Below are 57,671 nucleotides of genomic sequence, written 5' to 3' on the forward strand. Positions count from 1 at the left end.
GCATTGATCGACGAGCGACTAAAGTTCGCACTACCCGAGACCCCATAGCCTACGGTGATCTGTCCACCCATCTCCTGTTGCTTACCCTCATAGGTCGCGGTGTCTTGTACGCTCTGAATGATAAGGTTCGGGGTCTTGACGTGCACCTCCTCACCAAAGACCTGCGCCCCGGCCAGAGTAGTTGACCCCCCAACGCTTAAGCTCGTGAGACTACCCAAGCTACCAATATGGCTATGACGGTGAGAAAGGCTATCGGCATTGGCATGGCCTTTACCTAGATTCGCACCCACGGTCACCCCCATGGAGGTGCCACCTTGACCAAACTCGATTGCAAGCCCTGCGTTCCAACCGGAGGAGCTGTTCTTACTGCGGCTTTGATCCATCGCCTCCGCAGAGGTGATCAGAAGTTGATTCTCAGCGGCAAGGTGCGTGCCAACGTTACCCAAAAATATTTACACCTCATTCCGCCTTATTTTTAACCTCGGACACAGAAAAATTAGAACTGTATTTATCGAAAATAAAACTAATGCCCAAAAAAGCATATAGATAACAGAATCAGCGAAACTGGTCAAAGGACTCAAAGGCTTAGAGTGCTCATCTAAACTTTGTGGTAAAAAAAATGATCCATAAATAACAAAAAGTAAAAAACCTATTATTAATGAAACTAGTATATTCTGCTGTAACCTCCACTGAACTATTGAGATAACAACAAGTACAGGCATAAATAATAAGTAAAGAAACAAAATAATAACTTGTATTAAATAGATAACTAATAATTTATCATTCCCAGAAATTATTTCTGAGTGAAAAGGAAATAGAGTAAAAACTAACCCTGTAATGTAAAAGCTAGATAATAATTTAAAAAAATAAGACCAGAAAGATTTATTCATGGTAGACACCCTTGCTTCTCAGAGTAGCCTAATAATTTGCAACCATAACTTACCCTAGATTCGTAATCTAGTAAGTTTATCCCTCCTTCTTGAACCTGCTTATCCTGAATTATTTGCTTGCTACCAAAAACATTTAATTTCAGCATTTGTTCTGACGTTAAGAGTTGGGACGCCTTTGTGAATCCTTTCTTATCAGACAAATACTTCTCATGAATCGGTTGCAATAGCGCCTGTTCGTTCTTTAGCTGCTTGATATCCCAAGCTACCGGATCTTGTTGGTTATTGTAGAGATCTTTAAAGTTATCAAAACCACCGACTATTAAGGCATAGCCCGCTGCCTTACGCCATTCGTAAATCGGCGGATTACCTAAGGTTTTACCCATAGCAAAGCTAAGATAAGAAAGATTGCCATCGGCCCCAAGTCCTGTGACTGCAGCTCGTGAGACAGAATCTGCACCGCCAAACCACTGCACGCCTGAGCCAATCTGCTGTTCGTATTGATTTGACGCAGCAAAGAAGTCGGCTCGGTTATCAATCGTATTCATATAATGCAAAAAGTTTTCACGTGATTCATCCTGATTGTATAAATAATCGAATGTCTCTTTTGATGAACGTTCAACGTCACCATGAATATACTCCCACGCATCGCGTATTGCAATGTATTGAATAGCATTGTGTACACCTGTACGACAAGCATCCCCTGTCGGCGCAGCGGCACACATCGCCGCTAACTCCTCATCTAAAAACTTACTCAACTGTTTAGACTCTTCGATCAAGGCCGCTTTTTCACTCTCATTGCGACATGTCTGACCCGTTAAACAATCCTTGAGTCGTTGAACACCAGCTTGGGTAAGGTAGTTATTATCCACCGCCGTCCCCGCTGACTGTGCTCCTTGCGCAGTACCCGAGTCCGTGCCGGTGGTAGCACCCACACCTGCTCCCACTAAACTCGTGATGCTGGAGATGGTGGCTTTCTCATCGGCGTTTAAGTCAGCTGCTTCTTTACCGTAGAGGTAATGGGCGAGGACTGGGGCCGCGGCTTCCGCACTCATCGCCGCACCTGCAGCAGAGAGGGCATTGTTACCCCCCGTGGCCGCTACCGCTGCAGCAAATAGTCCATGCGCAATTAAATGCTCGGTGCTGCCTTCCCTATCGGTTGATTTGAAGTACTGCCCGATCTCTTTGGCAACGCTTGGACTGAGGGTCGCGGTCGCGATCCCTAGTGCGCTGTTGGTCGGTGCACTTAAGCCCGCAGCAATGGTGCTGAGGAGTAGCGCCCCGTTATCCAGTTGTTGGCGTTTCGCGTCATACTCCGCTTGGCTGATACGCCCAGCTTCGTAGTCGGCAGTGAGACGATCGGCCGCTCGGTTTAACTCTGCTTTTGCGCTTTGCACGTTTTGGCTAAAGGCTTGTGACACCTCGCGTTGGGTATCCAGTTCTTTTTGTAGAGCGACCGCATCAAAGCGATTTTCTAGCGCACCACTTAAGGCCTCGGCATTCTCGGTGGTGGTCGCGGTAAAGACACGATCAGCCATCGCCTCGGCACTGAGTCCCGTGAGAAGCGTCTGCTTGGCAGCGTCCGTGATAATGATATTCTTCGTGTTAATGCCACTGTAGGTCGTACTACCTTGGCTCTCACTCACCTGCCCATAGCCTATACTGCCACTGGCTTCCGCAGAAGCCAGACCACTTTTATCCGAGGTGCTTTGGCGTTGGTCAAAGAGTCCGTCACCCGATCCGCTGCTATTAACGCCACCACTGACACCAAGACCTACACTGCTGCCCTTAAACTCCGCATGGTTAGTAACATCACTTGCGCTTAAGGTACCCGTGCTAAAGTGGTTATGACCTACGCACCTGCCACACTCACCTACGTATGGTAAATGTCACATTTAAATCAAAGCGCATCCTTATAAAGCTCTGCGTCTAATAAACCATCCTTTATAGCAAACTGAAGAAACTTCTTGATTGCCTCAGGGTCTCTATCGATGACATCATCAAGCAGTTGCTCCTGAATTAACGGCGCATAGAACATCCCATTGATGCTTACGCCTCCATCGTAAACCCACTCACCCTCTAGTCTTGGATCAATCACCTCAACCTCTTTTGAGTCATAAACCATAAAACTTACTTCTGTTGTTCCATATAATGCATAAAAATAGGTAAAAGCTTCCCCCTTCTTGGTACCTCCTTCTCGTACTCCCCAATAAATACCAAAAACATCTAAAATCTCAGTGCCATACTGATCTTTATATTTAATCTTCATTTATTTTCCCTTACTAATACTGTTATTGATTGAAGCCCCTGGTTGTAGCACCAAAGCTTGTGGTGACTTCACTTTTATATCATAGGCTTTATCGGTATATTTATTGTATTGGCAATGAACTTCTTAAAGCTTAAACTACTACCGTAAAAACTTTAATCTTCATCATCATCTTCTGTCTCACTCCAATAAGGAAGAGAAGCCCTTCCAAAATAAAAAGTCACTACAGTCAGAAGAAACAAAACAAAAACTCTCTTATAAAAGAAAACAAATGTCCCTGAAGCTATAGAATTAATTATGTATATCTCAATAAAAATTAATAAGAAAGTTAAAATATAACTACCGTAGGCCAATGATTCGGTTTGACGGACTTTTAGTAGCTTAGCAAGCCCTAATATTAAGAGACTATTTAATCTAACACAAACATTGCTTGTACCTGAGATTCCAATAGACCACCCCTCAGGTCTTTTTTCTCGAAACTTAATCATCATTGCTCCAAAAAAGGCTTGGCCAATTTGTTTTTGGAACAAGAGTTGCATCTTTCGAACCTAACTTATTAGAAATGGCACTACTAACTCCATCGCCTAAAAAATGATTCGTAATTTTTTCTTTAAGAGTTAAATAGTCACGACTTAATTTTTTTGCTCCGGAAGCATCTATGAGCTTTGTAGCAGTTCTGTCTATTACTATACCAATAGACAAATCATAAGCAAGATTAGATACCTTGTAATCTTCATTTAATACCACAGAGTCTCTTGCACCAGAGGAAACAGATTTTAAGGCTGCTAAGCTATAAACTTTCAGCCCAGTACCTAATGAAGGAATCATTGTTATTGCTCCTGCTCCAAACGCTGCGGAAGGTGCAACCATCCAGACAACTATCCCATCGGATACACCACTTTCATAACCAGCACCTGTCATATAATCCTTTAATGCACTTTCTATTTCCTCTAGCGTAACATCATCTTCTTTTAATTTAGCATCTACTAAGGAAACTGCTCCAGGTCCCCACTGATTAACACCAAATATACCTCGGTAATCCGACATCCAGTTATTATCCACCGCCGTCCCCGCCGACTGTGCTCCTTGCGCAATACTCGAGTCCGTGCCAGTGGTAGCACCCACACCCGCACCCACTAAACTCGTGATGCTGGAGATGGTGGCTTTTTCATCGGCGTTAAGCTCAGTGGCTGCTTTACCGTAGAGGTAGTGGGCGAGCACTGGGGCTGCAGCTTCCGCACTCATCGCAGCACCTGCGGCTGTGAGGGCATTATTACCCCCCGTGGCCGCTACCGCTGCAGCGAGTAGTCCGTGCGCGATTAGATGCTCAGTGCCGCCTTCCCTGTCGCTTGATTTAAAGTATTGCCCTATCTCTTTGGCAACGCTGGGGCTGAGAGTGGCCGTTGCAAGAGCGCCTGCTCGTTCTTTAGCTGTTTAACATCCCAAGTCATCGGATCTTGTTGGTTATTGTAGAGGTCTTTAAGGCTATCAATATTAAACAACTAACGATTAATCTGCATTTTTTTATCTCTTTTAAATATAAAAAACTCACTAATTACTAACAAGACAAAAGTATGAAAAAATACCCATAAAAACAAACCATCAAACTCTCTAATATCTTTTGGGATATCAAAAACTCTTTCAGTAAGATTTTGTATCGGCCTTACATACACTACATAAATATACATATGAAACAACAGAAGATTGCAACAAAACGCTATTACTTTATACTTCTGTAACGCCCACCTTATTATGGAAGCTAATAGCAAGGCAGGTAACAAATAAAGAAAGATCACAATAGCAACGCCGAAAACTCCTCCCAAAGTATCTAACAAAAAAAATTTTTTCCAATCGCCAGACTCATGAACCATAAAAATCGAGGCTAATAATCCGTAGATTGTACCAATCAAAAAAAGTGATGCACTTAAACATAAGAGGTATTGCCAGTAAGACCTTCTCATGGCTTGCACCCTTGCTTCTCAGAGTAGCCTAATAATTTACAACCATAACTTACCCTTGATTCGTAATCTAACAAATCGATCCCTTCTGTTTGCCATTGTTTCTCATTTAAGATGTTAGGAATAAAACCATAAATATACTCAGATGTTAAGTTTTTAGAAGCATTTCTAAAAACTTCATAATCACTTAAATACTTCTCATGAATCGGTTGCAATAGCGCCTGTTCGTTCTTTAGCTGCTTGATATCCCAAGCTACCGGATCTTGTTGGTTATTGTAGAGATCTTTAAAGTTATCAAAACCACCGACTATTAAGGCATCGCCCGCTGCCTTACGCCATTCGTAAATCGGCGGATTACCTAAGGTTTTACCCATAGCAAAGCTAAGATAAGAAAGATTGCCATCGGCCCCAAGTCCTGTGACTGCAGCTCGTGAGACAAAATCTGCGCCGCCAAACCACTGCACGCCTGAGCCAATCTGCTGTTCGTATTGATTTGAAGCAGCAAAAAAGTCGGCTCGGTTATCAATCGTATTCATATAATGCAAAAAGTTTTCACGTGAGTCCGGCTGATTGTATAAATAGTCGAAGGTCTCTTGTGATGAGCGTTCAACGTCACCATGAATATACTCCCACGCATCACGTATTGCAATGTATTGAATGGCATTGTGTACTCCCGTACGACAAGCATCCCCTGTCGGCGCAGCGGCACACAATGCTGCTAACTCCTCATCTAAAAACTTACTCAACTGTTTAGACTCTTCAACTAAGGCCGCTTTTTCACTCTCATTGCGACATGTCTGACCCGTTAAACAATCTTTGAGACGTTGAACGCTAGTTTGGGTAAGGTAGTTATTATCCACCGCCGTCCCCGCCGACTGTGCGCCTTGTGCAATACTCGAGTCCGAACCTGAACTTGCACCCACACCGACACCCACTAAGCCCGTGATGCTGGAGATGGTGGCTTTTTCATCGGCGTTAAGCTCAGTGGCTTCTTTACCGTAGAGGTAATGGGCTAATGCTGGGGCCGCGGCTTCCGCACTCATCGCGGCACCTGCGGCACTGAGGGCATTGTTACCCCCCGTCGCTGCCACCGCGGCGGCGAGTAGGCCATGCGCGATTAAATGCTCGGTACTACCTTCCCTGTCGCTTGATTTAAAGTACTGCCCTATCTCTTTAGCAACGCTGGGGCTGAGGGTCGCGGTCGCGATCCCTAGCGTGCTATTGGTCGGTGCACTTAAACCCGCAGCAATGGTACTGAGGAGTAGCGCTCCGTTATCCAGTTGTTGGCGTTTGGCCTCATACTCCGCTTGGCTGATACGNCCNGCNTCGTAGTCGGNNNTNAGACGATCGGCCGCTCGGTTTAATTCCGCCTTGGCGCTTTGCACGTTTTGGCTAAAGGCTTGTGACACCTCACGTTGGGTATCGAGTTCCTTTTGTAGGGCGGCCGCATCAAAGCGATTTGCTAAGGCACCGCTTAAAGCCTCGGCATTCTCGGTGGTCGTCGCGGTCAAGACACGTTCTGCCATCGCCTCGGCACTAAGCCCGGTGAGAAGCGTCTGCTTGGCAGCGTCCGTAATGAGGATATTCTTCGTGTTAATGCCACTGTAGGTCGTACTACCTTGGCTATCACTCTCCTGCCCAAAGCCTATACTGCCACTGGCTTCCATGGAGGCAAGGCCGCTTTTATCCGACGTGCTTTGGCGTTGGTTCAAGATACCGTCACCCGATCCACTGCTATTAAAACCGCCGCTAGCACCAATGCCGATACTACTGCCCTCAAACTCCGCATGGTTGGCGAGATCGCTTGCACTTAGCGTACCCGTACTAAAGCGGTTATTGCCAGCGGCTTCCGCTGCGGCCGTGGAGGTGATTAGCCCACCAATTAACTCCGTGTGCTCAGCCACCTCAATCTGATAACCACCATCGCCTGCATAGATACCCGATTGCTCGGTCACACTCGCATAGTCGGCATTGATCGACGAGCGACTAAAGTTCGCACTACCCGAGACCCCATAGCCTACGGTGATCTGTCCACCCATCTCCTGTTGCTTACCCTCATAGGTTGCAGTGTCTTGTACGCTCTGAATGATAAGGTTCGGGGTCTTAACGTGCACCTCCTCACCAAAGACCTGCGCCCCGGCAAGGGTCGTTGAACCCCCGGCGCTTAAGCTCGTGAGACTACCTAAGCTACCAATATGGCTATGACGATGAGAAAGGCTATCGGCATTGGCATGGCCTTTACCTAGATTCGCACCCGCAGTCACCCCCATGGAGGTGCCACCTTGACCAAACTCGATCGCCAGCCCTGCGTTCCAGCCGGAGGAACTGTTTTTGCTGCGGCTTTGATCGATGGCCTCAGCTGACGTGATAAGCAGTTGATTATCAGCGGCAAGATGCGTGCCAACGTTGCCCACCACATCGGCCCCACGGATAAGGATGTTCGAGTCCTCACCGGCCCCTGCCGCTATTAAAGTAACCGTCTTACCTGCCAAGACCTGACTTGGCGCAACCGTATGCCCTGCCTGATTGTCCTCGGTCTGACTTTTTTGTGAGCCGTAAGTAATTGACACACTGACGTTTTGATTGGTCGCCTCACCCACGCCTACCGGCGCATCCATCAACTGCCCAAGTCCTTCGTAGGCACTCCACGCCGTATTCGCTGCAGCCATCGCCTGGGTCCGACGGTTACTGCTTTCACCGATGGATTCAACGGCATGAGCAACCTTACGCAGGGCTTCCACCACCGGCACGTTCACCGCCACCGTGAGCCCGCTTTGCTTATCAACTCGACGATAATGTTCGCTATAACCTTCTTTGCCGGCCGCAATCTCAAGCACTTGCCCCGTGATCAGTACATGTCCCTCAGGCGATGACACCGTGCTCGCTTCTTGACTATATTGACGACCCGCTTCAATCACCGTATCGCCCGCCAAACTACCCACCAGCGTGCCGCGTAAACTGCCATCGCTACGCTCATGATCAATCTCCGTCGATTGGCTGCCAATGGTCACACCTATCCCGCCCGTCCCAAAGACCCCTGAGCGCTTGGTTTTTTCATGATAATCGGAAAAAGCATACTCCTCAGCACCAGCCAAGCTAATATCACGACCCGCTTGCAGATACGTCCCCTCATCCGAAATCACATCACTGCCGATGACACGGAGGTCCTGACCACTTTGCAGCAACACCTCACGACCCGTCACCTCACTGCCTAGCGCCTGCTCACTGTCTTGAATCCAATGCCTGTCTTTGGACTTACTACCCAAAAGACTGCGGCTCTTCGTGAGATGCCGCTCATCCAATTGGCTGCTTAAGGTCCCGGCACCAATCTCAATATCCTGTTGCGCCCGCAACTGGACAAGACCGTCATCACTGGTAATCCGTGCAGCAGTTAAACGAGCGTCATTACCTGCGTCTAAGATGATATCGCCCACCGCTTGTATTTCCGTACCGACATCTTGCCAGCGCTGCTCTTTAATATAATGACTGGCACTGCCCACGCTATCTTGACGATAACCCACAGTAACGGTATCTAACTGCAAGTCATCGCCGGCACCCAGGTAAGTAAGGCCATCGCGACCGCTATGACTGACAAGTGCTCCGGTCAAGATCATGTCCTTAGCAGCAGAGAGCAGTAACTGCGCCTCATCACCACTCACATGAATACTCGCTAAACGGTCAATACCCTGACGCTCACCACTGAAATGGCTGCCATTAGTACCCGCTACATCCGCCTGCGTATGGTAGGTGGTACTCTTAATATCCAACTGATTGCCCGCACGGATGCTTGCCAGCTCTTCTGCACTGACCGTGCTGCCCGCGAGCGTAATATCTCTATCAGCTACCAACTCGACGCGTTTAGCCTGAATGCGTGCAAACTCCTGATCAATGGTATCGGCTTTAATACTGACAATTTCACGACCGGCCACTGTGCCACTATTAATAAAGCCGTCTTTGACTTGCAACTCCACTGTATTACCGGCAAGTAACGCCCCTGATTGTGCTAAGTCACCTTGACGAGGTTTCACATACACGCGAGGCACCAACACCTCTTGAGTAGTACCATTCGCCAAGGTCACGGTCTGACTTTCCAGCCAGACAATATCACTGGTTAAACGCGCTACTTGCGCTGCCGTTAATTCTATGCCCGGCGTTAAGCCCTGCGTCATCGCAAAGCTCACGCCCTGCTCCATCAAGGCTTTAAACTGTTCCTCATCGTTGTCATAACCATCTAAAAAGCGTTGACCTGTCAGCTGTAATATCTGCTCACGCAGTAAGCGCTGCTCATAGTAACCATCACCTAAGCGTTTTTGCATACGCGCCGGATCCTGATTGAGCGCTTGCAGCATATAATCACTGCTTAACCATTGACGCTGATTGGCAAAGGCAGGATCCGTTTCAACCAGGTAGCGTGTGCGAGTCGGATCCACACTGTATAAGCTACTTGTTGGTACTAAATACGATGGCGCTTGCGGCGTAGTAATAGTCGGCGTATCCACCTGCGTAGGTGATAAAGTCGAGATTTCCTCTTGGGCAAGCGACTGCATCAGCACATCGATTGTCGCATTGCCCTTGTCTCCGTTTGTGCTGCCTAACGGTCGCTCTCGATCCATCAATAAATCCATGGTCGTTGTATCATCCAACGGCGCTACAGCATCCTTTCCCTGCGCCAGTTGTTGCGCCACATCACTCTCTACCAGTGACTCTGTTTGCGAACCATTGAAGGCCTCTCGATCCAGTTGGGAAACATCCTGACCGATGCTATGTTCGCTCTCTTGACGTGCCACCGACACGTCTGATTCAAATGCTGCTTGCTCCATGTCGGATGCTTGGCCACTCGCTAATTGCTTTTTAGCCGCCACCTCAGCCTGCTCAGCTAACTGATTAGGGCTGACACCTGTTGAGCTTACCTGACTATAGGCCTGATACACGGACACAGGAAGATCGATGGTGCTTTGCTCGGTCATCAGAAAAGGAGTGACTGGACCATGCTCTCTCTGGTGATATCGCCTCAAACCGCCACGCCACCTCTCCCAGGCATAACGACTCGTACCCTCATCTTCGATGATTCTTAAGCCTTTGGCATCAATATTGTCAATATGGCGAGCGTCGACTTTCAATGCCTTACCGGCCACAATACGACTTTTATCATTGGTGAGCGTATCTGCATTGATGGTCAAGTTACCGCCAGCAATAATATCACCGGGTCGCGAATGAGCGACTTGATCTTCGTACTCCGTACGCGTAATCCAATACTCCGTGTAGCGATGTTTAAATTGATGCTGATAGTCTTTATTGTAAGCTGTGATGGCCTGATCTAAGGCATGCCAACGCTGACCATCCACTTGCATCCAGGTATCGTAAGCTACTTGATACTGCGCATACTGCTCCTGATAAGAAGCCAAGTTTTGACGATAATCACGCCAAGCCTGTGTGGCTGAGCTACATGCCCTTCTATCGTCACTATCACTGATAAACGTACAACTCTTACTCGGCTCAGAAACCGTGGGTTCAGTTGGCGCACGTGGTGCTAAAGGCTCCGTAGCGATCCCCGGGGTAATCCCAAAATAGGCCCACGCCGGGTTATCCGGCGAATATTTTTCATAGTTAGTTAACTGCGTTGAGGTAAAGCAATCATTACCGGAAAAACTATAACATGCCGGTTGCGCTAGCGACCAAAGCGGCGTTTCTCCAGGAACTAAGTTGGCATAATCCCCTGGCTCCTTGCTAACAAACTCCCAAGCGCGACGACTCCACCGACGTTCTTTTAAGTCTTTTTTATCAACACGTGTTTCATAGCCCTGCCCGTCATGCACAATAAAATCAAATCTTTCAGGCGTAGACACTTGAACTCTTGTTAATTCAAAATCAGGATTTAAATTCCTTATACTGTGCACATTAAGATACATATCCCCCAAAGACTCTATGGTTGCAGCGCTGTTAATCAGATTCGACGCTTGTCCCTGTGCCTGTTTATTTACATCCAGCCTAGCCCCAATAGCTAAATCACCCCCACTAAAGAGTAAACCTTCTTCTTGGTTACGCAAGGAATGAACACCAATATCTAAACGCTCTCGTGCCGCAATCACCGCCGCTTTCCTTTCACCAGTCGCTTGCACCTCCTCACGATTTAAAAGCGTTTTTGACTGTATCGCAACATGATCACCGTAAATTCGCCCCGAGCCAATATTATCGATGGTACCGGCTGCCTCTACTGTGGTCACGCCATTGCTATTGATTAAACCGCGATTCACAATATCGCCTGTCTTTGCAACCACCGTGACGGCGGTCTCGCCTAATAACTCACCCGTGCTGTCATTATGAATATCACTCGCCTGTACCGTCAACGCGTCCGGACTATAGATTGTCTGTGTGTTATGTAAGTGCTTATCCGTAATCAGGCTTAAAGAACCTCCTGCCTGCAGTCCTCCCAGATTATTGAACCCTTCAGTCACATCCAACTGTAGGTGTCCGGGGGTTTCTATGCGCGCTTGACTACGAAGCTCTTGAGCAATAAGCACAGTGCCTTCATTGCCTTGAATCACACCATTGGCATCTTGCTCAATCTGCAGACGACGTTGATTGCGTTGCTGAGCGGAATCGAGCAGACTGACCGTCTTGGCAGCCAAAATTTCTCCACCATGATTCGTTATACGCTGTGACGCCTGAATCGTTGTATTACCTTTGGCATGAATTTGACCGCGGCTATTTTCCAGTGATGAAGTTTCTAAGCGAATATCACCATCCGACACCAACAATCCCGATTGATTATCAAAGCTTGTATTGTTATTTATTGCCAGTAAGTTAGCGGCTGAAATCTGTCCACCCTTGTTAATAACGATGGGACTACTGAGCAGTAATGCACCATCAGCCACCATTAGACCCGACTGATTATTCACGCTCTGCGATGCCGTCACTTGAAGATCCTGCTGGGCAGATAGTTTGCCCTGCTGATTAGTCACAATAGAGGCGGTAATCTGTAGATCTTGTTGCGCAACTAAAGCACCCTCTTGGTTATCAAGTAACTGTCCGGCGTTGATCTGAAGGTTTTCACCTGCTGCAATTTGGCCACCCTGATTAGTCATAGCGGCCGCCTGCAAATGGACTGACTGCTCTGCCACCATCACGCTGTCGTGATGCTTCAAGCCCTGATTCGCTTGCAGCTTAATCTGCTCAGCTGCACTGCTGAGTCGATGTAAATTCAGCACGTCGCTCGTTGCCTGTAAGGTGCTATCCGCTAGCCATTGGCTGTCTTCTGCCTGAATGTTATCACTAGCGCTAAGCGCCAAGTTCTTGCCCCCCAGGGTGGTATTTGCCTGCACAATGGACTTAGCATCAAGGCTGACATCGCCTTGTTGACTCTGTAAGTCCGTGTCTTGCATTGCAATCTTTTGCCCAGCCTGTAGCTGCAGCTTATTGAGTGTTTGTATTTGTGTATCCGCTAAGGATAGATTCGTACCGGCACTCAATTCAGCTGAATCAGTTGCCAACACCGTACTCTCGTCACTCATCGCTATCGCTTGCTTAGCCTTAAGTGCTAATTGCTCAGCTTGAAGATGACCACCTTCTTGTGTGATCTGCTCGGCTTGAATAGCCAGTGTATCCCCTGCCGCTATCACACCACTATTGACAAGTGCACCCTGTGAATGAAGATTCGCAGAGCCCCCTGCAACAATCTCTCCCTGCAGATTATCAATCGCCTGCTTCGCTGTTAGGTGAAAGTCAGTTTTTGCTTGCAACTGACCTGCTTGGTTAAACAGATGACCAACATTAAGATCGAATGAAGCATCAGAGACCACTAAGCCCGCTTGATTATTAAACTCTTCACCAACAACAACCTTCATAGCCTGTTTTGTGGACACCTGTCCTGCTTGATTATGCAAGCTACCGACATGAAGAATTAGTTCATCAGAAGTAGCAATCAACCCTTGCTGATTATTGAGTAACCCGTCAATGCCCAGCTCAGTCGAGCCTTGACTCGCTACGCGACCTTGCTCATTACGAAGCTCTGCTGCCTGGATCTTAAGCGATCCATCAGCCAGTAGTAACCCCTCATGGTTATCTACGTGTCCGGACGTTTTGATCACTAGATCCGTACCTGCGGTGATATCACTACCCCTATTCGTCAATGCTTGTGCCTTAATCTCCAGCGTCTTATCTGCCTGCATTAGACTATCTTGCTGCTCAATGCGGCCTTGGCTGTTCAGTTGAATAGCCTCTGCTTGGCTTTGATGCTGAGTCAAATCAAGGCTACCCACCGCCAAATCCAAGTTGTTATGTGCAACCCACTGACTCGTTTCAGCACCCAAGGTCTGACCTGCGGTCAGTTTAATATCTTCTGCAAGCAACGTACTCTGATGATGTTGTTGCGTTGCCGCACGAATCGACAAAGGTCCGCCCACACTCTGTAGATCGGACTGCTCAAGTGTCGCTTGTTCCTCTACGTCTATGGTAAAGACACCTTGCGCTTGACCTTGTACCTCATTGAGCGATAAATTAGCTCCTGACACCAACGATGCCGCTTCTTCCGCTAATAAGGTGCTCTTAGTTAATGCAAGATCGCCTTGCGCACTCAAGCTAATCTCTTTAGCTTGCAAATGCGCTGCATCATAACGCTGCTCAAAGCCTTCAACGTCAAGACTCTCTTCTGCAAAAAGTACGCCACCTAATTGCACCTTCGTAGCAGCTTGTATTTGAATGGACTCAGCCGAGACGATTTCACTGTCTAGACTGTCGATTCCTTGACTCGCCTGAATCGTCAAGTTCTCTGCCGCATGCAGTTTACCCTTCGTATTTATCAGACTTTCTTGATTCAGCACCATCTGCCCATCAGAGATCATCAGTCCGGCGCTATTATCCACAGTACCCGATGCAGTAACCTCAAGCCGCTTAGCTGAAACCAATTGACCTGCGTGATTACTGAGATTTTTTGCATCAATACGAAGCTCACCATCAACCACTGTCACGCTCTGATCGTGCAGCACATCACCAACACTCTGAATAGTCAACGTATCAGCCTGCGTGTTCATCGACGTCATCTGCAATGTCGGTGTCTGTATGGTTAACCCTTCTTCAGCTAACCAATAGCCGTCTTCTGCCTTAAGCTCATTGCTTAAGCTTAAATTAATTTCTTTAGCAACAAGTTGACTATCTTGTTGGTGACTTTCTTGAGCGTCAAGTAACACGCTTCCCTGGCGACTGTGTAATTGACTTTGTTTAAGATCCGCACGCGCTTGTGCTCTGAACTCAACATCGTCCTCAGCTTGTACCGTCGTTTCGTCTAGATAACTATCACCACCCGAATGCAGCTGCACCTGAGTAGCAGACAACAAAGTGCTATCTCGTAAGTGCAGACCATCGGCACTCTGCAAGGTGACGACATGACCTTGTAGCTGAGCTTCTTCATGCTGTAGTTGTTGGGCCTGAAGCGTGAGTTGCTCTGCTGCTAGTAACCGCCCGCCTTGATGAATACTACCTGCTGCACGAACTAACAGCTCACCACCTGATTGAATATCACTTTGTACGCTCTTAATATCTTGCGTGGCGTCAATCTGTATAGTCGAAGCAGCATACAAGCTACCTTGCTCATTAAGAAATTGACCCACATCTAGCTGTACGTCACCACCAGACAATAAAGTACCTTGCTGATGATCGAACAGTTGAGAGGCGTTGACCTGTACACGCTCACCTGCTGACAGATAGCCATGATCTGCTTTAACAGCCTTAGCTTGTAGGAGCATAGACTCATCCGCCTGCAAAAGTCCTGACGACACGATGACATCGCTATGCGCTGAGGCTTGAATCGCTGCTGCAGCCATTTTGCTGCTGGTCAGATCGATTGAATCAGCATTTAATGCAATGCCTTTACCTGCCTGCCATTGACTATCTTGTGCTAGGAGCTTATCACGCACATTTAGCTGCATCTGCTCTTCTGTGACAAAACTCGCCGCTGAGGCATCAAGTGAAGCTGCTTGCAGCTTTAGGCTTTTATTACTTACTAATTGCGCTTGATTAGCGTTTAGCTCGTCATCCACAGTCAGCGTCAAAGCACCAGTTGAGGCAATCTGCCCAGCTTGTGTATCTAATCGCTCTGCGTGAAGAGTCAGGGCTTCTCCTGCCATCAACTGCCCTTGGGTATTAACTACCTGACCCGCCGTCATCACCTCCATGTCACCTAACGTTTGTAACCTGCCTTCGGTGTTATCAATCGCTTCATCTACATGCAGCGCCAGACTTTGGGCACTCTCTAAATGACCACCTCGATTGATTAAACGGCGACTGCTTAACATGAGCTTGCCACCAATGGTTGTCAGTCCGCCGCTTTGATCAAAAATCTCAGCAATCGCTAGCTGTGCAGGACCTTGTGCGGCTAAAGTGCCTTCCTCAGAATGCAAATTCCTAGCCCGTATGTCAAGCGCTTGACCAGCCTGCAATAATCCCTGCTGATTAATGAGATCCTGATCAAGATGTACACTCATCACCTCACCGCTGACTAATCGTCCTTGCTGATTATCCAGTGAGTTGCTACGAATTATTAAGTCTTTCTCAGCAACGATCTCTCCTTGCAAATTTTGCCAATCCACGGCCTCAACCTGCACCTGCTGTGCTTGCCATTGTGCACCTTGACTTTGCAGCTCACCAGAACTAAGCACTTGGAGTTGCTCTGCAAAGGCCTCGGTATCCTTCATCTGTACGCCATCACCCTGAAGCTGTAGACTATGCTGCGCACTCAACTGTGCTTCTGTCAGGACGAGCTGACCTTGACTCGCCAAATGGAGTTCATCGTCTGTACTAAAGCGGCTTTGCTCACTCTGCAGCTCACCGGCATGAATCCGTAGGGCCTCAAGCGCTTGCCATTGACCTTGCTGATCGTGCAAAACTTCCTCTACAGAGACCGATAAACTTTTTCCGGTGACTAGCTGACCTTGGGTATTTTGCATCTCCTGCGTGTTAAGCGTAATGGCCTGTGCCGCCAATAACTGTCCTTGGCTATTATCCAATCGTCCCTGATTATCAATCAGCAAAGAATCCCGTGTACTAATCTGACCTGCTCGGTTATCCAGGGTCTCCGTTGCCAAGGAGATAGCATTCGATGAGTAAAGATGACCTTGACGATTATCGAGATGACGGTGCTCAAGATCTAAGCGCTCTGCATTGATATAGCCGGCATTACGCAACTGCTCACCCTTACTCTGCAGGTTCTTAACCTGAATATCCCCTTGATTATGCAGAGCCTGACTTAAGCTTAAGTGGACATCCCCATTGGCAGAAATTTGCCCTTCGTCATTTGTTATATTCCTCTCTACTTGGATACGTCCGGCAGCTAAAGCAGGCGATACGACAGTCTCAGTAGTGGTCTTGCCTAAAGCAGTACTACTACTCGGCGTCTGTTGACCCGGCTCGGTCGGTGAAGGCGCATCACCGCTAGAGGGGTTTTCCGGATCGATGTCTGAACTAACTGGATCCGAAATAACGGCTGTACCGAGTTGACCACTATTGGTCAGTGCCGCTGAATTAATATTCAACGCTTGAGTCCCTGTTTGCACAATTCCTGACTGGATATTCTCAAGCCGCTCGGTTTGAATATCCAGGCGCCCTGCTTTTAACTGAGCTTGTTCGGTATTTGCCAACTCAGTTGATTCTATTTGAAGCGTTTTACTTGCTGTAACAAACCCTTTCGTGTTGTGAATTTGTGCTGCCTTAATTGAGACCTCAGGCGCTGCGATAGTGCCTTGGTTCTGCAGTGATGTACTGGTAATTTGCACCTTGGCAACAGGCTCTGCTGTATTAGCAGCTGATGCTACCATTTCGCCCGAGTTACTTAACTGTCCATCCGCACTCAGTTGTAAGCGACCGGCGCCCGCATAGAGTTGACCTGAGTTATTAACACCCACCCCTTTATCATTGCTGATCAAGACAATGGAGTTGGCATACATACCACCCAACTGCGCCACGTCAATAGCGATAGCGGCTGACTGCTTAGCGTCACGCTCAGCGGTAGCGGCTCGATGCTGAGTATCTGCCTGGTTCATTAACTTGGCTGACTGATTAAGGTCCTTGGCGTCAAAGACAATATCTTGTTCACCCGTTGAGACACTCAAATCATTGGCCCAGATGCCCCCTTCGATTGTGGCAGCGTGGCTAAGAATTTGCGTGTAGTTAGCGTCTTTGGTATTTAAACCGCCCCCTAACACCTGAACTGTCCCTTGATTAACCGCTACTCCTGTCAACTGACCTTGAGCATTGAGCTGCATTTGACCGGTTGCTAGGGTAACACCTTGAGCATTAATAAAACCTCCACCATCTACTGCGATACCGGCAGGGTTGGCAATCACCACTTCCGCCCGGCGACCTGCCACCTCTGTAAAACCGTGTAATCGACTCGGCGCCCGACTGTTGACTTGGTTCACAATCACATTCGCTTCACCACGCGCTAAATGCGGGTTGCCTTGCACCCAACCGGCAAGCTGCGTCTGTGCTGACTGACGGCTATTATTTAAAATAGCGCCTTGCTGTTGTACATCAAATTGGCTAAACTGGTTGACTGAGACCCCTGCTGCGGTCGGCGTCTGAATATTTACTTGATCTAAGCCGTTGGCTGTTTGTAAAACGGTGGCTTGCTGATGTCTCGGCGCCGCCTTATCAGCACGAATTTGTGCCTCTGCTTCATTATCAAGCAGCACACCGGTAGCGACCAACAAACTTAAGATCATTGCTTTTAGCGGTACATATAATGGACTGGAGGATACGTTTACCGCGCAGCGTGTCGCTGTATTTTTACCTTGACCCTGTGCGATCTCACTGACTACCATCAATTGGCCACGATTCTTATTAAAGATTATTTTATAAAAAGAGTTATTCATAACACGCTTATTAGAAAGAATAATTTACCGTAAAGCCAATCACGGTGTTTTTAGTTTTAAATGCGGTCGGTTTTTTTAACGGTGTACCGACAAAGAGATCGTAATACCATTGTCCCCATCGTCCGCCCATATCGAGCTGGCCACGCAGACCGACAGCTCCACCTGCTAATGTTTGACCTACAAGCAAATCAGCTGAGGGGCCACTCACACGGCCAACATCCAGTCCCACATAAAGTTGATGGCTAGGTTGGTATTGCCAGGCGATATCATTACGCCAATACCAACCACGTTCAGCCATTAGATAATATTCCCCATCAAAGCCACGCACTGTATAACGACCGCCAATGGCTAATTGATCTTGTGTGACCAGTGGGCTTTTATTCCATTGCGCATGAACACGACTGTCCCAAGAAAAATTCTCGCGCGCAGCAGTAAACGGAATATGCCAATGCATATCCGCGGTAATAATTCGCATACGCGACGTGCCTTCACCAAAGAGATACTCTGCCGGCTGCTCACTGCCAAATATACCGGTACCACGACGATAGGACACATCGAAACCTAAGGTACTTTGCCTAATAAACTCCTTATGAGAGAGAGTGGCTTGCCAACCACCCATCTTCTTACGCTGTACCTCAATCTCCGCATCAGCAATATAATTGTGAGAGCGCCGCTGCCATAACTTCGCACTGAGCTGAGTTTTGCGTCGACTGTCCCGATAAAGCACTCGACTCAGGCCTATTTCACGGTTTAAGCTACGCCCGTTATAGTCATAATTCTCATAGGCACCTGCAATCGCTTGGTGGTAACGATGATAGTTTTGATTATAAAAGAGCTGCCAATGCCCCCAAGGAATCGAATAGTGCAAGGAATAACTATCGGTGTGACTATTAGTCCGGTTCCCCGCCTCATCACGCAAACTGATCTTATCGCCTAAACTACGGTTATAGGAGATATAAAACAGGTCACTGAGCCCCAAAAGATTATCCCCGGAGAGTGTGGCCGTGCCTATATAGCGACCGGTCTGCTGGCTACCTGAATTATCCAGACCAAGACTAAAACGAAACGGCACAATGCGTTGCCGCCAATCAATATACACATCACTGCTATTAATCGCCTCACCCGCCTCAATACGGACTTGAGCTTGCGCGGTAGGCACACGACGGTAATTCTCTAAACCCTGCTCTATATCTCGTAGATTAAAAACATCACCGCTACTCGCCGGAAGCTCATTCTGTAACCAAGCAACACGGCCTCCATAGATACTATCGTTGTTATCGCTATGATTAATCCTAATCGAGCCAATATAACCGGGGATAACAGTCAAATACACAGTGCCCTGACTCAGATCCTGTGCTTCCAAGACAATCCGGCTAGTGGTAAAACCACGCTCAATCAAGGCATTTTGTGCATGAACACTTAAAAGCTCTAGCCCCTGCACGCCAATACATTGACCCACTCTAAACTCAGCACGCCCTATCGCTTCGCCTAAGGCAAATTGAAAGCGCGCCGACTTCTCTCCTCGCAGCTCAACATGCTCAATAGGAAAACAGGGTGATTCTTGTCCTAGAGAAGACAAAGCCCCTATGTTGGCACTTTGAAGACCGCTCTCTAAACGCACATCTTCCTGTGTTTGACGCTGTGATTGCTGAAAAGTGTCTCGTTGTTGTTGACGTTGCTCTTCAAACTGCGCCGTATTTGGAATGGATGAGTTGCTTTGAGCGTAGCTAAGCGGCACAAAAAAAGTCGACGCAATAAGCGCCCCAGCCCCTAGAAGATGAAAGGATAAATGAGCCATAAAAAAGGGTTTCCCTAACAATACTTATAATTTTGTTTTAATTTAAATTAATTATAATATATATACATTAGAGATCGTTTACTTTAGCAAGAACTAATAGCTAATTATTACTACTAGGAATTACCCTTGAATAAAAATAGAGTCGGAAAATCTACAACTCTCCGACTCTATCTTCATCCTAAGCTACAAGCAACAAATCAACCGGTATTTCTTAAACCCGTCGCAATACCATTAATCGTCATCAGAATCGATCGTGCCACACTACCTCGTTCGCTACTACGATCCATGGCATCGCCCTCAACCTCCCGCAAACGATGCAGTAATTTAACCTGCAAGTAGTTCAGCGGATCGACATACAAAAATCGTTCTTGCAAAGCATTTTTAAGGTTAGTATTGTCAGCCAATAAATCATGCTGAACGATCTCTTTAAAATACCTCAACGTCAAAGCAAACTCATTTTCAATCTTGGTAAATACTGTATCGCGTAATGCTTCGTCCTGCACTAAGGTGCTGTAATGTCGACCAATACCCATATCGGTCTTGGCCAAAACCATTTCCATATTAGACAAAAGCGTATTAAAGAAAGGCCACTCCTCAGCCATCGTCCGAAGCACACCTAAACGCTCCTCGCGATTCAAGGTGCTGAAGTCACGACCTTCGGCACTCACTGCACCCTCTTCAATAAAATCTTGAAGTGCTGTACCCATGCCATACCAACCCGGAATCATCAAACGGCATTGAGCCCAAGAAAAAGTCCAAGGAATCGCTCTGAGATCTTCGATTCGCTGCCCTGCCTTACGAGAAGCTGGTCGTGAACCGATATTTAGTTCAGCGATATGGCGCACGGTGGTACTTTCTACAAAGTAGTTCGCAAAACCCTCAGTGCCATAAACTAACTCACGATAAGCCTGCTCCGAGCGTGCAGACATCGACTGCATCACGGCATGATAACCAAGCTCACCGCACGCTTTAGCATCTAAAGCGCAGGTCTCCTCGCCTGTTTGTGCGGAACTTTGCTCCAATAAGCTCGCCTCTAAGGTAGCGGTTACGATCTGCTCCAAATTCCACAAACCTGTCTGCGGTGTTTTGTACTTAAACTGAATCACCTCGCCTTGCTCCGTCAAACGGATCTTGCCTTGGACTGTACCTGCCGGTTGAGCCAAAATCGCATCATAAGTTGGGCCACCACCGCGACCCACCGAACCACCTCGGCCATGGAATAAGCGCATCGCCACGCCATGTTTTTTAAAGACCTCGACCAGAGCCAACTCAGTTTCATATAAAGACCAATTAGAGGTCAGATAACCACCGTCTTTATTACTATCGGAATAACCGAGCATGACCTCTTGCAAACCGCCTTGAGATTCCATGATCCTCTGTTTGACCCATGGAATCGATAGCCACTGGTCCATAATTTGAGCACCGGCCTCCAAGTCAGGAATAGTCTCAAATAAAGGCACTACGATGAGACCATCATTCGCCTTAAAGGGCTTTATCTCGCCCGTTTCATCACATTCAATAGCAATCAAACCAGTCTCTTGTTGCAAGAGCAAGAGCTCCAACATATCACTGAGGGTTTCAGTATGAGAAACAATACTTTGCGTAATCGCTCGATGTCCGTATTGCTGACGGATAGCGGCAGCAGTTGTTAGAATTTCTAATTCGCGTGTAGCCTCTTCACTATACTCCTGCCAAGGCGTTACTAAAGGTCGTATTTCAGCTAACTCTTTAAGCAATAACTCAACCTTGTCTTCTTCACTCAATTGACTGTAAATGAGCTTTTGACCCTTAAACTGCACACCTGCACGTAAAAAGACCTCTTCTAAAACACGTTCGTGTACATCCGAGCTCTGACGCAAATCGATTGTAGCCAAATGAAAACCAAAGATATTCACTGCATAAATCAGATTTTGCAGACGTAAATCAATCACTCTTGCTGCATGATAGGTATTCAGAGAAGCTGCCACCACGTTGAGGTCAACCAAGAAAGCATCCACATCATCATAGACACGACCAAATTCGGCCTGTGGCAAATCAACTTGACCACCAGTCAAGCTCTTGGCCGTTGCTGCCAAGCGAGCATAGATGCCAATCATTGCACGACGGTAGGGCTCATCTTCACGATGCCGTGAGCGGTCATGGCTGAGATCGGCAAGTTTACGCAACTCCTGTGATGCCGGGGCAAAAGCATCACTTAAGGATAGCTCTGTGCCAAGGGCATGAACTTCGCGCAAATAATGATTAAAAATGGTCGCTGCCTGTCTATAAATAGCAGTTTTTAAGGTGCTAGCATTAACAAAGGGGTTACCGTCACGATCGCCGCCAATCCAGGAACCCATGGTTAAAAACCCGGCTATTTTATTGCTGTCAACCACAGTATCTTTGGATAAATACTTGTACATCTTGGCGTAGAGCTGAGGAATAACTTGTAAAAAAGTTGATTCGTAAAAATTCAGCGCATTATCAATTTCATCTTCAACAGACAAGGTATCAAAGCGGAGCATCCGGGTATACCAAAGCAACTGAACCTGTCCCAATATACGCTCAGCAATCGCGGCTTTTTGACGATGATCATTAACTAAATGATACTCACGCAATGAATCAGAAATGACTTGGTGTCTATCTAAAATACTTTTACGCTGCACCTCAGTCGGGTGTGCTGTTAACACCGGTACAATATTTACTTCATCCAAATAATCATAAATCGTTTGACTGCTCACACCGGCCTTGTTGAGGCGCTCAATCGTGCCGCTCAAGCCATGCATATTAGGTGTTTCAAACTGATGATCCAAATGGTCCAGACGGCGCTGTAATCTGTCCTCAGCAATATTAGCTAGGTGCATAAAATAACTAAATGCACGACTTAACAGCTTTAACTCTTGATCACTTTTTTGATCGATTTCAGCGATCAGCAACCTCATCGCCTCCTCAACATCAACCGCGCCCTCACCCTGATTGACAGCTGCTCGACGAATGGTTACTGCCGTACGACGTAAATGTTCAATTTGACCAAATAAGGACTCACCCTCAGACTCCTTAATACTAAAACCTAATAGTCGTCCTAAAAAACGAATATCATCCTGTAGCTCTTGGTATAGAACCTCACTGGACTGCTTAGACTCCTCTAGCCGCTGACTTTCATTTTGTGCAAGCACCCTATCACTCCTGTTTATATTTATAGATTTTGTTATTTTGACATAAAAAAGAGCGACACACTAAAACTAGTGATCGCTCTTTAAGTAGTCATGATCAACGAATTGATCATACGTCAGAAATTACTTTCTACGCTCTACCTGAGACACGTCACGTACTGCACCGCGGTCAGCTGAAGTAGCCAAAGCAGCATAAGCACGTAAAGCCTGTGAAACAAAACGATCTCGATTCAGTGGCTTCCAGGCATCGGCACCGCGCTCTTCCATACGCTGACGACGTTGTGCCAACTCCTCATCGCTAATCGCTAAATTGATACGACGATTTGGAATGTCGATTTCAATCTTATCACCCTCTTCAACTAAGGCAATATTACCGCCCTCAGCAGCTTCAGGTGAAGCATGACCAATGACTAGACCTGAGGAGCCGCCAGAGAAACGACCATCAGTCAATAGCGCTGCTTTAGCACCTAAGCCCTTCGACTTAAGATAAGAAGTCGGGTAGAGCATCTCCTGCATACCAGGACCACCCTTAGGCCCCTCATAGCGAATAATAACAACATCGCCTTCTTTGACCTGATCACCCAAGATACCCTCAGTGGCCGCATCTTGGCTTTCATAAATTACAGCTTTACCCGTAAAGGTTAAAATACTCTCATCGACACCGGCCGTTTTAACGATACAACCATTAGGTGCTAAATTACCATATAGAACTGCTAAACCACCATCTTGCGAATAGGCGTGCTCCTTATCACGGATACAGCCATCGACACGATCAGTATCTAATTCTTTGTAGTATTTATCCTGACTAAAAGCCTTGGTCGTACGCACACCGCCAATAGCAGAGCGATAAAACTTCTCAGTACCTTCAGCTTGCCCATCAGACATCACATCCCAGCGATTTAATACATCAGCCAAATCTTTACCGGCGATATGATTAACTGAAGTGTCTAATAAGCCGGCACGATTTAATTCAGCCAAAATACCAACTACGCCTCCTGCTCGGTGCACATCTTGGATGTGGTATTCGGCAGTAGCCGGCGCTACCTTACAAAGACATGGGGTATGACGTGAAATTCGGTCAATATCCTGCATGGTGAAATCAACCCCGGCTTCTTGGGCTGCCGCTAAAATATGCAATACAGTATTGGTTGAACCACCCATGGCCACATCTAAAGTCATTGCATTTTCAAAGGCTGCTTTAGTAGCAATGGCGCGAGGCAAAGCGGACTCATCGTCTCCTTCATAATAACGCTTGGTTAGTTCCATCACCTTGCGACCCGCTTCGAGGAATAACTCCTTGCGCTGAGCATGAGTCGCCACAATGGTACCGTTGCCGGGCAGGGCAAGACCCAAGGCCTCATTTAAACAGTTCATTGAGTTAGCGGTAAACATACCGGAACACGAACCACAGGTAGGACAGGCATTTTGCTCAATTAACTCCGTTTCCTCATCGGAAACAGTTGGATCACCCGCCTTGATCATCGCGTCTACCAGGTCAAGCTTAATAACCTTTTCGCCGCTATTAGTCTCAGAAGGCATCACACCGGCTTCCATTGGACCACCGGAAACAAACACGGTTGGGATGTTGAGACGCAAAGAGGCCATCAACATACCCGGTGTGATTTTGTCACAGTTGGAAATACAAACCATCGCATCGACACAGTGTGCATTAATCATGTACTCCACAGAATCGGCAATGAGTTCGCGTGACGGCAACGAATACAACATACCGTCATGACCCATAGCGATACCATCATCAACGGCAATCGTATTGAACTCCTTGGCGATACCGCCAGCAGCTTCAATCTCACGAGCCACCATTTGACCCAAATCTTTTAAATGAACGTGCCCCGGCACAAACTCCACGAATGAGTTGACAACTGCAATAATCGGCTTGCCGAAATCTTTATCCTGAATACCGGTAGCACGCCATAAGGCTCGTGCTCCAGCCATATTACGCCCATGCGTAGAAGTTTTAGAACGATAAGCAGGCATGCTTAAATCCTTATTAAAAATTAGTTATCACGCTCAATAGCAAAACGCGCTAATTGAAGTAATGACTGTTTATAAATAGAGTCAGGGAAAGCCTCTAAGGCATCGATAGCAAGTTCGGATTCCTTTTCTGCGATTTGACGGGTGTACTGTAAAGCATCAGTCGACTTAATTGCCTCAGCTACCGCTTTAAAATCTGCATCACCGGTCTCGATCGCATTGCGGATTAACTCAGCTTGTTCCGCTGTACCCTGGTTCATCACACGAATTAGAGGTAAGGTTGGTTTACCCTCACGAAGGTCATCACCAACATTTTTACCCAAAGCTTCGGCATCACCTGAATAATCTAACACATCATCAATCAATTGGAAGGCAGTACCCATGTGACGACCATAGGCAGCTGCAGCCTCTCTTAGCTCGGGAGTGACATCACAGATGATAGCACCGACTTCGGCAGAAGCCTCAAACAGCTTGGCTGTCTTGTAACGCACCACCTGCATATAGCGTTCTACAGATACATCCGGATCATGGACATTGAGCAACTGCAGAACCTCACCCTCAGCAATTACGGTCGTCGCTTGAGACAAGACCTGCAAGATCTCCATACGATTAACCGACACCATCATCTCAAAAGATCGAGAATACAAATAATCACCGACTAAGACACTGGCAGCATTGCCAAAAACAGCATTGGCAGTTTCGCGGCCACGACGCAAATCAGACTCATCAACAACGTCATCGTGCAGTAAGGTTGAGGTATGAATAAACTCAATAGTCGCTGCCAGTACATGATGATCCTGAAACTCACGCTCAACTTGCTGGTAGCCAAGTGCGTTAGCCATCATCACGACTAAAGCCGGACGTAAGCGCTTACCGCCGGAACTAATAATGTACTCACCGACTGTGCGAATCATAACGACTTCTGAATTTAAATATGATCGAATAACGAAGTCAACGGCCTCCATATCTTTTGTGATAGGGCTTAAAATCTGCGTAGCGCTCAAGACTCTTCCTGATAATTAAAAGTTAAACAGTTAAAAATTGCTTTGAAAGAAAAACGATTTCTGTCATCAGTCCAGACTTGCAAGACAAACACTACTCTTTCAAAACAATCTAAAATCATTCTATTATAGGGTAAAAAAACCAATTTAAAATTTATCAATGCTAATCTTGTAGTCATTTATTTGATTTAGACGTTTATAACCCTGAGCTTTGTAAATTTATGACTATCCATAAAAAAATTGACCATAAACCACAAAACATTCCCTTCTTAGATGATGTGATGCAAACAGCACATCAGGTTCTGCTTCAACTACAAGCTTGGTTACCGCCAGTGCCGCCGACAACTGACTGGCGTGCTATCGCCTATCGTTGGCGTCGCAAAGACAACACTGCCTGGCTAGAAGCAATCCATAAAACTGATGCAATTGAGCCTGTCGATCTACTGCATATTGAGCGGCAAAAAGAAATTTTAGAACGTAATACGCGTATGTTTGTCCAAGGCAAACCGGCTAATAATGTATTGATGACAGGCACCCGTGGCACCGGCAAGAGCTCTTTAGTACGTGCCATGCTGGGTCAGTTTGCCGGCGATGGTCTGCGACTCATTGAAGTAGACAAGTCTGATCTGGGCGATCTCCACGAAATTGTCGAATTAGTGCGCGATCGTGAGGAACGCTTTGTAGTTTTCTGTGATGATCTTTCCTTTGAGCATGGAGAGTCGGGCTACAAAGCCTTAAAATCCATCCTGGACGGCTCTATTGCGGACAGTGGCGATAACTTATTAATCTATGCCACCTCCAATCGTCGCCATCTCATGCCAGAATTCAATACCGAGAACCTTGAGCACACGACAGGCCCTCAGGGTGAAATTCATCCGGGCGAAGCAGTAGAAGAAAAAATCTCACTATCTGAACGCTTTGGTATTTGGCTGTCTTTTTATCCATTTAGTCAGGATCAGTATTTAGCCATTGTGGATTATTGGCTAAGAGATCTAGGCTGCCCTGAAGAGCATATCGCAGAAAGTCGCACTGAAGCCTTACAATGGACCCTTGAGAGAGGCTCTCGCTCAGGTCGTGTCGCACGTCATTTTGCTCGCGACTGGACGGCCCGGCACCTCAAAAGTTAGTTGAGGTTAGAATTAATATTAACAATATAAATAAAGCCAGGACATCAGGAACTTCTATGACCATTCAAAAGCCCTTTTTAGACGTCGCCGTCGGTGTAATTATCAATGCCGAAGGTGAAATACTTCTAGCTCAAAGACCTGTGGATAAGTCTTGGTCTGGTTGGTGGGAGTTCCCCGGCGGTAAAATTGAAAGTGGTGAAACGGCAAAAGAAGCCTTACTTCGAGAACTCAAAGAAGAGCTTGATATTCTGGTGACTACCGCAACACCCTGGGTCACTTTTGATTATGAGTACCCAAAGACCAAGGTGCGTTTGGCTTTTTTCCTGGTTAATGCCTGGGAAGGCACACCCAAAGGCATGGAGCAACAAAACTTAGCGTGGACCCATCCCGAAAAAGCGAGCGAATTGGGTGAACTATTACCCGCCTCTCTCCCTCCGCTCAAGTGGTTAAGCCTCTCGCCACGCTATGCAATTACTCCTGAATTTAACGCAGACACAGATGCCGCAGCTTTAAGCACATACGTAGACCGTGTGATTACCAACGGTTCGACGCTCCTGCAGTTTCGCCAACCAAACTGGCCCAAAGGCCCTGCCTCTAAGGAGCTAAAACATCTTTTTGAAGAGCTATTGAGCCTATGCCGTCAGCGCGGCGTTAGCCTGTTAATTAACAGCATACACCCTCGCCAATGGTGGTCATTAGCTGATGGCGTACACTTACGCTCGACCGATGCAATACAACTGGACACACGCCCAATTCCGGAAGACAAGCTGCTAGCTGTCTCGACCCACCATTTAGCAGATATCTTATATGCGCAGGTACTAAGCGCAGATTTTATTGTCTTGGGACATGTCAATGATACGGCCAGCCATCCGGGCGAAAAAGCCCTCGGCTGGGAGGCTTTTGAAGCGCTTGCAAAAGAAGCAGGACGGCCTGTCTATGCGATTGGTGGACTTAAGCCATCAGATCTGAAGGTGGCACGTGAACACCATGCGCATGGCGTTGCGGGGATAAGCAACTTTTAGCCGATGGTACGCTGTCTCTGCAGGCAAAAAAAGCTATAATTTAATTACGCTTATCCTAGCGAATTACTTGACCGTTTTACCGTTTAAAGGTATATTTAATATACACCTTTAATACATACGCGGAGTAATCACATATGCTGCAGATTCAATCTCCTGGCAAGAAGCCCTATTCGCCACATCCCATTTTGAACTTAGGTTTTAGAGTATTTTTTGCAAGCGCAGCGATCTTTGCAATCATTACCATGGCGTTATGGATCTTCGTTTTTATGGGCAAGCTCAGCCTGGGCGGTGTTGTTTTCCAGCCCTTCTATTGGCATGCTCATGAAATGCTTTATGGCTATACGATGGCCATTATTGCCGGTTTTCTACTAACTGCTGTACAGACTTGGACCGGTGTTCCCATGCCTTATGGTAAGCATTTGTTAGCAATTTTTTCGTTTTGGGGGATTGCGCGTTTGATTTGGGCTCTAACAGCCTTCAATCCAAGCCAAGGCGTCACAATAACCTTAGTCATTATCGCTTTTATCGCTGATATGATTTTTATGGTTTGGATGGCCACTATTATTACGAGAGCCGTATTAAAAGCCAAACAAAAGCGCCAAATCGGTATCGTTTCCAAGATATTGTTGCTCGCACTAGCCAATGCCCTCTGCTATATCGGCATTTTGAGCCAAAACATGAATTTAAATCGCATCGGTATTTATCTGGGCTTTTACTTAATCATCGCCCTGGTACTCACCGTCGGCCGCCGCGTCACACCGTTCTTTACTCAAAAGGGCTTGAGCGTGGGTCAAACGACTGAAGTAACGGTTAAAAACTCAAAGGCCTTAGATGCCATGAGCTTAGGCTTCTTTGTCATCTTCTTTATTTCTGATGTATTTATACCAAATCCTATTTTATTAAGCGTGGCTGCCCTTGCCACGGCAATCGTTAATCTCATTCGATTAGTCGGCTGGTACCATCATGCCATCTGGAAAAAGCCCCTACTCTGGTCTCTTTTCCTAGGATTCTTCGGTATGTGTATCGGCTTTGTTATCTACGCTCTCCAAGCTTGGGGCATTGGCACACATAGTCTTGCTGTGCACGCTTTAGCCCTATCCGGTATTGCGATGATGACAATCGCCATGATGACCCGAGTGTCTTTAGGTCATACGGGCCGCAGCATTCATCAGCCGCCAAAAACCGTTGTGTGGATGTATATCCTTCTTATTATTGCTTTTATTGCCAGAGTAATTTTACCAATCTTTGATATGAGCTCTTACATCATGTGGTTAATGATCTCGCAGACCTCATGGATACTATGTTTTGTATTATTCTGCATCAGTTACCTGCCAATCTTATCTAGAGAAAGAGCAGACGGTGCTTTCGGCTAGAAAAAGCATTTAGAGGAATAATAATTATGCGTCTAACAACTTATAGTGACTATGCTCTGCGTTGTTTAATTTTTCTGGCAACACAAGAGGATAAAGAAAAACTGATGAATATCCAAGACATCGCTGATGTTTACGATATTTCTAAAAACCATTTAACAAAAATCGTTCATCAACTTGCGACCCTTGGTTATATCGAAAGTGTGCGTGGTAGAAACGGTGGTATTCGCTTGGCTAAAGAGCCGGAAACAATCAATATCGGGATAGTAATTCGCCAGACTGAGGCTGATTTTTCCATTGTGGACTGCTTTACTCCGATTACCGAGGAGGGAATTATCGCTTTACCAACAAGTGGAAAAACCCCTGAAGAAAAACTTTCGATAAAAAAACAAATGGAGCTCTGTAAAATCAGTCCTGTATGCAAGCTAAAGCATGTTTTCTATGAGGCGACACAACACTTCTTAAGTGTTTTAGATAAATACACGCTCGCTGATATGACAGAAAATAAAGCAGAGTTAAAGGCGCTTTTTGCGGAGTAAGCACAAGCAATACTCACCAATAAATAAAGCGGTTGGAAATCACATACCAACCGCTTTATTTTTAATCAGCCACGTTTAAAACGACACTACGCAGCTTTACGTGTTTTTAACCAATACCAAAAAATCGCAATGACAATCACTACGCCAAGCACACCCATCAACGGATAGACAGAGCCCACTAACTTGCCGAAACCGTACTCACTCAACCAAATACCGATGATAGTAGTAACAACAGCGATTACTCTGAATTTATTCGTATTAGGTTCAGCCCAACGTGATGCAAATGCAAAGAACATACCTACCCCCGTACTATAAATCATAGCCAGAACAGCCGCTACCGTTAGGTAAGCCAACGCAGGATGAATTTCACTTGCTAATAAAAGTGTTGGAATATCAATACCGTGTAATTTATCAATATTAAGGTATAAGGCAATATTTAAGAAAATAATTAAGGCACCTAAACCTAAACCGCCTAACACGCCACCAAAGCCGGCTTCTTTGCCGGATTTGCTTAAACCACCAAGAACCGCGAGCATAGGGAATCCTACACCAACATTGAAACACGCATAAAGTACGCCACTCATAAACCAACTAGGCACGGTCCAGCCCAAGAGGTTAATCACTGAGAACTGCTCTGCATGCATATTTTGATTTGCAACATCAAAATTACCGTTAAAGACGGCATACACCATAATCGATATGATGATAAGCAGCAGGAATGGAATCACAGCACTAATTAAATAAATAATGCTTTTCAGATTTAAGCATAGTGTGAGGATAACCAACACTGTCATCAAAATTGAACCTGTGATTGGCGCCCAACCAAACTGCTGCCCGAAAGCGGCTCCGGCACCGGCCAACATAATCACACCGACACCGTAAAGGAAGAAGTTCAAAATAACGTCAATGACGGCTCCACCGGTGGTTCCAAATAAACGCGATAGCACTTGGTTATGAGATTTAGCTTGCATCCTCGCACTGATTTGAGCGATTTGCATCCCTACAAAAGCGAACAAAAAGGCTGACACGATCGAACCGCCAATACCCCACACACCATAACCGGTAAAGAACTCAACAACCTCTCTACCTGATGCAAATCCCCCACCAACTACCACTGACATATACGCCATGGCAATTAACAAACTCTGTCTCATATTTTTTCCTTCCACATTAAGTGACTTATTTATAATAATAAACGCCTTGGGTTTTTGCTATAAGCAAAAACCCAAGGCAAAATCATATACTAAATTACTAGTACCTAGTGATATCTAACCCATCAATGCTAATTTCAGGCGTTTTATTAGCAATCAAATCCGCAGATAACTGGGCGGCACCGCATGCCATCGTCCAACCGAGCGTACCATGACCTGCATTGATAAATAGCTTTGGATATTTCGTTTTACCGATAACAGGCGTGCAATCAGGCGTTTTGGGTCTTAGGCCCGTCCAGAAAGACACATCACCACTTAAGTCCCCACCCTCAGGGAATAGATCCGCACAAATCATACGCAAGGTTTCTTCACGCTTTGGATTTAAAGTATAGTCAAAGCCACGCAACTCAGCCATCCCTCCCAGACGAATACGGTCGTCAAAACGTGTAATCGCTACCTTATAGGTCTCATCCAATATGGTTGAAACCGGCGCCATCTCATGATTGGTAATAGGTACGGTAATAGAGAAGCCCTTCATCGGGTAAATTGGTGCATTTAAGCCTAATGGCTTAATGAACTTAGGCGTAAAGGCACCCAGACAAACAACATATTGATCGGCGGTTTCTTTTTTACCGTCAATAATCACACCCTTGATATCATTACCTTCATATTCAAAACGCTCAAGCGTCTGATTAAAGCGGAACTCAACACCTAACTCTTTTGCTTTTTCAGCTAATTTTTGAGTAAAGAGCAGGCAATCTCCAGTTTGATCGCCCGGCAATCTTAAACCACCGGTAATTTTGCCGGAAACCCTGGCTAATGCAGGCTCCGCACCGGCAACACCCTTGGCATCTAATAGCTCATAAGGTACGCCCATTTCTTTTAAAACATCAATGTCTTTAGAGGCCGCATCCAACTGCTTTTGTGTGCGGAAAAGCTGCAGGGTGCCTTTTTGGCGATCCTCAAACTTAATATCAATTTCTTCACGTAGTCGATTTAATACATCGCGGCTGTACTCTGAAATACGTACTAAGCGCTCCTTATTGATCGCGTAGTCTCTGCTATTACAGTGCATCAGCATTTGCCACATAAAGCGGTACTGACTCATATCCAAGGTGGGTGCGATCGCTAAAGGGGCATGCTTCGATAAAAGCCACTTAATCGCTTTTAAAGGCACTCCCGGTGCAGCCCAAGGGGTTGAGTACCCCGGAGAGATTTGCCCGGCATTAGCAAAGCTGGCCTCATGAGCTACCTCTGATAAGCGCTCAATCACGGTTACCTCAAACCCTTCACGAGCTAAATAATAAGCAGTGGTCGTTCCGATCACTCCACCACCAAGCACTAAAACACGCATTAAATTACTCCTAATTTCTCTCTTCGTAAGCCTCTATAGGCAAGCATGTACAAATTAAGTTCCGGTCACCATAGGCATTGTCAACACGAGCAACGGGTGACCAATATTTATTTTCGGGCTTAACCGAATTCGGATAAGCCGCTTCTTGACGCTTATATGAATGAGACCACTCATCAGCTACCAGCATCTCCGCGGTATGTGGCGCATTTGTTAAAACATTGTCTTTAGGATCTGCACGCCCCTCTTCTATCGCAGTAATTTCTTTACGAATTTGAATCAACGCATCAATGAATCGATCTAATTCACCTAAACTCTCGGACTCTGTCGGTTCAATCATCAGCGTACCCGGCACCGGAAAACTCATGGTAGGCGGGTGAAAACCAAAATCAATTAAACGCTTAGCGACGTCCTCAACATCGATACCGCACCGCTCCTTGAGAGGACGAATATCAATAATACATTCGTGAGCTACACGCCCATTGCGCCCGGTAAACAGCAGAGGATAGTGAGAGGCGAGACGCTTTGCTATGTAATTAGCGTTTAATAACGCCAACTTACTTGCACGTGTTAATCCATAAGCACCCATCATGCTGATATACATAAAAGAAATAGGCAAAATACCCGCTGAACCAAATGGCGCAGATGAAACCGGTCCGACCTCTCCATCTTCAGCCATCATAAAACCACGCTCACTGACTACGCCGGGCAAATAGGGTGCCAAATGTGAACGCACACCAATGGGTCCAACACCGGGACCACCACCCCCATGAGGGATACTAAAGGTCTTATGCAGGTTAAAGTGTGAAACATCCGAACCAAAATGCCCCGGTTTTGCCAAACCGACCATGGCATTCATATTGGCCCCATCAAGATACACCTGACCACCGGCTTCATGCACCAGATCACATATCTCTACGACCGCCTCTTCAAAAACGCCATGCGTTGAAGGGTAAGTAATCATCAGTGCAGAGAGATTATCGCCCACTTCAGCAATTTTTTGTTTCAAATCCATGACGTCAACGTTACCATTGTAGTCAACGGCAACAATTTTTACCTTCATCCCCGCAAGGACTGCAGACGCCGGGTTCGTGCCATGGGCTGAGGCAGGTATTAAGCAGACATCCCGTTGTTCTTGACCTTGGGCTCGATGATAAGCGCGAATGGCCAATAAACCGGCATATTCACCCTGAGCGCCCGAGTTAGGCTGCAGACTGACGGCATCATAGCCTGAAATCTCACACAATTGCTCTGTCAGGCGCTCAAAAATTTCCTGATAACCTTGCACCTGCTCAAAAGGAGCAAAAGGATGAATATTGGCAAACTCAGGCCAAGTAATCGGTATCATTTCAGTGGTCGCATTAAGCTTCATTGTGCAAGACCCGAGCGGAATCATCGTACGGTCCAGGGCCAAATCTTTGTCTGCCAAACGGCGCATATAGCGCAACATATCTGTTTCGGAATGAATGCTGGAAAAAACCGGATGAGTCAGGTAGGCGCTTTGCCTGGCAAAAGCAGCAGGCACATGAACATCGGCCGTTTGTAAGAGATGATTAATGCTTAGCCCCTTGACCTTTAAGGCCTCAGCGATAATATCAATAAGATCCTGCAAATCCTCAAGAGTGACTGTCTCATCTAAGGAAATGCCGAACTCATCATCCGACACATCACGGAAATTAATGCCTCGATCGTAGACAGCAGCTAGAATGTTTTCGGTCTGCTCGCTTTTAATGGTTAGGGTGTCAAAAAAGCTTTTATTATTAACATGTAGGCCCATCTGCTCTAACGCCTCTCGTAAGACAGCCGTCAAGGCATATACCCTGCCCGCTATTTCACGGATACCTCTAGGACCATGGTAGACGGCATACATACTGGCCAAAATAGCAAGTAACGCTTGTGCCGTACAAATATTAGACGTGGCTTTTTCACGACGGATATGCTGTTCGCGTGTTTGCATCGCTAGGCGTAAGGCATAATCGCCATTCGCATCAATAGAAACGCCAACTAAACGGCCGGGTAAATTACGGCGATACGCTTCTTTACACGCCATAAAAGCGGCGTGAGGTCCGCCATAAGACAACGGCACACCAAAGCGCTGACTGTTACCTACAGCGATATCGGCACCCCATTCGCCCGGCGCCTTTAGCAGTGCCAGCGACAGTAAATCCGTCGCCGCAATCACTAAGGCCTGATGCGTATGCGCCTCGGCTGCCACCTTAGTGTAGTCAACAACCTCGCCTTCACTGCGAGGATATTGGAGCAAAACGCCAAAACAATCAGGAATCCCCTCAAACTCATCAGCAATGACAACCTCATAACCTAATGCTTCAGCCCGGGTCAATACGACTTCCTGAGTCTGAGGATGGCAATACATCGACATAAAAAACGTATTGCTCTTGGACTTGGAGCAGCGTCTTGCCAACGTCATTGCCTCAGCTGCTGCTGTACCCTCATCTAAGAGTGAGGCATTAGCAACATCAAGAGCTGTCAGCTCGGCAACCATGGTTTGGAAATTTAATAATGCTTCCAGACGACCCTGCGAAATTTCCGGTTGATACGGTGTGTAGGCGGTATACCAAGCCGGGTTTTCTAAGATATTACGGAGAATGACATTTGGCATCACCGTGCCATAATAGCCCTGTCCGATATAGCTGCGAAATACCTGATTTTGTCCTGCAATTTCTTTAAGCTCTGCCAACATATCAGCTTCAGATCGTGACTTAGCTAGTGCCAGAGGCTCTTTAAGCAAAATATCCTCAGGGACGACCTCTGCTACCAAGGCATCCAGACTATCTACCCCTATCACTTCCAGCATCCTTGCTACTTCTGTTTCACTTGGGCCAATATGCCGATGAACGAATGTCTGTGAAAGATCTTGAAACTTATGTAACATAAAAGCCACCACTACAACAAATGAAGTAAATAAAAAAAGCTAGATACTCTGCACAGAAACTGAGCTTAAAAATATAAAGCTTAGAAAGATTTAAAACTCAGTCATCGTTTGATTGTTAACAACTTGAACTTCGGTACTTTCTAAGCTTAGCGTGACGCAATAAGACGTATATGTGTCTATTTATTCCTGTTCTGCTAAATAATCAGCAGCGTCTAAAAGCGCATCAATATCTTCCGGGTTATCAACCGTCATTTTAAAAATCCAATGCGTATGAGCATCGTCATTGATCAAATTAGGCTCTGCATCCAAAGCCTCATTAAACTCGATAATTTCACCTGAGACCGGTGCATAGATATCAGACGCAGCCTTGACAGACTCAACAACGGCCACTTGGTCGCCGGCAGCGACTTTATTGCCAACCTCAACCTCACCGACAAACACTAAATCACCTAATTGATCTTGGGCATTATCCGTAATTCCCACAACATACGTATCGCCATCAGCTTTAATCCACTCATGCGATGACGTGTATTTTCTATCATTTGGTAAAGACATATAACTCTCCTTCAAAAATTAGAGTATTTCCGGCTTTTTTAAAAAGCTCATAGAAAACGACATGCCAATTTTAGATCAAATCTCTTAACAAAAGGAACTTAGTTTTAAAAGCCCTTTTGTGTAAAATGAATCAATCACTTAGATGAAGAAAGAAAAGGCAAATCAACCACTGTCGCTGCCAACCACTTACCTCGAATCTCTACTTCCACTGTACTTCCTACCTCTACGCCCGTCGGCAAACGAGCTAAGGCAATAGAAACACCCAATGAGGGTGACATGGTGCCGCTGGTTATCACCCCCTCGCCTTCAGCCGTACGAACCGGCATGGCTGCACGCATCACACCTCGGCCATTTAATTTAAGGCCTACAAAGGCATCATGGCGTGGCGCGTCCGTCATTGCGAGACGGCCAATGAAGTCACGAGCTTCATCTTTTAGGCTGACAGTCCATGCCAAACCGGCCTGAGAAGGCTGTGTGCCACCGTCCATATCAGCACCGTATAAATTTAATCCTGCCTCTAAACGAAGCGTATCACGCGCCCCAAGTCCGCAAGGCTTAACACCTACCGCAACTAAGTCCTGCCATAAGCCTAAAGCCTCGCTCGCTGGCAGAGTAATCTCTACACCATCCTCGCCGGTATAGCCGGTACGAGCGATCATCACCTCAGGCTCGACAAAACCTGAATTAAATGGCGTAAAACCAGCGGCTTCGCGCCATTGCGGACGTGCCTGCCAAAGCAATTCTCGTGCATCAGGGCCCTGCACTGCCAACACCGCCAACTCAGCACGCGGATCCAACTGCACATCAAACTTGGTTTGCTGTATCTGCTTTTGGATCCACTGTACGTCTGTTTCAGCACAAGCAGCATTGACCACAAGACGCCACGCATCTTTACCCAAGTAATAGACAATTAAATCATCAATTACTCCTCCTGCTTCGTTGAGCATACAAGTATAAAGCGCCCTGCCCTGACGACCATTGATCTTGCTCACATCATTGGCTAATAAATAGCGTAAAAATGCTAAGGACTCTGCTCCCTTAATCTCGACATTGAGCATATGCGAGACATCAAACATACCCGCATGCTGTCGTACCGTATGATGCTCTTCAATTTGAGAACCGTAGCTAATCGGCATAGACCAACCGTTAAAATCGACCATTTTTGCACCGGCTTTAAGGTGCGCCTGATACAAAGGGGTTTGTTTTAGCTGATCTGTCATTTTTCACCTTTTTTAAAATTAAATTCTTATTTTTCTAAGTAGTCCAAATTAAAAACATCGCTATTTCAAGGATACTCGCTTTTTCTGACAACAGCTTGGGTTTTTATGACTCAATCTTTAAGATAGCCTATTCTTAAGGCTTAGGAGACATCTTCTCAATTCAAAAAAGAGGGATTTAAGGGTTTATAACTATATATTTATGTCTTTCAAAGCCTTTTAATGGCACTTAACTAAGTTTCTTTAATCTTTTCAATAAAAGAGATTAATTGGTTTTTATAGTAACTATAGGAGTTCTATCAAGATGGATAATGGTTTTTACGCTACCCTAGTTGAAGGCAATGTCGCCCAAACCGGTATTACAGTCATTGAAGATAATCGTATCCGTGGAGGCGATGCGGAATTCTTATACTCAGGTACTATTGAATTAACAGGTGATGATGTTGTCGCTAACTTACGTTTCCGCTCTTATACTGCAAGTGACAATCATAGCTTTGTTGATTTTACCGAACGGGATTTTGAGTTATCCCTGAGTGGTCAAGTGACTGACAACGGCTTCCGTGTGACTGGCTACAGTCCTAGTGGTCGTGAGATGATAGTGATTGGCAAGCGCCTGTCTGCCATTGATTTTAGTGATTAATTTCAAGTAGTTAAATTACGTAGTTAAAGGCACTTCAATCTGAAGTGCCTTTAGGTATTAAGGATCAGGATGCAGACATCGCTTCAGCACAAACAACCGCGCTTGACCAAGCCCACTGGAAATTATAACCGCCAAGCCAACCGGTCATATCCACGGCCTCACCGATAAAATAAAGGCCCGGCACTTCTTTAGCCTCCATTGTTTTCTGTTCTAAGCCCTTGGTATCTACCCCACCCTTCATAGCTTCCGCCTTTTTGTATCCGGCAGTACCGCTTGGTGTAACGGACCAATTTGTAATAGTATTGGCTAATTCCCTTAAGCTTTTATCAGCTACTTCTGCTATTTTAATGTCGTTTTTTAAACCCTCTTGTTCGAGCCATAACTGAGCAAAGCGTTTAGGCCAAATGCTGCTTAAAATGGTCACTAATTGCTGCTTAGATGTGCGTTTTTCTTCAAGCAGCCAAGCCTCGCTATTCGCTTTATAATTGAGGTTTAAATAAATAGGTGATTTGCCATCCCAATACGATGAAATTTGTAAAATACCGGGACCGGACAAGCCTCGGTGTGTAAACAGCACATCCTCAATAAAGCGTTGCGCTTTTTTACCGGGCCCGTTAGCAATACTCACCTCTAATGACACCCCCGACAGCTGCGAATACTTCTGCCACTGCTCTGTCGAAAAGACCAAAGGCACTAACGCCGGTCTCGGCTCAATAATCTTTAGGCCAAACTGTCGCGCAAGGTGTAAACCAAAATCAGTCGCTCCCAAAACAGGGATCGCCATACCGCCTGTTGCAACCACCAATTTATTAGCGGTCAGAACACCCAGCGACGTGTCCAAGCGATAGCGCACTGCTTGACTATCCTCTACAGCAGCTATCCGCTCAACCTCCGTCACCGAGCACGGCATGCGCCAACGCACCCCAGCGCTGTCACATTCATTTCTTAGCAGATCGATAATATCTTGAGCCGAATCGTCACAAAAAAGCTGTCCTTTATGCTTTTCATGCCAAGGTATTTGATAGCGTTCGACTAAATCGATGAAATCTCTCGGTGTATAACGAGTTAAAGCGTAACGCGCGAAGCGTGGATTTTGTGAGACATAGTTCTCCCAAGTCGCGCCGATATTAGTGAAGTTACAGCGACCACCACCCGAAATGCGGATTTTTTCACCCAACTTCTCAGCATGATCGATCAACTGCACAGATAAGCCTGCAGCTGCGGCATGAGCGGCACACATCATCCCTGCCGCCCCTGCACCGATCACAATAACATCACTATGAGTCGCTGGGTTTGCTTTGAACCGTGTCATTGATTAAAGAACGTCATCGTTCGCCAAGCAGTCAACGTAATAACGCAAACTGCCATCCTCCAGCTCCTCAACACTTAAGCCATGCACGATGGTCTCAAATCCCGGGAAAGAGGCGTTAAACTCACAGGCAAACTGTAAATATTCAACAATGGTACGGTTAAAGCGCTCACCCGGAATCAGCAATGGAATGCCCGGAGGATACGGTGTCAGCAATACAGCAGTAATCCGACCCTCTAAATCTTTAATATCTACTCGCTCAATCTCGCGACGCGTCATTTTATTAAAGGCATCAGAAGGACGCATAGCAGCTTCCATTTCGCTGAGGTAGACTTCAGTCGTAATACGAGCTAAGTCATGACGGCGATAGGCTTCGTGTGCTAGCTGACATAAATCTCTTAAGCCCATCTTCTCGTAGCGTGGGTATTGCTTTACAAAGTCCGGCATGCAACGCCATAAAGGATGGTTACGGTCATAGTCATCTTTAAACTGCTGCAATGCAGTGACTAAGGTATTCCAACGCCCCTTGGTGATACCAATGGTAAACATAATAAAAAAGCTGTACAAACCGGTTTTCTCAACCACAATGCCATGCTCAGCCAAGTACTTACTGACTAAACCGGCAGGGATACCCTGTTCACCAAACTCACCATCAATGGTTAGCCCCGGAGTCACGATAGTCGCTTTAATTGGATCAAGCATGGTAAACCCATCGCTGATATTAGAAAAACCATGCCAGTCCGCATCAGGCTCTAATAACCAATCGTCTTGCTCACCAATGTCATCATGCACTAAGCGTGGAGGCCCCCAGACTTTAAACCACCACTCATCTTTACCATAATCAGAAGCCACCTTACGCATGGCGCGACGAAAGTCCATAGACTCTTTAATACTTTCCTCTACTAACGCCGTTCCACCCGGAGGCTCCATCATCTGCGCAGCCACATCACACGAAGCGATAATGGCATATTGTGGAGAAGTGGATGTATGCATTAGAAAGGCTTCGTTGAAAATATTGCGATCCAGTTTGCGTGTTTCGGATTCCTGAACCACGATCTGTGAGGCTTGTGAAAGACCCGCCAACAGCTTATGAGTAGAATGAGTAGCAAAAATCAACGGCTCTTGAGGTCGTGGACGATTTTCGCCAATGGCATGCATATTTTGATAAAACTCATGAAATGACGCATGCGGCAGCCAAGCCTCATCAAAATGCAGATTATCAATCGTATTGCCAAGCTTTTCTTTAATCATCTCCACGTTATACAAAATACCATCATAGGTACCTTGAGTTAGTGTCAAGATTCGTGGCTTTTTACGCAAAGCTTCACGGGCAAAAGGATTGGCTTCAATTTTTTCTGCAATCCGTTCAGGCTCAAATTCAGACAAAGGAATAGGACCAATAATCCCAAGGTGATTACGTGTAGGACGCAAGAAAACCGGAATGGCTCCAGTCATCGTAATCGCATGCAAAATCGATTTATGACAGTTACGGTCAACCACCACAATATCGCCATCCGCAACATTGCCATGCCAAACAATTTTGTTAGAGGTTGAGGTGCCGTTAGTCACAAAATAGCAGTGATCTGCTTTAAAAATACGCGCTGCATTACGCTCTGACTCTGCGACGGGACCCGTATGGTCCAGCAATTGTCCCAGCTCTTCCACCGCATTACACACATCGGCGCGCAGCATATTCTCACCAAAAAACTGGTGGAACATTTGACCCACAGGGCTCTTTAAGAAGGCCACACCGCCTGAATGCCCCGGGCAGTGCCAAGAATAAGAACCATCTTGAGCATAATTAACCAGTTCTCGGAAAAACGGTGGCGCTAAGGTATCAAGATATTTTTTTGCCTCATGAATAATATGACGGGCCACAAACTCCGGCGTATCCTCAAACATATGGATAAAGCCATGTAATTCACGCAAAATATCATTGGGAATATGCTCAGTCGTACGAGTTTCGCCATGCAAATAAATAGGAATTTCCTCGTTACGAAAACGCAACTCACCAATAAAGGCACGGAGTTGCCGGATCGCACTCGCTACCTCTTCAGGCAAATCTGAGTCAAACTCCTCATCATCGATCGACAAAATAAAAGCACTGGCCCGACTCTGCTGCTGTACAAACGACGTCAGATCGTTGTAGCTCGTGACAGGTAACACCTCCATGCCTTCATTTTCTATCGCAGCAGCTAAGGCGCGGATACCAAAACCTGAAGCACTTTCAGAACGAAAATCTTCGTCAATAATGACGATAGGAAAACGGAATTTCATTAGCAACCCCTATGGTGTATAGCTTAATTCCAAAAGAAACATACGGCATGAATTTAAAAGCCAATGCCGTCGATTAGTATAAGAATCGTTGATTAAGTAGAAAAACTAAGTTTTAGGCAGTGTAACCCCGGTTTGACCCTGATACTTACCTTGGCGATCTTTATAAGAGACTTCGCAAACTTCATCACTTTCAAAAAACAGCATTTGCGCACACCCCTCGCCGGCATAAATTTTAGCAGGTAAAGGCGTCGTATTAGAGAACTCCAATGTCACATGACCTTCCCACTCCGGCTCCAAAGGCGTGACGTTGACGATGATGCCGCAGCGTGCATAAGTACTTTTGCCTAAACAGATCGTCAAGACGCTACGAGGAATACGAAAATACTCTACAGTACGCGCTAATGCAAAGGAGTTAGGCGGGATAATGCATACATCACCCTCGAAATCCACAAAAGAACCTTCATCAAAGGCCTTAGGATCAACGACGCTGGAGTTAATATTAGTAAAAATCTTAAACTCGCGAGCGCAGCGCACATCATAGCCATAACTACTCGTACCGTAACTGACAATTCTCTCACCATTGGCATGGCGCACCTGTCCCGGCTCATAGGGCTCAATCATCCCCTGTGCGGCTGCTTCACGGATCCAACGATCATTTTTAATACTCATGACTTCCTACTCAACTCAATGCGATTAAATTTTATAAAGTGTTAGTTTACTACGCCCCCGCCTTAACCAAGGTCTAGTCACGGAAGAATCGTCGATAAACCATTTCAATACCACTTACCGTACCTACTTTTGCGTCAATGGTGAGGTTACGAATTAGGTTATAACTCACTCTAGCCACGGTGCCACTGCCTGAAAGTGCTTGCTCAATACTGACACTGACACCTTGTCTTAACTGCTTCGTCAGTTGTATAAACTGCTCTGATATATCATTTTGCCCTAAATAGGACGTACTATCCCCTACTGTTCGGCGAGGAAGTATCGAGCCCGACTCCCCGACATCTCCCTTGCGGATAGCAACATCATCAAGACCTATTTGTCGATGAAGCGGTTCGCTCGTGGCATCACCGCTTAAGAGCGACGTACCTACGGTTAACAGCATAGCCAAATCACCACCGCCGCTATCGGGACCACGCCCCATAATAAGCCAAGAAAGCTTTTCAACCTCACTGACTTCAGGATAGGAAATTAAACTGATTTTAGGGTTACGCGCATTGCCCACGACACGCAGTCCCGCCTCTACTTCTAGGTTTCTTCGTAGGGCTTCAATATCTAACACAGGGTTAGCAATATCCCCCTGAAAGGCAATGCGACCGCGGCGAATTTGCAGACGTTGTCCATACGCTTCGATGGCACCACCTCGGGTATTAAACTGCCCCTCGGCACTCAGCATATTATTTGCCTGCTTAATGGTAATGGCGCCAACCAAACCGGCGTCCAGGCCAAAACCGACCACATAGAAACGAGGCCCTAAGTCAACTGTAAAATTCAGGTCTAAATCCAATTCTGACGGCTTTGCCTCAGGAACCTCTTCTCCCTTACGAACAATGACGACATCAGAGTCTAGGGTGGGCGCTGTCCCTTTAATATCCACACTCACCCAACCCGCATCAGCCGTCACTTTACCGCCAACAACAATTCTCGGCAACGCAGCGTCAACATTGACCTCACCACTGATCATGGCAAAACGGTCCGTTCGCTGCAACACGGGATAATGATCGAAAAGCACCTGTACCTGACCGCGTGAGCTTTGCAGATTCCAACGACCGCTAATATCTAAACTGCCATTTTGAGCCGGGGGATTTTCTTCAATCCATTGGCGAGTACGCCATTCATTTGGCATGATACGGATCACGCTCGGAAAATGTAGTCGGTTAATGACGACATCATTGCCATTAAGCCCTAAATCCAAGGTGCCGTTAAGCAGGCGTATTCCATTTTCCACCTCAACAATACGCAACTCCTCAACCTTGACACCACCCGATGTGACCCAATTCCCACCATGATAATTAGCGTTGACATCAAGATCGACGCGACCGCCTAACTCGAGCAAGTCACCCGTTAAGCCTGTTAACCATGAAATGTCATCCATATGACCGACAATATTGGCCTGGGTATTGTTATCAAAAACAGGATTAAAACCATTTAAATTTAAACGCGCTGTTCCTTGAACACTACCCTTGCTTTTCGTTACCAGATCTAAATTAGCAGTTAAACGACTCAGATTATCGCCTTGAGGCTGGCTATTAAGACTGAGCTCCATTTTCTCTAAACCAAGAGCAACCGGTGGATCACTAGGGATTAAAAAATCACCCTTTAGTTTGACAAGATTAGCGGTGCCACTTAATGCACCATCAAAATCAAAATCCCACACCAAATCAAATACAGGTGGGTTAACCTCCGTCGCCTTACGACCGCGCACTACAATGCCATGGTTGAGCGACTCGCCGCGACTAGCTAACTCAATACCAAAAGCCTCCTGTAAATCACTAATCAACTGAGGGGTTAAAGTAAAACCTCGAATGGCTCCACGCGTATCAAACTGACCCGCTTTACCTTGAGAACCATCCTGTTCGAGTGTTATTTTGTGGTTACCGGGCAAGACCACACGGACGTTGGAGGCTCCCACATCCCACTGCGGTTTAGCGTCAACACCTTGGGGAATGATACTTAGCTTTACCGGTTCGGCTTGAGTAACTTCAAAGCCTGCATGCTGCACATCAAGATAATCAACAGTGCCTGCCCAGCCCTCATAACCTTCTTCGGTCAAAGCCTGCCAACCCCCGGCAGCACGCAACTCAAAGTCAATCGGTGCCTTACCAACCGCTTTGAAATCCCCCTGGCTAAAACGTCCCTTAGTAACCAGTACATTGTCAGCAATGGTACCATCCAGCTTCAAGTCCAGATTCACAGACCCCGGCAAACCGGGCCACAAATCATTAAGACGCGGCGCCTTAACAGCCAACACAAGACTATCATCCAACTCGCCAAATGCGCCCTTTGAATTAATATGACTCTGCCCCAAACGCAAATCAATATCCGCCTTATTGACTCTAAAATTATGCGGGTCCTGATAGTACAAGCCGAGGTCTATATTGCCTTGTAAGGCTTGATTATTCCAACGGCTATCATCAGCAAACTCTCCGGTAATAAAGGCCTGACGTGGTTGATTATCCTCTGACAAAATGACATTAAAATGTACATCCCCATTAATCATACCGGGAGGCACAGCGCCATAACTGACCTTATCCAAGGGGATACCACTCGTCTGGACTAGTCCATAAAAACGAACATTTTCCAGATACTCACCATCTGTCCCTGTAAACACATGAGCATTTAAGGTCGATGCATCGGGTAAGGATAAATTCACTTGAGCCTGCTCGAGCATAAAAGGGCTGGCAGGATGTAAAAACACATTGGCATCGAGATTTGAGTTAGGCCCTTCACCACTGGCCTGAATATGCATGCCGCCGGCATGAGCAATATAACCTGCAGCCTGCTCAGTCTCTGTACCGTCACCCACTTGAACGCTAAGCTTATCAAAGTCTAAGGGCACCGGCGTTGGAAATGGCCATCGCCCCGAGGTGTATTTACGTACTAAATCGAAACGACCACTTAACTGAGCCTCTTGCTTAAAGTCCCACGCCCCATCAAACACCAGCTCGTCATCTGAACTTACTTGCGCGACTTTCTCAGTAGTCAGTAACTTTTTATCAGTTAAGGCATCTGCCATGGCTAACAAATACTCATAGAGTGGCATGCTGGCAATCATGTCAGTCAATGAGCCTTGAGTTTCCCAATGCTGCGACTGCCCCTGACTATACTGATGGTGAATGACACTTTGACGACCGTCAGGATAGCTCAGATTTAAATCCGCTTCCCCCACTTCCCAGCTAAACTGCTGTTTATCAGTGAGCAAATTCAAATTAACAACCAAGGGTTTTTGATTAGCTAACGCGACACTAGCATACGAAGCACCTAAGTCGCCAACAGCAAACCGCCAACTATATGGGGTGGTATTTTCAAACAGCACCTCACCATCTAAATCAAGATTAAATAACAGAGGCTGCTCTTCAGCATCACTTGCTAAAAAGCTATCGTACAAAAAATTAAGAGTTAAACTATGGTGCTCGGGATTGCCGCTCAGTAATAAATCAGCTTGTATCTGCCCCGGCAAGTCGGGCCACCAATAAGCTAAGGTCGGCATGTCTGCATCGAGCTTTAGCTCATCACCCTCAGCACCAAGCTCGCCCGCTAATTTAATCGATGACCCACCTAAAGAAATAAGCGTATCGACATCTTCCAATCTTAATTGATACCATTTAGGTGCGGCTAAGCTCTGATCTAATTCAATCTGTTGAGCTAAGGCAAAGACACCGGTTAAATCGACTAGCGCCTTAATTTGACCATGTAATGCATGCTCATTCCAAGAACTACCGGGTTTGATAACAATATCCGGCTGTAAGTTCAAAATCTGGTTGCGCTGCATAATTGTTGCATTGAGCGCACCTTGCAAGCTTAAAGAAGACTGCTCAGGCAAATGGCCTAAACTAAAATCACTTAAGCTAAAGTTCTGAGCATCTAAATCGGCAGTCCACAGCTGCACCTGATCCCGCTCTTGGTCTCTTGATGTATTAATCTCTGCTTTTAGCGAACCGCCATCGATACTGGTCAAAGCGATAGTCGCTTTTTTGATGACCATCGCAAAACCGCTTTCAATACTTAGGTCCGCGTGTAGCTTCGATTGCTCCCCGGTACCCTGCACGGAGACAAGTGATTGCTGTATTTCTTCATCAACAGTTGTTCCTAGCTCAACCTGAATATCCGCTAAATCTAAAGGTAGGGGATGCGTTAATGGCAAAATAGTACTACCTGCATGGCGCTGCAAATTAATTGTGCCCGCTAAATCAGGCTGGGCGTTTAAAGCCCAATCACCATCATAAACAATCGGCGTAATTTGTTTTTTTACGGCAATGAGATTCTTCACATCGGCAATCGCTTGCAGATGAGCCTGACGCTCTGCTGCTGATAGATTGTCAATTTCTTTAGCTTGCAGTGCAGCTAGCGTCGCGGCAAGATTTTCTTCGATGCCAAGCAACTGCAGTAAGCGATTTTCAAGCGCCAGCTCATTAAAACCACCTTGCGTCAGCCAACCACCCGACCTAAGTTCTGTTTTTTTATGTTGCAAAAAACCCTCATGCTCACCGGGGAGGGTAAGTGCCAAATCAGTCTGACCTATTTCTAATAAAAAATCATTAACTGCTTGCTCAAAGCGAAGCGCTAATGTGTCTTTTTGCTCGACTACAAAACCGGCATGCTGAAGTGATAAGCTGTCCAAGTTTGCTTGCCAGTGATAGCGCCCCTCTGTACTGCTTAACTCACCGATTAAATCAAAGTGCAGATCCAGCGGTTCTTTTCCTAAACCATGTCGCGCTTTAGCTAATTCAGATACAGTCAAGGACTCCACATCAACCACGTCAGGGGCATAGTTAATTGACGCCTTAATATCATGGTCTCTGATATTGCCCAGCATATTCAACTTGACTTCTGCCGTGCCGACCATTCCTGCGGCCAACTGAGACAAATCCTGCAAATCGGCATGCAGCTGTAGCCCGTCAAGCGGTTGTTCGGTAGCTAAAAATTGACCTTTTGTTTCTATTGTATTGTCACCGAGATTAATTAATACATCGGAGTTTGCTAAGCGCAACGACTCCCATGCCGTCACACCCTCTTTGACAAACACATCGCTTAAATCCGCATTGATATTAATGCCCGCATTTAATGCTTCGCCGCCCCAACGACTTCCTCGAAAAACGCCCCCTTTAAGCGCCAAAGACTGCAACTGAGCCTGTTCATTAAAATCAACGACAAAGTTAAGGTCTGAATCTAAACGGGAGTCTGCTTTCACCATACCCAGATTAAATCTATCGGTACTGACTTGACCGCTTAAACGGCTGACTACACTTTGGGTCTCACCCTCTACCGCCGACGCCACCTCTCGCGATTCGGAATGAATTTCCGTATGGAGGCGCATATCTTTCGCTACCTGTAAATCAATGATTGCTTTTGTTAAAGGAATAGAAGACGCGAGGTTAAGCCCTGCTTCGACATCCAGATCAAGGCCCTGATCAACACCATCAGCGGTTAACTTAATATTGAGATCTTCCAAGCCACCATTAATCTCTGCTTGCGCATCAATCTGACAAATCGCCTGAATTCTTAGGCCGCGACTTTTACCCAATAAATAGTCGACACACAAAGGAGATTGCGTATGCAAACCTGTATTTACCGTCGTTAGCTTCAAATGCATCGGCCATGGATACGCTAGTTTATCCAGTGTAACTGTGCCATTTAACTCGCTCGTCACATCAGGATGCGTCACAGTTAAGCTCTGCAACTCAGCGGTCGTATCACCTGTGCTATTTAAAACTAAATTTTCTAAATCAAAATTACTTAAACCAACGGGTAAGTTTTTACCTTTAGCGTCGGTCAGAGTAAACTTGCCGACCGATACCTTATCAACCTGTATAGAAATAGGTAGGCTTAACTCTGAGTCGGACTCTTCTTCTAGTTTAGGTTCGGTAGGAAAAAACTCTATGTTCAGATCCGCTGTCGTGAGATGCTCAACTTGCAAACGAGCGCGGAGCAGACTCAACCAATTCACTGCGAGCGCATTATCATTGGCAACAATCTTGAGCGCAGGTGTCGTCACCTCAAGCTCTTTACTACGGATACCACTCCAAATCGTGCCTTCAATCTGAACCATTCGACCGTTGATCTGTGACATGACGGTATTTAATAGCCAACGACTTCCTGATTGCGTCCCCACTAAAAATGCCAATACAGAGAAAAGCAATATTAGAATAAACGCGAGCAGTTTTAACCAACTAAATCTGAACAGTTTCATAATTTTGTGCTATTAAAAAGCCATGCCTAAAGAGAAGTGCCAACGCAACTTTCGGTCCCTCTGCCCATATGCTACATCTAAGAACAAAGGACCTGCCGGTGTTTTGATACGTGCACCCACACCATAACCCACATGCATCCTCATGTCTTTAAAACTTGGCGCAGCATCACCGGCATCAATGAAATAAGCTACCCCAAGGGTGTTATTTAAATAATGAGTGTACTCAACACTGGCTACAGCCAAAGCACGCGTACCGATCACGCTTTTATGGACATGCTGACCAATACCGAAATAACGGTAACCGCGAATGGTTCCGGCACCACCGGTTCGATAGCCGAAGTCGTCTGGGATACGGGTACTATCCTTTGCATGCACATAACCCACCTCAGCGCGCACGGTAATATTGTCACGACGCCCTACCGGCCACCATTGTTGCGCTCGCGCAGATGTTCGGGCAAAGGGATCGCCATACTCTAAATCTGCGCCCACACCGAGACCGATGGCAATTAAATTACCCGAACGAGGATCGAACTTGTTATCCACATCTCGTCGTAACAAGTCATAGGTAGCGACTGCGCTGGGCAGTTCAAATTTTTCTTGCCCGGAGCGACGCACCGAATCGTAAGCCAATGACGCTGACCAACGACTTTCAAACTCTACTCGACTTTTTGGATCTAACTTAAACTCATTGGTACGACGCCAACCTAAGGCAAAGCGTGATACTTCCTCATCTGAAAAATCAGAATGACGGGCCACGATACCGAAACTGTCCACGGTACCATCATAATTTGGCGGACGGTAAAGATCGAGATAGGCGCGCTGTTCCTTAACACCTAAGGTAGCCCCCGCTTCGATGGTGAACGGCTTATTCCAAACCACATTTTGACGATAAACCCCCTCGACTCTAAAGATGTTTACATCGTCAATACCAACCGCACCGGTGAGAATACGTGCCGGCCCTTCGGTGACGCGCACCAACACCGGCAAACTAACTTCCTCTTCAGCATAGACGGTCGGGTCTTCGGGCTTTTTGACTGTCACAAAAGCACCACGGAAAAAATTAGTCGATTGCAGTGTTTGTTGCCATTCATCGAGTTTTTGTTGGGAAAAATGCTCTCCCGGTTCATAGCGCACATACCGCCGGATTAAACTGAGAGGCACCCGGCGTAAACCGTGCACCTCAGTATGACCTAAACGAACAACCGGTCCACTATCTACCACCGTATGCAAGTCAGCGCTCGATTCATCCGGGTCAATCAGCGCTTGAGAATGAGGCATACGAGCGAGATAAAAGTCCTCTGCCGCTACTGCCTCTAATAACGAGCTCTTCGCTTTGCTCCACTCTTTATTAATAAAGACCCTACCCTCAGGAAGCCCCCAATCCTGACGCAGATCCTCAATGCGCTGCTGATAGCTCAGCGAATTTGCAATGGTACCGGTAAAGTCATTGGTGACTGAGTTTACGACGGTCTTTTCACCCGGGACGATACTAATATCCCACGTATCACCCTCGAAGTCCTCACCCACCTCAAGAACTACTTCAGGATCAAAATAGCCTCTGGTCGCAAGGGAAGAAAGTACCGCATCCCTGCCACGCCGACGAATTCGATCAGCCTCTCGACTATCCTGATCGTCAGCCTGACGCACCACCGAAGAGATAGCCGTATGAACAACCTCTAAATCCTCCGGATCCAAGCCTCCCGGCATAATAATAACTTCAGGTACTCTTAGCGCCGCGGCTTCTTCCTCAGCCTCAGCCTCTGCGATAGCTCTAGCCTCTGCCTCGGCCAATGCTTGGGCTTCTTTTTGCACCGCTTGTTGGCGTTCACGCTCATAAATAGGCCCACTTAACGACTCAGACTGGCTCATCGCTGAATCAGCGAAAATTGAGCCTAAGAGGCCTATTAATAATACACAAGGGGACTTACGAAGAAATTTACTCGTCGAATCCATCAGCTATTAAATAAGTTATTAGTCTGAGTATCTTAATGAAAACACATTAAGATCATATATTTTCTACTACCACTTTAGGGAAAGCGCCGGAACGATCCACAGGTAACTCTGATATATTAAAGGCTAAACGGCGAGCAATCAAGGCATAACGCTTAGCGGCTTCTGATTCCGGGTCAGAAATAACGGTTGGTTGACCCGCGTCAGTTTGCTCACGCACCTTCTTACTTAATGGCAAAGCCCCTAACCAAGGCACTTCAAGCTCCTCAGACATTTTCTTACCACCTTCTTCGCCAAAAATATGCTCTGCATGACCGCAATTAGTACAGACATGAACACTCATATTTTCCACGACACCTAGAATCGGTATATTAACCTTTTGGAACATGCGCAGGCCCTTACGAGCATCTAACAAGGCCACGTCCTGTGGAGTTGTGACCACAATTGCTCCTGTCATTGGCGCTTTTTGCGACAGCGTGAGAGCAATATCACCGGTACCCGGCGGCATGTCAATAATTAAATAATCTAGATCCGGCCATGCAGTTTGCATTAATAATTGCTCAACCGCTTGCGCCACCATCGGGCCACGCAAGATGGCGGGCGCATCAGGTTCCAGCATAAAACCGATAGAGTTAACGGCTAAACCGTAAGCTTCTTGGGCTTTCATACGGCCGCTTTCACCCTCACTTGTGCTCTCAACTTTTGCGTCTTCAATATTTAAAATTAACGGCTGACTCGGACCGTATACGTCGGCATCTAAAATGCCCACTCGAGCACCTGTTTGTGCTAATGCTAAAGCGATGTTGCTTGAGGTCGTACTCTTACCCACGCCGCCTTTACCTGACGAAACAGCAATAATATTTTTAACTGACTTTAGCGGCTTAAGGCTACCTTGAACAATATGACTACGAATTAAATCAGACCACTCAATCTCGATCTCATGAAAACCGCATTCCTCTGCGATCTGACGAATATGAACAATCACTTTTTCTTTGTCTGTACCCAAAAAATATCCGGGCTCAAACTTGATATGTAGCGTTGAGCCCTTAAGTAAAGACATCACACCTTTTTTCATACTCAAGTCACGTTCTTTGATTTTGTGACCAATATTAATTCCTAAACTGGGATCGACCAGTTCTTTTTGTAAGCGACTGTATAAGGTTGCAAGTTCTGCGTTCATTCCGATAATTTTCCAATTTTATAAAGTAGAATTAAATAAGTAATAAGTCATATTAATTCTGTATTGCTATTTAGACTACGAAAACCAGACCAACGCATGGAGTATTTCGTAACATGAAAGATATTTTTCAACGTGTTTTTGCCACTATAGCCTTTATTGCTATCTCTGTTATTAGTTTGATATTGGCCTTTACATTTATTTTCATCCTGCTAATCGGCGTAGCTATTTTCTATATTGTCAATCGCTTTCGCGGCAACTCATTCTCTGCCAAACAATTTTGGCAAGAGCACAGCACACGCGCCCGTAGCAAAGCCCGGCACTTTAAAACACATTACCAAAATAAGTATCGGGGCCAAACAGATAATTTTACACGACCACCGGAATCTGAGGTGACGGATGTAGAATTCAGAGAGCTCAAATAATCACTCTCTTATCTAATAAATGCTCATCGATTCATTAAATTGTTCCCAATAGATTAGAATAAAGGATTAATAGCTATTAATCCTTTATTTTTTAAATCATCGTCACTTATGTCTCGCACTATCTTCGTTACTACTGCTTTACCCTATGCCAATGGTTCTTTTCATATCGGTCATATCATGGAGTATATCCAAGCTGATATCTGGGTCAGAGCATTGCGCATGGCAGGCCACACGGTCCATTTTGTTTGTGCTGATGACGCACACGGCGCGCCGATCATGCTCAAAGCTGAGAGCGAGGGCATTAGTCCCGAAGAGTTGATCGCCAGAATCGCTGCCGAAAGACCTAAATATCTAAACGGTTTTAATATCAAATTCGATCATTGGCATAACACACACAGTCCTGAAAATACTGAGCTTTCTCACGACATTTATTACGCCCTCAAAGAGGCCGGCTTTATTAGTCAGCGCAGTATTGAGCAATTTTACGATCCGGTCAAAGGGATGTTCTTACCCGATCGTTATATCAAGGGGGAATGTCCAAGCTGTCACGCCAAGGATCAATATGGTGATGCATGTGAGCATTGCAGTACAGCCTATTCTCCTACAGAATTAATTGAACCTTACTCTACACTGACCGGTTCGGCACCGATTTTGAAATCGTCTGAGCACTTTTTCTTTAATCTGTCTGACCCGCGTTGCGTCGCCTTTTTATTAGAGTGGACCCAAGGTAAAAACGCCCAAGGCAAACCTCATCTTCAATCTGAAGTATTGGCAAAGACGCGCGAATGGCTTGGTAACAGCATCGAAGAAAGCAAATTAGATGACTGGGATATTTCTCGTGATGCCCCGTATTTTGGCATCGAAATTCCTGACGCTCCAAATAAATATTTCTATGTTTGGCTAGACGCACCGGTTGGTTACCTAGCTTCACTAAAAGCGTATTGCAACAAAGAAGGTATCGATTTTGATGCCTTGCAAGATCCTGACTCTGATACAGAGCAGTATCACTTTATCGGCAAAGACATTATTTATTTCCATGCGCTATTTTGGCCTGCCATGTTGAAGTTCTCCGGTCGCAAAACCCCTGATGGTTTACATGCGCACGGATTCATCACAGTGAGCGGCGAAAAAATGTCTAAGAGTCGCGGCACTGGTATCTCGCCATTACGTTACTTAGATATTGGCATGGACCCGGAGTGGATGCGTTATTACTTAGCAGCCAAATTAAATAGCCGCGTCGAGGATACAGACTTTAACGCCGATGACTTTATAGCTCGTGTCAACTCCGATCTAATCGGCAAATACATTAACATTGCCAGCCGTGCGGCCAACTTTATCAGCCGCCATTTTGATGGTAAGCTCGCTTATCTCGGCGATAAATCAGCTATTGAGTCTGAGTATAAAGCGCTCAGCGAGCAAGTCTCCACTGACTTTGAAGCGCGAGAATATGCTCGTGCTATTCGCACCATCATGGCGCAGGCCGATAAAATCAACCAAGCCTTCGACCAAGCCCAACCCTGGGTTATGGCCAAAGGTATTAGTGACGCTTCTGAAGAAACCAAAGCAAGTCTACAAGACATTTGCTCTCGCGCCTTAGCCGGTTTCAAAGCGCTTTCTGTATTGTTAGCCCCTGTATTACCGGCATTAGCCTCTCGTGTGGCAAATGAGCTGTTTGACTTAGGTCGTGACTTTGTTTGGGATGACGCCGCTGAGCTACCCACCACCATCACCCCATTTAAGCACCTCATGCAACGTGTCGAAGAAAAACATTTAGACCAGCTATTAGAAGCGACCTCAGCAAATACGACAGAAGACAGCCCAGCCGAAGAGACTGTAAAACCCGGTGGCGAAGCCATTGCGCCAACCATCAACTTTGATGACTTCGCAAAGGTCGATCTCCGTATCGCCAAAATTGTGAACTGTGAGTCCGTCGAGGGCGCTGATAAACTATTACGTTTAACCTTAGACGTCGGCGAAGGCAAAACCCGTCAGGTATTCTCCGGCATAAAGTCGATGTACAAACCAGAGCAACTGGTTGGCAAGCTAACTGTCGTGGTTGCTAACTTGGCCCCTCGAAAAATGAAGTTCGGTATTTCTGAAGGCATGGTGCTAGCAGCTTCTCATGCGGACACCAAGAACAATCCCGGCATTTACATACTAGAGCCTTTTAACGGCGCTAAACCCGGCATGCGCATTCTTTAATAGCCGACTAGTTAGTATGTGAGAAAAAACATGAACACGACAAATACTGATCATCAAACAAACTTCAGCGAAGAGACCGCCGAGGAAAAAAAAGACTGGGGCCATATTAAAAGCTTCGTACACCGTAGCGTACACATGACACCCAAACAAAGAAAGGCACTTGAGGGCGACCTGTTTAAAACTTGGTGCCTACCTTATCAACCTGAGATGATTGATTATACGGAAGTTTTTAAGCGTGAAGCACCAACAATTTTAGAAATTGGCTTTGGCATGGGCGAGACTACGGCCAAAATCGCTCAGACATCAAGCGACAAAAACTTTCTCGGCGTAGAGGTTTTCTCAGGTGGTGTCGGCGCCCTACTCAATCGCATTGATGAAGAGGTCATTTCCAATATTCGCATCATACAGCACGATGTCGTTGATGTGGTCAACCATATGCTGCCACCCACTTCGTTAGACGGTATACATATTTACTTCCCGGATCCATGGCCCAAGAAGCGCCATCACAAGCGTCGCCTAATACAGTCGCCTTTTATTAAGCAAGTAGTTAGTCGCCTAAAACCGGGGGGCTATATTCATTGTGCTACTGACTGGGAAGACTACGCCATGCAAATGCTTGAAGTCCTCAGCAACGAAGATGCGCTACAAAACCGCTTTGAAGAGTTTGCACCCAGACCGGACTATCGCCCGTTGACTAAATTTGAAAACCGTGGCATCAAGCTAGGCTATGGGGTGTGGGATTTAATTTTTGAAAAGAAATAAGCCTATGTATCCAAGCATCGAACCCTATAAACATGGTTATTTAGATAGCGGTGATGGTCACCAAATCTATTGGGAGCTTTGCGGCAACCCGCAAGGCAAGCCTGTAGTCTTTTTGCACGGTGGCCCAGGCGCTGGCTGCAGCCCTCATCACCGCCAATTATTTAACCCTGAGCGATACAATATTTTATTGTTCGACCAGCGCGGATGTGGTCGCTCAAAACCTACCGCCTCACTCGAAAACAATACCACACAGCATTTAATTGCTGATATGGAGCGTCTTCGCAAAGAGATTTTAGACACGGACAAATGGCTCGTATTTGGTGGTTCTTGGGGTTCGACCTTAGCCTTAGCCTATGCTCAAACCCACCCTCAACAAGTCACCGGTTTAATTTTACGCGGCATCTTTACCTTACGCAAAAAGGAAATTAATTGGTTCTACCAAGAGGGTGCAAGCTTTGTCTTCCCAGACAAATGGGAAAATTACCTAGCCCCTATCCCCGAAGATGAACGCGATGATTTAGTTAGCGCTTACCATCGCCGCCTAACGGGTGAAGATGAAGAAGAAATGCTACGCTGTGCCTATGCTTGGGCCAATTGGGAAGGCGCTACCATTTCACTTTTAGAAACTGATAATAAAGCACTCAGCTTTGGCGACAAAAATGCCGTTCTTAGTTTTGCCCGTATTGAAAATCACTACTTCGTCAATGCCGGCTTTATGGAAGAAGGGCAATTAATTCATAACGCAGATCGATTGGCTAATATTCCTACCGTGATTATCCAAGGTCGTTACGATATGTGCACACCAAGCCAAACCGCTTGGGATTTACACAAAGTAATGCCACACGCAGAGCTCCATCTCATTCCTGATGCCGGTCATGCTTTTAATGAGCCGGGGATTTTAAGTGCGCTATTAGCCGCAACCGACAAATTCGCAACGCTTTAAGCCCACCATGAGCAAGCAAGCTGCAAATTATTACACAAAATTAATATACTTGAATAAACAGTTTGTTAAGATGAATGGGTAGTTTTAGCTAGTATCATTTTTACTAAATTGCACTTAAGGAGCAAACAATGGGTTTAATCAGCTTTGTAAAAAACGTAGGTGAAAAGATTTTTGGCGGCAACGAAGCGCAAGCAGCAACCGCTGACGAGCTTAAAAAAGAACTAGATAAACACGGTCTAAATGCCGAAGGCTTAGATATCGCTGTTGACGGCGACAAAGTGGTAGTCAAAGGCAAAACAAATGATTCCGCAACCGCTGAAAAAATTGCGATCGCCCTGGGTAACACCATTGGTGTAGCAGAAGTCGACAATCAGTTAGAAGCCGACAACGCCGAAGACGAATCAAACTTCTACACGGTCGTATCGGGCGATACACTATCTAAAATCGCCAAAGAGCAATATGGCAATGCCAACGACTACATGAAAATTTTTGAGGCCAACAAGCCAATGCTGTCGCATCCTGACAAGATCTACCCGGGCCAAGTATTACGTATCCCTAAATAATTCAACGGTTATATATCGTATCAGTATCAGTGAAGACAAAACCCTAAGCTTATCGCTTAGGGTTTTGTCATTTTTGTCATTGTACACACAGCGTTATTAACGACGGCGCTTCTTCTTGCTACCACCACGACCGCGGCCACCGCCCATACCGGGCATGCCGGGCATACCACCACCCATCCCAGGAAGACCGCCCCCCATCAAACCGCCAAGGCCGCCGCCTAAGCCACCTAGGGCACGCATCATCTTTTGCATACCGCCTCGTTGGAACTGCTTCATCATCCCTTGCATCTGCTCAAACTGCTTAAGCAAACGGTTAACTTCCTGCACCTGCACACCGGCACCTTTAGCAATTCTCTGCTTACGCGACGCCTTAAGAAGCTCGGGTTTCGTGCGCTCTTCGATGGTCATGGAATTGATAATACCCTCAGTGCGGCGAAGCTGCTTTTCAGCCTCCGGGCCCTGCATCTGCCCTGCCATACCGGAAAACTGAGCCGGCAACTTTTCGAGCATTGAGCCCATATCACCCATTTTTTTGACTTGCTGTAATTGCTCTAAAAAATCATTTAAATCAAACTTGTCGCCTTTCTTGATCTTAGCGGCCATTTTTTCGGCTTCAGCGATATCGATATTACGCTTAGTCTGCTCGACAAGAGAGAGAATATCTCCCATACCAAGCACACGCTGCGCCATACGATCCGCATGAAACACCTCTAAACCATCTAGCTTCTCGGACACACCGACAAACTTCAATGGCTTACCGGTGACGTGACGTACCGACAGCGCAGCACCCCCACGAGAGTCACCATCCAGCTTAGTCATCACCACACCGGTTAATGGTAATACGTCTGAGAAAGCCTTGGCCACATTGACAGCATCTTGACCCTGCATCGCGTCAACTACAAATAAGGTCTCAACAGGCTTTAAAAACTTATGGAGTGCACTAATCTCGTCCATCATGTCTTGATCAACGCCCAATCGACCTGCCGTATCCACAATCAAAACATCGTAGAAATGACGCTTGGCGTGATCCAAAGCAGCAGCGGCAATCGCTAAAGGTTGTTGTGAGCTATCAGAAGGGAAAAACTCAGCACCAACCTGCCCTGCAACTGTCTTTAACTGATCAATAGCGGCCGGACGATAAACGTCAGCACTCACCACCATGACCTTTTTCTTATCAATTTTTTTGCCGTTTTGAGTCAGCTCACCCTCAATCAGGAGACGCGCTAATTTAGCGGTCGTCGTCGTTTTACCGGCACCCTGTAGACCGGCCATAAGAATGACTGCCGGCGGTTGTGCAGCTAAAGATAATTCGGTATCGGCCAGTGATAAGTCACCACCCATGATGCGGGTAAGCTCATCGCTAACAAC

At 46.3% G+C, this 57,671-nt stretch carries 33 protein-coding genes (1 of these 33 running past the window's edge); 10 read left to right on the forward strand and 23 right to left on the reverse strand.

The window, feature by feature from the left end:
• The 11 genes from B092_RS13670 to ispB all read right to left on the reverse strand — a co-directional run.
• On the reverse strand, window positions 1-446 hold a 446-nt coding region (locus B092_RS13670; RefSeq protein ID WP_211208957.1), incomplete at its 3' end, for a hemagglutinin repeat-containing protein.
• A gap of 440 nt (window positions 447-886) precedes the next feature.
• Entirely contained in the window at window positions 887-2,533 is a 1,647-nt protein-coding gene (locus tag B092_RS15820; RefSeq protein ID WP_018574014.1) for a VENN motif pre-toxin domain-containing protein, read from the reverse strand.
• A 254-nt stretch (window positions 2,534-2,787) separates the two neighbouring features.
• A complete protein-coding gene (locus tag B092_RS0104305) occupies window positions 2,788-3,156 on the reverse strand; it encodes a hypothetical protein (protein WP_018574015.1) in 369 nt (122 codons plus the stop codon).
• A 152-nt stretch (window positions 3,157-3,308) separates the two neighbouring features.
• Window positions 3,309-3,641 (reverse strand): hypothetical protein, encoded by a 333-nt coding sequence (locus tag B092_RS0104310; RefSeq protein WP_018574016.1) that lies wholly within the window; start codon window positions 3,639-3,641, stop codon window positions 3,309-3,311.
• Complete coding sequence (locus tag B092_RS14955) at window positions 3,634-4,398, reverse strand: VENN motif pre-toxin domain-containing protein (protein ID WP_018574017.1); 765 nt, start codon at window positions 4,396-4,398, stop codon at window positions 3,634-3,636. The genes B092_RS0104310 and B092_RS14955 overlap by 8 nt, the downstream gene beginning before the upstream one ends.
• Window positions 4,399-4,655: 257 nt before the next feature.
• Complete coding sequence (locus B092_RS0104325) at window positions 4,656-5,114, reverse strand: hypothetical protein (RefSeq protein WP_018574019.1); 459 nt, start codon at window positions 5,112-5,114, stop codon at window positions 4,656-4,658.
• Window positions 5,111-17,974, reverse strand: a complete 12,864-nt coding sequence (locus B092_RS15360) for a two-partner secretion domain-containing protein (RefSeq protein ID WP_018574020.1) — start codon at window positions 17,972-17,974, stop codon at window positions 5,111-5,113. The genes B092_RS0104325 and B092_RS15360 overlap by 4 nt, the downstream gene beginning before the upstream one ends.
• A gap of 10 nt (window positions 17,975-17,984) precedes the next feature.
• Window positions 17,985-19,772 (reverse strand): ShlB/FhaC/HecB family hemolysin secretion/activation protein, encoded by a 1,788-nt coding sequence (locus tag B092_RS0104335; protein ID WP_018574021.1) that lies wholly within the window; start codon window positions 19,770-19,772, stop codon window positions 17,985-17,987.
• A 197-nt stretch (window positions 19,773-19,969) separates the two neighbouring features.
• Complete coding sequence (gene ppc / locus B092_RS0104340; RefSeq protein ID WP_018574022.1) at window positions 19,970-22,927, reverse strand: phosphoenolpyruvate carboxylase; 2,958 nt, start codon at window positions 22,925-22,927, stop codon at window positions 19,970-19,972.
• Window positions 22,928-23,047: 120 nt separating this feature from the next.
• Window positions 23,048-24,919, reverse strand: a complete 1,872-nt coding sequence (ilvD, locus tag B092_RS0104345; protein WP_018574023.1) for a dihydroxy-acid dehydratase — start codon at window positions 24,917-24,919, stop codon at window positions 23,048-23,050.
• A gap of 20 nt (window positions 24,920-24,939) precedes the next feature.
• A complete protein-coding gene (gene ispB, locus B092_RS0104350; RefSeq protein WP_018574024.1) occupies window positions 24,940-25,920 on the reverse strand; it encodes an octaprenyl diphosphate synthase in 981 nt (326 codons plus the stop codon).
• A gap of 278 nt (window positions 25,921-26,198) precedes the next feature.
• On the opposite strand from ispB, the gene B092_RS0104360 reads away from it, so the two are divergent.
• The 4 genes from B092_RS0104360 to B092_RS0104375 all read left to right on the forward strand — a co-directional run bounded on the left by B092_RS0104360 (window position 26,199) and on the right by B092_RS0104375 (window position 29,975).
• A complete protein-coding gene (locus B092_RS0104360; RefSeq protein WP_040608155.1) occupies window positions 26,199-27,044 on the forward strand; it encodes an ATP-binding protein in 846 nt (281 codons plus the stop codon).
• A gap of 56 nt (window positions 27,045-27,100) precedes the next feature.
• Window positions 27,101-28,066 (forward strand): Nudix family hydrolase, encoded by a 966-nt coding sequence (locus B092_RS0104365; RefSeq protein WP_018574027.1) that lies wholly within the window; start codon window positions 27,101-27,103, stop codon window positions 28,064-28,066.
• A 134-nt stretch (window positions 28,067-28,200) separates the two neighbouring features.
• Window positions 28,201-29,439, forward strand: a complete 1,239-nt coding sequence (locus B092_RS0104370) for an NnrS family protein (protein ID WP_018574028.1) — start codon at window positions 28,201-28,203, stop codon at window positions 29,437-29,439.
• Between the two features lie 26 nt (window positions 29,440-29,465).
• On the forward strand, window positions 29,466-29,975 hold the full coding sequence (locus B092_RS0104375; RefSeq protein ID WP_018574029.1) for an Rrf2 family transcriptional regulator: 510 nt from the start codon (window positions 29,466-29,468) through the stop codon (window positions 29,973-29,975).
• A gap of 86 nt (window positions 29,976-30,061) precedes the next feature.
• Here B092_RS0104375 and B092_RS0104380 read toward each other — a convergent pair whose 3' ends face one another.
• The 5 genes from B092_RS0104380 to gcvT form a co-directional block, all read right to left on the reverse strand.
• Window positions 30,062-31,129 (reverse strand): YkvI family membrane protein, encoded by a 1,068-nt coding sequence (locus B092_RS0104380; RefSeq protein WP_018574030.1) that lies wholly within the window; start codon window positions 31,127-31,129, stop codon window positions 30,062-30,064.
• A gap of 97 nt (window positions 31,130-31,226) precedes the next feature.
• Window positions 31,227-32,480, reverse strand: a complete 1,254-nt coding sequence (locus B092_RS0104385) for a D-amino acid dehydrogenase (protein WP_018574031.1) — start codon at window positions 32,478-32,480, stop codon at window positions 31,227-31,229.
• 10 nt (window positions 32,481-32,490) lie between these two features.
• A complete protein-coding gene (gene gcvP / locus B092_RS0104390; protein ID WP_018574032.1) occupies window positions 32,491-35,370 on the reverse strand; it encodes an aminomethyl-transferring glycine dehydrogenase in 2,880 nt (959 codons plus the stop codon).
• A 180-nt stretch (window positions 35,371-35,550) separates the two neighbouring features.
• A complete protein-coding gene (gcvH, locus tag B092_RS0104395; RefSeq protein ID WP_018574033.1) occupies window positions 35,551-35,925 on the reverse strand; it encodes a glycine cleavage system protein GcvH in 375 nt (124 codons plus the stop codon).
• 134 nt (window positions 35,926-36,059) lie between these two features.
• Window positions 36,060-37,145 carry a glycine cleavage system aminomethyltransferase GcvT gene (gene gcvT, locus B092_RS0104400; protein ID WP_018574034.1) on the reverse strand — a complete coding sequence of 362 codons (1,086 nt, stop codon included), beginning with the start codon at window positions 37,143-37,145 and terminating at the stop codon, window positions 36,060-36,062.
• A 301-nt stretch (window positions 37,146-37,446) separates the two neighbouring features.
• Here gcvT and B092_RS0104405 point away from each other — a divergent pair, with 301 nt between their 5' ends.
• Window positions 37,447-37,782: a GrlR family regulatory protein gene (locus tag B092_RS0104405; protein WP_018574035.1), complete on the forward strand. Its 336-nt coding sequence runs from the start codon at window positions 37,447-37,449 to the stop codon at window positions 37,780-37,782.
• A gap of 64 nt (window positions 37,783-37,846) precedes the next feature.
• On the opposite strand, the gene B092_RS0104410 is transcribed toward B092_RS0104405, so the two are convergent.
• The 6 genes from B092_RS0104410 to apbC all read right to left on the reverse strand — a co-directional run bounded on the left by B092_RS0104410 (window position 37,847) and on the right by apbC (window position 51,411).
• Window positions 37,847-39,094: a BaiN/RdsA family NAD(P)/FAD-dependent oxidoreductase gene (locus tag B092_RS0104410; protein WP_018574036.1), complete on the reverse strand. Its 1,248-nt coding sequence runs from the start codon at window positions 39,092-39,094 to the stop codon at window positions 37,847-37,849.
• 3 nt (window positions 39,095-39,097) lie between these two features.
• Window positions 39,098-41,368: an arginine/lysine/ornithine decarboxylase gene (locus B092_RS0104415; protein ID WP_018574037.1), complete on the reverse strand. Its 2,271-nt coding sequence runs from the start codon at window positions 41,366-41,368 to the stop codon at window positions 39,098-39,100.
• A gap of 105 nt (window positions 41,369-41,473) precedes the next feature.
• Window positions 41,474-42,037, reverse strand: a complete 564-nt coding sequence (gene dcd / locus B092_RS0104420) for a dCTP deaminase (RefSeq protein ID WP_018574038.1) — start codon at window positions 42,035-42,037, stop codon at window positions 41,474-41,476.
• A 73-nt stretch (window positions 42,038-42,110) separates the two neighbouring features.
• Window positions 42,111-48,281: a translocation/assembly module TamB domain-containing protein gene (locus B092_RS0104425; protein WP_040608141.1), complete on the reverse strand. Its 6,171-nt coding sequence runs from the start codon at window positions 48,279-48,281 to the stop codon at window positions 42,111-42,113.
• 12 nt (window positions 48,282-48,293) lie between these two features.
• Window positions 48,294-50,150 (reverse strand): autotransporter assembly complex protein TamA, encoded by a 1,857-nt coding sequence (locus tag B092_RS0104430; protein WP_232244282.1) that lies wholly within the window; start codon window positions 50,148-50,150, stop codon window positions 48,294-48,296.
• A gap of 136 nt (window positions 50,151-50,286) precedes the next feature.
• Entirely contained in the window at window positions 50,287-51,411 is a 1,125-nt protein-coding gene (apbC, locus tag B092_RS0104435; RefSeq protein WP_018574041.1) for an iron-sulfur cluster carrier protein ApbC, read from the reverse strand.
• Between the two features lie 113 nt (window positions 51,412-51,524).
• On the opposite strand from apbC, the gene B092_RS0104440 reads away from it, so the two are divergent.
• The 5 genes from B092_RS0104440 (at window position 51,525) to lysM (ending at window position 56,303) form a co-directional block, all read left to right on the forward strand.
• Entirely contained in the window at window positions 51,525-51,833 is a 309-nt protein-coding gene (locus B092_RS0104440) for a hypothetical protein (RefSeq protein WP_018574042.1), read from the forward strand.
• 108 nt (window positions 51,834-51,941) lie between these two features.
• Window positions 51,942-54,035, forward strand: a complete 2,094-nt coding sequence (gene metG / locus B092_RS0104445) for a methionine--tRNA ligase (RefSeq protein WP_018574043.1) — start codon at window positions 51,942-51,944, stop codon at window positions 54,033-54,035.
• Between the two features lie 30 nt (window positions 54,036-54,065).
• Complete coding sequence (gene trmB, locus B092_RS0104450; protein ID WP_018574044.1) at window positions 54,066-54,797, forward strand: tRNA (guanosine(46)-N7)-methyltransferase TrmB; 732 nt, start codon at window positions 54,066-54,068, stop codon at window positions 54,795-54,797.
• A 4-nt stretch (window positions 54,798-54,801) separates the two neighbouring features.
• A complete protein-coding gene (gene pip / locus B092_RS0104455; protein ID WP_018574045.1) occupies window positions 54,802-55,740 on the forward strand; it encodes a prolyl aminopeptidase in 939 nt (312 codons plus the stop codon).
• 128 nt (window positions 55,741-55,868) lie between these two features.
• Window positions 55,869-56,303 carry a peptidoglycan-binding protein LysM gene (lysM, locus tag B092_RS0104460; RefSeq protein WP_018574046.1) on the forward strand — a complete coding sequence of 145 codons (435 nt, stop codon included), beginning with the start codon at window positions 55,869-55,871 and terminating at the stop codon, window positions 56,301-56,303.
• Window positions 56,304-56,399: 96 nt separating this feature from the next.
• Here lysM and ffh read toward each other — a convergent pair whose 3' ends face one another.
• Window positions 56,400-57,671, reverse strand: the 3' portion of a protein-coding gene (gene ffh, locus B092_RS0104465; RefSeq protein WP_018574047.1) for a signal recognition particle protein. The gene runs 228 nt beyond the window's last position; the window shows 1,272 of its 1,500 coding nt (coding positions 229-1,500); its start codon lies beyond the right edge, outside the window — the gene reads right to left on this strand; it ends in the stop codon at window positions 56,400-56,402.

Origin of the sequence: Oligella ureolytica DSM 18253 (genome assembly GCF_000373745.1) — a bacterium.
Classification (GTDB): Bacteria; Pseudomonadota; Gammaproteobacteria; order Burkholderiales; family Burkholderiaceae_B; genus Oligella; species Oligella ureolytica.

Coding starts and splice junctions, on each gene's coding strand:
- trmB (WP_018574044.1), top strand. CDS start 54,066: ATGAACACGACAAATACTGATCATCAAACAAACTTCAGCGAAGAGACC.
- ilvD (WP_018574023.1), bottom strand. CDS start 24,919: ATGCCTGCTTATCGTTCTAAAACTTCTACGCATGGGCGTAATATGGCT.
- B092_RS0104415 (WP_018574037.1), bottom strand. CDS start 41,368: ATGAAATTCCGTTTTCCTATCGTCATTATTGACGAAGATTTTCGTTCT.
- B092_RS14955 (WP_018574017.1), bottom strand. CDS start 4,398: ATGAGTGCGGAAGCTGCAGCCCCAGTGCTCGCCCACTACCTCTACGGT.
- B092_RS0104385 (WP_018574031.1), bottom strand. CDS start 32,480: ATGCGTGTTTTAGTGCTTGGTGGTGGAGTGATCGGAACGACCACTGCT.
- B092_RS0104405 (WP_018574035.1), top strand. CDS start 37,447: ATGGATAATGGTTTTTACGCTACCCTAGTTGAAGGCAATGTCGCCCAA.
- apbC (WP_018574041.1), bottom strand. CDS start 51,411: ATGAACGCAGAACTTGCAACCTTATACAGTCGCTTACAAAAAGAACTG.
- metG (WP_018574043.1), top strand. CDS start 51,942: ATGTCTCGCACTATCTTCGTTACTACTGCTTTACCCTATGCCAATGGT.
- B092_RS0104410 (WP_018574036.1), bottom strand. CDS start 39,094: ATGACACGGTTCAAAGCAAACCCAGCGACTCATAGTGATGTTATTGTG.
- B092_RS0104380 (WP_018574030.1), bottom strand. CDS start 31,129: ATGAGACAGAGTTTGTTAATTGCCATGGCGTATATGTCAGTGGTAGTT.
- dcd (WP_018574038.1), bottom strand. CDS start 42,037: ATGAGTATTAAAAATGATCGTTGGATCCGTGAAGCAGCCGCACAGGGG.
- B092_RS0104370 (WP_018574028.1), top strand. CDS start 28,201: ATGCTGCAGATTCAATCTCCTGGCAAGAAGCCCTATTCGCCACATCCC.
- gcvT (WP_018574034.1), bottom strand. CDS start 37,145: ATGACAGATCAGCTAAAACAAACCCCTTTGTATCAGGCGCACCTTAAA.
- B092_RS0104425 (WP_040608141.1), bottom strand. CDS start 48,281: ATGAAACTGTTCAGATTTAGTTGGTTAAAACTGCTCGCGTTTATTCTA.
- gcvP (WP_018574032.1), bottom strand. CDS start 35,370: ATGTTACATAAGTTTCAAGATCTTTCACAGACATTCGTTCATCGGCAT.
- B092_RS0104325 (WP_018574019.1), bottom strand. CDS start 5,114: ATGAGAAGGTCTTACTGGCAATACCTCTTATGTTTAAGTGCATCACTT.
- B092_RS0104310 (WP_018574016.1), bottom strand. CDS start 3,641: ATGATTAAGTTTCGAGAAAAAAGACCTGAGGGGTGGTCTATTGGAATC.
- pip (WP_018574045.1), top strand. CDS start 54,802: ATGTATCCAAGCATCGAACCCTATAAACATGGTTATTTAGATAGCGGT.
- lysM (WP_018574046.1), top strand. CDS start 55,869: ATGGGTTTAATCAGCTTTGTAAAAAACGTAGGTGAAAAGATTTTTGGC.
- B092_RS0104440 (WP_018574042.1), top strand. CDS start 51,525: ATGAAAGATATTTTTCAACGTGTTTTTGCCACTATAGCCTTTATTGCT.
- gcvH (WP_018574033.1), bottom strand. CDS start 35,925: ATGTCTTTACCAAATGATAGAAAATACACGTCATCGCATGAGTGGATT.
- B092_RS0104305 (WP_018574015.1), bottom strand. CDS start 3,156: ATGAAGATTAAATATAAAGATCAGTATGGCACTGAGATTTTAGATGTT.
- B092_RS0104430 (WP_232244282.1), bottom strand. CDS start 50,150: ATGAGCCAGTCTGAGTCGTTAAGTGGGCCTATTTATGAGCGTGAACGC.
- B092_RS0104365 (WP_018574027.1), top strand. CDS start 27,101: ATGACCATTCAAAAGCCCTTTTTAGACGTCGCCGTCGGTGTAATTATC.
- B092_RS0104360 (WP_040608155.1), top strand. CDS start 26,199: ATGCAAACAGCACATCAGGTTCTGCTTCAACTACAAGCTTGGTTACCG.
- B092_RS0104335 (WP_018574021.1), bottom strand. CDS start 19,772: ATGGCTCATTTATCCTTTCATCTTCTAGGGGCTGGGGCGCTTATTGCG.
- B092_RS0104375 (WP_018574029.1), top strand. CDS start 29,466: ATGCGTCTAACAACTTATAGTGACTATGCTCTGCGTTGTTTAATTTTT.